Origin of the sequence: Rathayibacter sp. AY1D1 (genome assembly GCF_002932635.1) — a bacterium.
Taxonomy (GTDB): Bacteria; Actinomycetota; Actinomycetes; order Actinomycetales; family Microbacteriaceae; genus Rathayibacter.
On sequence record NZ_PSVY01000004.1, the window covers coordinates 56550 to 111604 of the forward strand.

Here is a 55055-nt window from a genome sequence, read left to right on the forward strand (position 1 = left end):
ACTCCGTCGACGAGCAGGGACGACGCGGAGTCGTGTTCGTCTCGCTCGACGCCTCCCACCTCCTTCCCGTGCTCACCGCGCAGGCGGTGTTCGGGCTCCCCTACCGCTGGGCCCGGATGAGCATCGAGCACCGCCACGGCGCGGTGATCTACGACACGATCCGGCACTCGGACTCGGCCGCCCGCTCCCGGATCGTCGTTCGCCCGGGCGACCCGGTCGGCGAGGACCCGCTCGCCTCGTTCCTCACCGCACGCTGGGCCTACCACGAGCGCCACCTTGGCTCCACCTGGTACGGCCGCAACCTGCACCGGCCGTGGCCGCTGCGCCGCGCGGAGCTGCTGGCGCTCGACGACGGGCTGCTCGACGCCGCGGGCTTCCCCGGGCTGGCGACGCGCGCGCCGGACTCGGTGCTGTACTCGGCGGGAGTGGAGACCGTGTTCACGGTGCCGCGGAAGGTGTGAGGGGGGCGACGCTCCTCCACAGACGGTTCTTCGCGATGCTGTCCGATGAAACGGCGCTCCCGAGGCCCACGGCGAGACTTCGTCCGGTGAGATCAGGGCATGAAGGAATCGGCGACAGTAGACGACGCGCTCACGGAGGCGCTCGCGCTCGCCGGCTCACGGCACGCTGAGCGGTCCGCCGTCGAGGCATCCCGGTACCGGGCAGTCGAGGAGGCACGCCGCCTCGCGATGGCGGCACCCGCGGCGCTCGTCGGCGAGCACGTCCAGGTGCAGGTGGATCGGGCGGAGGCGGCGCACCGGGCGCTGATCGCGGAGCTCGCGACGGGACTCCGGGTCTCGGAGGCGCACGCCTCTGCACTGGTCGACGAGGCACGCCTGCTGGTGAACGACCTCCCGGCGACGTTGCGCGCACTCGCGGACGGAGCGCTCTCCCCCGAGCACGCGCGACTCGTGGTGCGAGGAGCGCTCGACGTCCCCGCCGAGGTCCGTGGGCGCTTCGACGAGGAGGCCGCGACGATCGCGGTCGCCTGCACGCCGCCCCAGCTGCGACGCGCCCTCCGGTCGCTCCGGGAACGGCTGCACCCGCAGACGCTCAGCGAACGTCATCGGGACTGCGCCCGTCGTCGCGCGCTCTGGGTGGAGGGCCTCGACGACGGGATGGCGATCCTGCACCTCTACACCGCAGCTCCCGATGTGCTCGGCGCGATGGACAGGATCGACCGGGCCGCCCGCTCCCTCGCGGATCTGCCGGACGAGGAGCGGACGCTGGGCCAGCTCCGCGCAGACATCGCCGCTGCGCTGCTGGTCGACGGGGAGACATCGGCCGACGGAGACGGCACGTCGATGCCGGCGGGAGTGCGCGCCGAAGTCGCGGTGACCGTGCCGGCGCTGACCCTCCTCGGGCGGTCCGACCAGCCCGCCGTCCTCGACGGATACGGACCCGTCGATCCGGAGACCGCGCGGCGTCTCACAGCAGGTGCTCCCTCGTTCACGCGGCTGCTCACTCATCCGGAGAGCGGAGCGGTCCTCTCCGTCGGACGCGACTCCTACCGAGTGCCGGCGGACCTGCGTCGCCACCTCCAGCACCGCGACGGGACCTGCCGGTTCCCGGGATGCACCCGCAGCACCCGCCACGCGGACGTCGACCACACGAACGACTGGCAGCACGGAGGCACCACGTCGGCCGACAACCTCGCGCACCTCTGCCGACACCACCACCGGCTCCGCCACACCACGGGGTGGACGCACCGGCAGGAGCCGGACGGCACGCTGCGCTGGACGAGCCCGACGGGACGGCAGCATGTCACCCGGCCCGGGGAGCCGGGGAACGGGACGGAGGGCGGACACGATCCGACCGGGACCGGCGGGTCGTGACAAGGGGCAGGTCGGATGGCGTGGACGGGCAGGTCAAGGGGCGGGCCCGCTTCGGCGCGCCCGCGTAGCGTGGACGGCACGGGCCGATAGGCGCGGAAGCGACAAGAGGGGCAGCGACATGGCAGGAACGAAGGACAGGAAAGACGCGACGACGGGGACCTCGGCGGTGCTCTTCGACATCGACGGGACCCTCGCCGACACGAACTTCCTCCACGTCGAGGCGTGGTCGCGCGCCTTCTGGCAGGCCGACCTCGTCGTGCCCGCCTGGCGCATCCAACGAGCGATCGGCGCAGACTCGTCGGAGCTGCTCGACATGCTCCTCGAGGACGACGTGAAGGAGGAGCAGCGCGCACTGGTGAAGTCGCTGCACACCAAGAACTACGCCGAGACGACAGCACGCATCGTTCCACTCCCGGGAGCTCGCGAGCTCATCGCGACGCTCGTCGGTCGAGGCGTCCACGTCGTTCTCGCCACATCGGCACCGCAGAACGAGCTCGACGTGCTTCTCCACGTCCTCGACTTCGGCGGCTCCGTCCACGCTGTCACCAGCGGCGCAGACGTCTCGACCGCCAAGCCAGCACCCGACCTGATCTCTATCGCGCTCGACCGCGCGGGTGTCTCCGTCGACCGCGCCGTCATGGTCGGCGACGCGACCTGGGACGTCCTGGCCGCCGAGCGCGCGGGCCTGGCAACGGTCGGAGTCCTCTCCGGCGGAACCTCGGAGCACGAACTCCGCGAGGCCGGAGCCGTCGCCGTCTACGAGGACGCGGCGGCCGTCCTCACCGGTCTCGGTGAAGGGCCCCTCGCGAGCCTCCTGAACTGACCGACCGCCACCCCAGGAGGCTCACGAGCCTCAGTCGCGGGGTCGCCGTCGCAGCACGAGGAGCGTCACTCCGATGGCGGCGGCGACCGCGGCGAGAGCGCCGCCGATCCACAGGACGTCCCCGAGGAGTGCCGGGTCCGATCCGGACGTCGCCTGCGCTTCGTCGGCGGACTCGGCCTGTCCTCCTGAGACCGCGACGGTGCCGTTGCAGTCCGGGACCGAGTCCGACCCGTCGGCGAGCGCGGTCCCGTCGGCCGGCGCCCAGTCGAACGCGTACTGGCCCGACACGGGGTGCCCGTCGGTCGACACGACCTGCCAGGTCACCTCGTACTCCCCCGCCGCGCCGAGCTCGAGCGGCATCGACGCTTCCGGCCCGACGACGCTGACGCAGCCGTCGCCGTAGTAGAGCCCGTCCGGCCCGACGACGCGCAGAGCCGCCGCCGTTCCGTCCGTCCCGAGGACGAGCAGGTCGTCGTTCGTCGTCAGCACCAGCGTTCCCGGCTGCTCCGTCACGGTCGAGTCCGCAGCGGGAGTCGTCGAGACGAGGTAGTTGTGCGCGCTGGCGGGCGCCGCCACCGCGATCGAGCCGAGCAGCCCGATCGCGGTAACGGCGACGAGGGCCTTCCGACGGGTCACGCCGACGCCCGGGGTCCGCGGCGGCGGGAGGCGAGCCCGACGGCCACGCCGACCGCGCCGACGACGAGCCCGCCGACTCCGAGGATGCGGGCGAGCACGTCGTCGCCGCTCGTGGCCGTCGTCGCCGAGGCGGTGGTCGCGACCGCGTCGTCACCGTCGCCGTCGTCGTCGTGTCCGCCCCCGTGGCCGGACCCCGCTTCCGCCGCGGTCACCGCGACGGTGGGAGCGGGCAGCTCGGGCTCGTCCTGGCCGTCGACGGTCGGCTGGTCCCAGGCGGTGCTGCCGGTCTCGCACGTCTGCAGCACGGGGAACTCCAGCGTGGAGCCGGCTGCGTCCTCGGGGAGCTGAAGCTGGAGGGCGACGGTGTCGCGGTAGCCGTCGGCGAGGGGCGTCTTCGCCGTGTAGACCACGTCCGAGACCCGCTTGGTCGCGGTGTTCCCGTGGGAGTCGGTGACCGGGTCGGCGATTGCGACCTCGTTCTTCACGACGTCCCAGTTCGGGTTGATCGTCGGGCTGACCGAGTTGATGCCGTCGGGCATCGTGATCGTGAGTCCCGTCGTCGGCGAGCCCTCGCAGCCGTGGGCCAGCGAGAACGTCACCACCGTGTACGAGCCGGCGGCGGTGCTGCTCGCCGCCGCGGTCACGTGGGCGCTGGCCGCAGTGGGCGCGGCGACAGCGAGCGCGATCGATCCGGCGGCGACGAGTGCGCCGCTGCCGACGAGGCGGAGCCGCGAGAAGGAAGAAGAAGAAGAACGGGTCATGACGGTCGTGTCCTCGGGGGAGATCCGGCGCGGGGCCGGGAGTTCTGGACGCAGCGCGGGTTCGCGGTGCGTGCGGGGCGCCGACCGGAGCCGCTCCCGCACGGGAGGGGCGTCAGGCGGCGCGGAGGACCCGCAGCGGCGGCCCGCGGTGCCGGAGGATCGAGAGGACCGCGTCGAGGGATCGGGGCGCCCGCGGCTCGTGGGTGCCCGTCATCGAGACGCCGGGTGCCGACGGGAGCGCGACCGCGGACGCGCGGGCGACGATCCGGACGACGACGCGCTGGAGGCCTGCTCCCAGCGTCCAGAAGAGGCGCTCGCCGTACCGGAACGCCGCGATCGTGAAGGCAGCCGCAGCGAGGTGGGCGACGAGCATCAGCGGAGCGTGGGCCGCGTGTCCGCCTCCGCCGGCGATCAGCTCGATGGTCGACCCGTCGTGGAAGTGCGCGCCGGTGCCCGTCGTCCCGACCACGCTCACCTCCCCACCGCTGCCCGTGATGAGGAAGAGGCCGTGGTACGCGATCTGGCTGAGGAGCACGGAGAGCGTCAGCCGGGGAAGGGACGGACGGCGCCCCGAGAGGAGGACGCAGACGACGACGGCGAACGCCGCGGCGAGGGCGAGCACGGCAGGAGCGGGGGTCTCGGCGCCCGCGAGCGTGTGGGAGGCGGCGGCCGTGGCGGTCGCGGCGAGAGCGGCGGCGACGCCGCGAGCCACTCGTGCACCTCGGGTCTGCACTCGCCCGTCCTCTCGTCGTCGCGTCGACGCGTGCGCGCGACGTCTCCAGGGTAATCGACGCGGCGGAGCAGCTCCCCGCCGTCCCGGTTCCCTGCCGTTACGAAGCCGTTACCTAGATCACCGAAAGAAATCCAAACCCCCGCAGGGAGGGCTCCGAACACATGTCAACGGCCGCGACACGGTCCACACAGAACAGGTCCTCCGCATCACGTGGGGGCCGTCTCACGAAGGAGTAATCCCATGCGATCCACCAAGCGTTCCGCCCTCGCCGCATTCGCCCTGCTGGGCACCGCCGCCCTCGGCCTCACCGCCTGCTCGAGCGGAAGCGGCTCGACCACCGCCGCCAGCGACGCGGCGACCGAGATGTCGACCCCGATGGCCACCTCGTCGGCCTCCGCCTCCTCGACCCCCATGGCGACCATGGACCCGGCCGCGAACCTCGTCGGCCCCGGCTGTGCCGCCTACGCCGAGCAGGTCCCGGACGGCGCCGGCTCGGTCGAGGGCATGTCGCTCGACCCCGTTGCGACCGCCGCGTCGAACAACCCGCTGCTCACCACCCTGACCGCTGCGATCTCCGGTGGCCTCAACCCCGACGTCAACCTCGTCGACACGCTGAACAGCGGCGAGTTCACCGTCTTCGCCCCGGTCGACGACGCGTTCGCCAAGCTCGACGCCGCGACCGTCGACTCCCTCAAGACCCCCGAGGGCGCCGCCACGCTGTCCTCGATCCTGACCTACCACGTCGTCCCCGGCCAGATCGCCCCTGACGCGATCGCCGGCGACCACGCCACTGTCCAGGGTGGCAACCTCACCGTCACCGGTTCCGGCGACGACCTGAAGGTCAACGACGCGTCCGTCATCTGCGGTGGCGTCCAGACCGCCAACGCGACCGTCTACCTCATCGACACCGTGCTGACCCCCCCGGCCAGCTAATTCCCCTCACCGGCTCCGGCCGGTGAACACGCCGAAGGGCGGGCACCGCGAGGTGTCCGCCCTTCGGCGTTCGTGCGTGCAGAAGCCCTCCGCGAAGCCGGACACTGCAGAGTCGTCCGGCACAGAGTCGTCCAGCGCAGAGCCGCGCAACGCAGCGCCGCCCCACGGGAAGCCGCACAGCGCGGAGCCCTGCGTAGTGCGGAGTCGGAGGGTCACCACGACCCGGCACTCGCCGTCACGCCGCACCACAGAACCCACCACGAACGACACGAGGCGCGGACCCCGATGCAGGGGTCCGCGCCTCGTCGTCGTGCGGTCGGCGGCTACTCGGCCGGGGCGCTGATCTCGCGCAGGACGCGGTCGCCGGGGCGGGCCTCGATCATCTCGGCCTCGATCTCGGCCCGGTCGAGCAGCTCCTCCATGCGGCGGCGGCGGTTGCGCGTGATGAGCGTCACGACCGTGCCCGTCTTGCCCGCGCGGCCGGTGCGGCCGGAGCGGTGGAGGTACGTCTTGTACTCGTCGGGAGCGTCGGCCTGGATCACCAGGTCGATGTCGTCGACGTGGATGCCGCGCGCGGCCACATCGGTCGCGACCAGCACGTCGACGCGTCCACTGGTGAGCAGCGCGAGGTTGCGGGTGCGGCGCGACTGGTTGAGGTCGCCGTGGAGGCTCGTCGCGGGGATGTCCGCGTGGTCGAGCTGCTCCGCGAGCTGCTCCGCGAACGCGCGGGTACGGGCGAAGATCAGCGTCTTGCCCTGGCGGGCGGCGAGCTGCTCGATGATCTCGGCCTTGTCGCGGTGCTCGATCAGGAGCACGCGGTGGTCGATGGTCGAGGACGCCTGGTCCTCGCCGGCGACCTCGTGGACGCTCGGCTCGACCAGGAACTCGTCGACGAGCGTCGCGACGCCCTTGTCGAGCGTGGCCGAGAACAGCAGCCGCTGGCCGCCGTCGGCGGTCTGACGGAGGATGCGCTGCACGGGCTCGAGGAAGCCGAGGTCGCACATGTGGTCGGCCTCGTCGAGCACCGTGATGGTGATCTTCGAGAGGTCGAGGCGCCCCTGCTCGACGAGGTCCTCGAGGCGGCCCGGCGTCGCGATGACGATGTCGACTCCGCGCTGGAGGGCTCCGACCTGCTTGTACTGGGGGACGCCGCCGTAGATGGTCGTCGTGAACAGGCCGACGGAGCGGGCGATCGGCTGGATGGTCCGGTCGATCTGCATGGCGAGCTCGCGGGTCGGCGCGAGGATGAGCGCGCGCGGAGCGCGGCCCGGCTTGCGGCCCTTCGCTCCGTTGTTCTCCATCAGGCGCTCGACGACGGGGGCGCCGAAGGCGATGGTCTTGCCGGAGCCGGTCTTGCCGCGTCCGAGGACGTCCTTGCCGGCGAGCACCTCGGGGATGGTCGCGGCCTGGATCGGGAACGGCGCGGCCGCTCCGAGCTCGGTCAGCATCCGGACGATGTTCCCTCCCAGGCCGAGGTCGCCGAAGGTGACGCCCTCGACGTCGACGGCGAGAGTGGCCGTCGCCTCGAGGCGCTCGAGCACGACGTCGTCGGCCTGGTGCGGCGCACGGGCGTCGCGGCTGGGGTAGAAGTCCGAGCCGGAGTCGCGGCGCGAGGGCCGGGAGTCGCGGTCGAGCGAGCGGATCGGGCGCTCGCCGCGGTCGTGGCCGCGCGAGGGACGCGCGTCCCGGTCGAAGGAGCGGGCCGGACGGTCGCTGCGGTCGAACGAGCGGGCGGGACGCTCGGTGCGGTCGAACGAGCGGGCGGGACGCTCGGTGCGGTCGTAGCCGCGCGAGGGGCGCTCGTCGCGGTCGCCGGTGCGGGCCGGACGGTCGTCGCGTCCGTAGGAGCGGGCCGGACGATCGTCGCGGTCGTTCGAGCGGGCCGGACGCGCATCGCGGTCGAAGGAACGGGCCGGGCGGTCGCTCCGGTCGAAGGAACGCGCAGGACGGTCGTCGCGCCCGTAGGAACGGGCCGGACGATCGTCGCGATCGTTCGAGCGGGCCGGACGCGCGTCACGGTCGAAGGAACGGGCCGGGCGGTCGCTCCGGTCGAAGGAACGCTCAGGACGCTCATCGCGCCCGTAGGAACGCGCAGGACGCTCATCGCGCCCGTAGGAACGCGCCGGACGATCGTCGCGATCGTTCGGGCGGGCCGGGCGTGCGTCGCGGTCGTACCCGCGGGCCGGACGCTCGTCACGGTCGTTCGAGCGGGCCGGACGCGCGTCGCGGTCGTAGCCGCGCGAGGGCCGCTCGTCGCGGTCGTTCCCGCGGGCGGGCCGATCGGCGCGCTCGGTGGCCCGCTCGGCGCGCTCGTCGGCGTTCCAGCGCGCCTTCTTGGGGGCGTTCTCGTCGACGGCGCGGAATCCGCGGTGGCCCTCGCTGCGCGAGCCCGGCTTGGCGCCGGGGAAGCGCGAGCGGCCGCCGAGTTGGGACTTACCGCTCGAGGCGCCGAAGCGGTTGGGCTCGAAGTTCTTGGCCGGACGTCCGCCGGCGGGCTTCTTGTTCTTGGGCATGGCAGTTCTTCCTGGGTTCAGGTCGTGCGCGAGGAGGCGACGCCGGAGGAGCCCCGTCGTGAGGGGCGTCCGTGCGCTGGACTGCTGCGGGGCAGCAGGGGGAGAACCCGGGCGAGTCATTGACCGGGGCCGATTCACACATGTGATTCGTCTCACGACGACTGTCGGAGACTCGGCCCACTTGACTAACAAACCCATCCGCACGAGAACGCACGGTGTCAAGAGCCGACCGAGTGAGTCTACACGCGGCCCCGGAGCCTGGCTAGGGCGGGGAGACGTGCGGCCAGGAGCCGCTCAGGTCGGGAGCCGCGAAGCCCGGGAGTCGCGCACCTCCGCAACCGGTCCCCCGCGGAGTCGCCCCGCATACAGCCCCCCGGCCCCGAGCCGCAGCACGATCGACGCGCGCCCGCGCGCAACGACCGCCCGTCCGCTACTGCGACGCCCGCCGGGCCCGGTACGCGGCCACGTTCGCGCGATTGCCGCAGTTGCCCGTGTCGCAGTAGCGCTTCGAGCGGTTGCGGGAGAAGTCCACGAGCACCGCCTCGCAGTCCTCCGCCGCGCAGACGCGGATCCGCTCGCGCTCGTCGCCGCGGATCACGTCGACGAACGCCATGGCGGCCTCGACCAGGATGCGCGTGGCGAGCGGGCTCTCGTCGCGCGTCGCGTGGAGGTGCCAGCCGTAGGGTCCGTGCCGGACCAGCTGCGGGAGCGCGCGGCCGGAGTCGAGCATCCCGTTGACGACGGGGACGAGGTCCTCCTCGGCCCGCGTGAGCCAGAGGGTGCGGAGGGAGGAGCGGATCGCCCGCACGGCCTCCAGCTCCTCGGCCGATCCGTCGCGGCTGCCCGTGTACCGGTTCTCGAGGAGGAAGTCGTCCAGCTGCTCGATCGTCGCCATCTCGTCCTCGCCGGACGGCGACAGCTCGGGGAGCGTGTTGACGAGGGTGGCGGTGGAGGTGAGCGACGCCTCGACGTCATAGGCGAACACCATGTTGACTCCTGACAGTGCGGCTCAGTAGTGTGCGATCAGCTCGCTGTCACGAGTGTAATCCTTTTGACTCCTGAAGGAGCCGGCCATGACCGCCGAGAGCACCGCCGCCGTCACCCTCCCCGCCGCGAGCGCGCCCGCGCCTGCACGGCGCCTCGGCTCGGGCCTCGTCGCGGCGCTGGCCGCGTCGGCGGCGTTCGGTCTGGGCGGGCCGTTCGTGAAGCCGCTCCTCGAGGCGGGCTGGACGCCGGCGTCCGCGGTCCTCTGGCGGGCGGGCGGCGCGGCCCTGATCCTCGCGATCCCGGCGATCCTGTCCCTCCGCGGCCGCTGGCCCGTGCTCCGCCGCAACCTCGGCACGATCGCCCTCTACGGAGTCTTCGCCGTGATCGCCGCGCAGCTCTGCTTCTACAGCGCGATCGAGCACATGTCGGTCGGCGTCGCCCTGCTGATCGAGTACCTCGCGCCGGTGTTCCTCGTCCTCTTCGCCTGGGCGCGCACGCGCCGGCACCCCGGCCGCTTCACCCTCGCCGGCTCCGCGCTCGCGCTCGGCGGCCTGGTGCTCGTGCTCGACCTGTCCGGCGAGTCGACGCCCGAGCTGGTCGGCATCGCCTGGGCGATGACCGCCTCGCTCGGCCTGTGCGTCTACTACGTCATCGCCGGTCGGGTGGATCCGGAGCTGCCGCCGATCGCGCTCACGGCGGGGGCGATGACGGTCGGCGCCGCGATCCTGCTGGCACTCGGGGCGCTCGGCGTCACACCGCTGCGCGCGACGTTCGGAGAGGTGGTGTTCGTCGGAGCGGAGGTCAGCTGGCTCCTTCCCGCGGGCGTGATCCTCGGCATGTCGACGGTGCTGGCGTATCTGCTCGGGATCGAGGGCGGACGCCGTCTCGGCACGCGGATCGCCTCCTTCGTCGGGCTGACGGAGGTGCTGTTCTCGATCGCGGCCGCGTGGCTGATCCTCGGCGAGCTGCCCGCGCCGATCCAGTTCGTCGGCGGCGCGCTGATCCTCGCGGGGGTCGTCCTGGTCCGGCTGCAGCGCGAGCCCGGCACCCCCTGATCGCGGGGGTGCCGCATCCGGGGCGCCGGGCACCCCGTACGCTGATCGCACTCATGCGCGAGCCCACCCGATCCCCTCGACGCGTCGCCGCGGTCCTGGCCGCCCTCGCACTCCTCCTCTCGGGCTGCGCGAGCACCACTCCCGTCTCGGAGCCGGTGGCGCAGGCGCTCGGAGCGGCACCCGCACCCGACTGGTCCGGCGTGAGCGTGACGGCCGACGTCGTCTACGACGCGAGCACCGGGCAGAGCGTCGACGTCTGCTCCTCCCCTGCCCCGTCGGCGGAGCCGCGGCCCGCCGTCCTCGTCGTGCACGGCGGCAGCTGGGCCCGTGGAGGCAAGGCCGACGCGAACTGGCGCCCGATCTGCCAGTGGCTCGGATCGGAGGGGTTCGTCGCCGTCTCGGTCGACTACCGCCTCGCGCCCGCCGCCGTGTTCCCCGCGCAGCTCGACGATGTGACGGCCGCCCTCGACTGGCTGCTCGAGCCGGAGCAGACCGCGCGCTTCGGCATCGATCCGGAGCGGGTGGCGGCCTTCGGCGGCTCGGCCGGCGGCAACCTCGTCTCTCTGCTCGGCACGCTGCCGTTGACCTCGTCGCGCCTGGCCGCCGTGGTCGAGCTGAGCGGTCCCTCCGATCTCAGCGCCGCCGGCCTCGCCGACGACGACCCGGTTGTCGGAGTCGCGGCCGCCGTGCGCAGCTACCTCGACTGCGCGGACCTCGCCTCCTGCCCCGCTGCGACCGCCGCCTCGCCCCTCGCGCAGGTGGACGGCTCCGAGCCGCCGTTCCTCATCGCGCACGCGGCGCACGAGCGGGTCGCGCTCAGCCAGTCGACCCGCTTCGCGGAGGCGCTGCGCGGAGCGGGCTCGAGCGTCGACCTCCTCGTCCTCCCCGGCTCGCTGCACTCGATCGCGCTCCTCGACGACGCTCTGCGTGCTCGGGTCGTCGAGTTCGTCCGCGCCCACCTGGGCTCGTGAGCGGAGTCGTCGTCCGCCTCGAGGACGCAGCCGCAGCGGAGGGCCTCCTCGCCGCGGTCCCACCCCCGCACGCCCGCGTCCTGATCGCCCGGATCGACGGGGCGGCGGCCGGCGTGCTGGTGCTCGCTCCCGGCCCGGACGACTTCGCCGAGGTGCTGGAGCTCGTGGTCGACTCCGTCCACCGGCGCACGGGAGTCGCCCGACGGCTCGTCGCGGCGGCGGAGTCGTGGGCGCGGGTGCAGCGGATCCGCACGCTGCGCCTGGCCGCCGCTCCGGAGCTCGCCCCAGCGGCCGGGGCGCTCGGCTTCACGGCGATCGACGGCTTCGGAGCCCACGTCGGCGACGACGCGGTGCTCTGCTTCGCGCGTCCGGTCTGAGCAGCGCCCGCTCCGAGACGAGCCTGGTCCGAGGAGCCCGGCCCGAGGGCCCGTTCGGTCGGAGGCCGACACGGCAGGACGCCCGCTCCGATCCGAGTGCCGCTCCCGGGAGGCGGCCCCGCCCTCATCCGGCGCGCACCCCCGCCGTCAGTCGATCGAGCAGCCCGGCTCGTCCGACAGCGCCCGCTGGATCCGGGCGCGGTGCTCGTCCGACATCGGCGGCAGCGCGTCGGGCGCGAACCAGCCGACCTCGGTCGACTCGTCGTCCGCGACGTGGGCCTCCCCCGAGATCCAGCGGCAGCGCACCACGTGGTCGAGGTACTGCGAGCGGTCCCCGTTGGGGTACTGCATCGGCGGGAGGGTGTGCACCTGCACGAGGCGCTCGACCTCGATCTCGACGCCCGCCTCCTCCTGCGCCTCGCGGCGGGCGGTGCCGGCGACGGTCTCGCCCGGGTCGATGATCCCGGTGACGGCCGTCCAGGCTCCGGTGTCGGCGCGCCGGACGAGCAGGACCTCGAGCGCCGGCTCCTCGCGGAGGATCACCGCGGTCACGCCGGTGAGCCAGAGCAGCTCGGTCCCGATCCGCTTGCGCAGCCGCAGCACGAAGTCGGGAGTCGCCATCAGTGCTCTTCGGGTCGGAAGTCGAACGCGACGATGCCGGCAGTGTCGACGAACGGCCCGACGAACTCCTTGAACGCGTCGTGCGCCGGATCCCAGTGCGCGGGGTCCTCGACGGCCGGCCGGCCCAGGTAGTAGTGCAGGTCGCCCTCGGAGGAGAAGGTCAGCAGGAACGCGCGGTCGAAGCCCTCGCCCGCGCCCTCGATGCTCAGCTGCGGCCCCGTCTCGATCGACTCGATGTAGGGCCGTCCGTCGCGGACGCACTCGTCGGCCAGGGCGAGGAAGCGGCGGGTGACCTCGTCCGCCTCGGCGACCAGCGCCGTCGGGCGGAAGCGGATCAGGACGAGGTGCCGGAGCGTGCCCGGGCGGAAGTCGCGGGCGACGAAGCGCTCCGGACCGATCTCGTCGAGGACCGCGGTGGCGCGCTCCGGGCCGCTGCGCCAGCGCGAGCCGACCGTCTCGGCCGCATCCCTGATGTCCGTCATGCCGACGCCTTCCCGGCGCGGGCGGCACGCCGCCGCTCACGATACCCCTCGACCAGGTTGTAGACGACGGGCAGGACCACGAGGGTCAGCACCGTCGAGGACACCAGGCCGCCGATCACGACGATCGCCAGCGGCTGCGAGATGAAGCCGCCGTGGCCCGTGATCCCCAGCGCCATCGGCAGGAGGGCGAAGATCGTCGCGAGGGCGGTCATCAGGATGGGCCGGAGCCGCCGCTCGGTGCCGTGCAGCAGCGCCTCCCGCACCGGCATCCCGCGATCGCGGTACTGGTTCACCAGGTCCACGAGCACGATCGCGTTGGTGACGACGATGCCGATCAGCATCAGCACGCCGATCAGGGACGGCACGCCCAGCGGCACGCCGGTGATCACCTGCAGGAGGATCGCGCCGGTCGCCGCGAACGGCACGGACACGAGCAGGAGCAGCGGCTGCAGGAGCGAGCGGAACGTCGCCACCATCACGACGTAGACGATCAGGATCGCGACCAGCAGCGCGATGCCCAGCTGCGAGAACGCGTCGGCCTGGTCGGCGGTCACTCCGCCGAGGGAGGCGTCGACACCGGCCGGAAGCGCCGTCGCGTCGATCGCGTTCTGCACGGCGACGTTGGCCGAGGCGAGGTCGTCGCCCTCGGGGGTGACGGTGATGGTCGCGGTGCGCTGCCCGCGCTCGGTGGTGATGCTCGCCGGACCGTCCGTCTGCTCGACCGCCGCGAGGGTGGAGAGCGCGACGGCGCCGGCGAGGGTCGGCACCTCGAGGGTCCGCAGCTCGTCCACGGTGGCCGGCGGCTGCCCGTCGGCCAGGTAGATCGAGAGGGTGCGGTCGTCGATCACGACGCTGCCGACCTGGCTGGGCTGGAGCGCCTGGCTGACGATCGTGCCCACGGCGACCTCGCTGAGACCCGCCCGGGCCGCGGCGTCGCGGTCGACCCGCACCGCGATGTAGGGCAGCGAGGAGGAGAGGTTGCTCTCGGCCTGGCTGATCCCGTCGGTCCCGCGCAGGGCCTCGAGGAGCTGGTCGCTCGCGCTCTGGAGGTCGCTCTGCGAGGCGGTCGAGAGGTCGACCTCGATGTCCGAGGAGGCGCCGAAGCCGGAGGAGGCGGCGACGCTGATGTCCTCGGCCGAGGCGACGCCCGACAGCGCGTCGCGGACGTCCGCCTGCACGGCCTCCTGGTCGGCCGACTCGTCGGCGGTGACGGAGTAGCGGATCGAGGTGCCGCCGCCGCCTCCGCCGAACGCGCTCTGCAGGCCGCCGGAGGAGCCGACGGTGAGCTGGACGGTCTCGACGCCGTCGACGCCGAGGATCGCCGTGCTCGCCTGCTGCGCCGTCGCGTCCTGCGCGTCGAGGCTCTGGCCGACGGGGACCGTCTGGGTGACGGTGAAGGTGTCCTGCCCGCTGGAGCCGAGGAAGTTCGTCTTCATCAGCGGGTACAGCGCACCGGTCCCGACGAGCACGAGCAGCGCGAGGAGGACGGTGACGACCGAGTGCTTCAGCGTCCAGTGGATGATCGGGCCGTACACCGACTGCAGCCCGCGCGCCCGCCGGGGAGCGGCGTGGGCGCCGTGGTGCGGGGCCTCCTCGACCGGCGCGGCGGTCTCGGCCGGGACCCCCGAGGCGGGTGCCCCTCCGGCCGCCGCGCGCTCCTCCGCGAGCGCCGCCTGCGCGGCCTGGCGCACCGCCGGCCGCTTCGAGGGGCGGAGGAACCAGTAGGCCAGCACCGGCACGATCGTCAGCGCCACCACGAGGGAGGCGAGCAGGGCGATCGACACGGTCAGCGCGAAGGGCCGGAACAGCTCGCCCGTGGTGCCGCCGACGAACGAGATCGGCAGGAACACCGCGACCGTGGTGATCGTGGAGGCGGTGATCGCGCCGGCGACCTCGCGGACGGCGACCGCGATGGTCCGGGCCCGGTCCTCGCCCGCGTCGAGGTGCCGCTTGATGTTCTCGATCACGACGATGGAGTCGTCGACCACACGCCCGATCGCGATGGTGAGCGCGCCGAGGGTCAGGATGTTGAGGGTGTAGCCGGCCGTCTGCAGGCCGATGAAGGTGATCAGCACCGAGGTCGGGATCGAGATGGCCGTGACCAGGGTCGAGCGCACCGACAGCAGGAACAGCAGGATCACCAGCACGGCGAAGACGAGGCCGAGCGCCCCCTCCTGCGCGAGCGACGCGATCGACTCCTGGATGTAGGGCGCCTGGTCGAAGACCGGGGTGAAGGCGGCGTTGTCGCCGATCGACTCCTCGAGGTCCGGGAGCAGCGCGGCCACGCCGGTCGACACGTCGACGGTGTTCGCGGCCGGGAGCTTGGTGATCGAGAGGGTCAGGGCGGGCTGGCCGTTGACGCGCGAGATCGAGGTGACGGGGGCGTCGGTGACGGCGACGGTCGCGACGGAGCCGAGGGTGGTGACCGTCGGCTCTGCGGTCACGGCCGCGCCTCCCGCCGCTGCTCCGGCGTCGGAGCCGCCGGCGGAAGCCCCGGCACCCGCGGAGGCACCCGCGCCCGCTGACGCACCGGCGCCGCCCGAACCCGCGGAGGCACCTGCGGACGGCAGCAGCGGCAGCGCCGCGATCGCGTCGGTCGAGTCGAGCTTGACGCCCGACTGCACCGAGAAGGTCGACCCGTCCTGGGTGATCTGTCCGCCCGCCACGAGCACGCCGTTCTGCTGCAGGGCCGAGCGGATGTCGCCGGTCGAGAGGCCGGCCGCGGCGAGCGCCGCGTCGTCCGGGGTGATCGTGACGCGCTGGGCGGTCTCGCCGACGAGCGCCGCCTCGCGCACGCCCTCGACCTTCTCCAGGTCCGGGATGACCGTGGTGCGCAGGCGCTCGGCCAGCGCGTCCGCGTCGCCGTCGCTCGACACGGCGAGCTGCAGCACCGGCAGGTCGTCGAGGGAGCCGGTGACCACCTGCGGGTCGACGCCGTCCGGGAGCGTGCTCTTGATCCGGTTGATCGCCTGCAGGATCTTCTGCTCGGCGGTGGCGAGGTCGGTGCCGTAGGTGAAGGACGCCGAGATGAGGGAGGAGTCCGGGGAGGACGTCGCGCTGGTCGTCTCGAGCCCCGGCACCCCCTGGATGGCGGTCTCGATCGGCGTCGAGACGTCGTCGTTGACCACCTCCGGAGCGGCGCCCGGGTAGGACGTGACGACGGCGAGCTGCGGGAAGGAGATCGACGGCGCGAGCTCCTGCTTGAGCCCGGTCAGGGCGACTCCGCCAAAGACGGCGATGACGACGGTGACGAGCGCGATGAGCGCCCGGTTCTTCATGCTGAGGACCGCGAGGAGATGCACCCTCCGAGTCTTCCATCAGCCGACTGAGTGTTGGGAGGGACGCGGCGTTCCGGGGCGCGCGACGGGGCGACCCGCGCCACCGGCCGGCCCGGACGCCCTCAGCCCAGGCGGACCTCCGCCGTCGACGACCCGACAGGGAGGCTCACTGCAGCGCCCGCCCCGGCGCTCGAGAGCGCGAAGTCCCCGGCGAAGGCCCGGACGCCGACGCGCCCCTCGGCGTCCGTCCGGAGCACCGTCGGCTCGAGCCACCAGTCCCCGCGGATCCGCGAGCGCAGCGCCTCGTAGGCCGGCTTCGGGCTCCCGTCGCGGCGGAGGAACCCGCCCGGCGCTCCGAGCCAGGCGCCGGCGTCGTCGAAGCCCCAGTAGGTGATCGCCTCGACCGCCGGATGCGCGACCAGCGTCTCGTAGTGCCGCACCATCTCGTCCGCCTGCCGCGCCTCCCCCTCCGGGGTGGTCGGCCAGTCCTCGACCACGTGGTCGTTGAGGTCCTCGATCTCGGCGGGCATCAGCTCGCCCGAGACGAGGGTGGTCTCGGTCCAGTGCAGCGGCAGGCCGAAGCGCGCGAACCTGTCGCAGATCGCCGTGATCTGCTCCTCCCCGCGGAACCCCTGGTGCATGTGCGACTGCAGGCCGATCGCATCGGGCCGGGTCCCGGCCTCGAGCACGTCCTCGATCAGCCGCTCGTACTCGGGCCCGAGGTCGAAGTCGTTCAGCACGAGCACCGGTCCGGTGCCGAGGCTGCGCGCCTCCGAGAAGGCCAGCTCGACCATGACGACGCGTCCCTTCTCGCGGGCGAGGCGGGTGACGGCGTTCGTCACGCCGTCCGGCTCGTTCGCGAAGCGCGGCATGATGACGACCTCGTTGATCGCGTCCCAGGTGTCGATCAGCCCGGCGAAGGCGCCCACCTCCCGGCGGATGCGCGCGCGGAGGAGCTGCTCGGCCTCGTCCAGCGGCAGCGCGTCGAGCCACTCCGGCTTCACGTAGTGCCAGACCAGCGGGTGCCCCTTCAGGCGGACGCCGTCCGCGGCGAGCGCGCGCGCCTCGGCGAGCACCTCCTCCGTCGCGGTGCGGCCGCGCTCCGGCTCGAAGCGGCCCCAGTAGACGGGGAGCGTCGCCGTATCGAACAGGTCGAGCCAGAGCCGGCGCTCCTCGGCGCGCGCGGGGTCGGTGCTCGGAGGGGTGCAGCCGAAGGCGAAGGCGTGGCGGCGCTGCTCGACCGTCACGTCGGCGTGGGCGAGCGGAGCGCCGTCGGCACCGAGGACGGTGACGAGGGCGTCGGCGAGACGGGGGCTGAAGTCGGTCATGCGGGGCCTCTCAGGCGGGGTGGCGCTCGTCGAGCGCCGTGTACTCGGATCGGGTGAGCGGGAGGACCGCTCCGTGCTTGGTGTCCTCGGGCAGGTCGAACTCCTCCGCGAGCTCCCAGCGGCCCGAGGCCGGGTCGGTGCTCGTGTAGGCGCGGTAGCCGTAGGGGCGGAGGGCGTACTGGTCGACCCAGAGCGACCAGCGCTCCTCGCGGTGGTGCCGGAAGACCAGCGGCCCCTCGATGCTCGGGCCGAGCTCCTGCCCGATCCCCCGGGCGACGGTGGCGAAGTCGTCCGCGAGGAGGGAGGAGCCGACCTGCTGGAACACCTGCATCGTGTCGGGGGCCTCGTCGTGCTGCTTGGCGAAGCGGTGGACGGCCGTGCCCTCGATCAGCAGCGTCATGTCGATCACTCCGCCGGGCAGCCGCAGGTAGGTCTCGGGCTCGGTGAACGTGCGGAAGTCGCGCGTGCGGGAGAGCAGGATGCGGCTGTCGCCCGTCTCGCCGGTGGCGGGGTCGCCGTCCTCGGCCAGGCCGGAGGACCAGTGCACGAGGAAGTCGCCCGAGACCGGGTCGTAGACCGACTCCGGCGCCCAGGCCATGCCCGCGCCCTCGGGAGCGACGGCGACCGCGCGCGGCTCGGACCACTCGAGGAGGTCCGGGGAGTCCCAGACCACGAGGTCGCGGCTCCCCCGGTGCCGGTAGAGGTCCCAGTCCGGGCCCTCGGGCCGCCAGACGCGGAGGTCGGTGGCGACGAGGTGGAAGCCCCGCGGCGCGCGGACGATGTGGGGGTCGCGGACGCCGCCCGTGCCGCCGGTCCACTCCAGCACCGGCCCGAGCGCTCGCCAGCGCAGCGGATCGTCGCCCCGGCTGAGCGAGAGGAAGATCTTCTCGCTGTGGCCGGTCCGGTCCTCCATGAAGTGGACCAGCAGGTAGCCGTACCCGTCGCTCATGAGAGAACGATCTCACACGCCCGGCGGGTACTCCACCTCAGACCACGTCGGCGAGGTACCCCGGGTCGGCCGCCGGGTGCCGGGCGACCTGCGCCCAGGCCGTCGCGAGCGCCTCCACGGCCCGGTCGGTCGCCTCGGGCGAGTAGCCGATCGGGATGCGGAGGAAGCGCTCGAAGGCGCCGTCGATCCCGAAGCGCGGGCCCGCGGTGATCAGCAGGCCCGCCGTCCGGGCGGCGAGCGCCAGCTGCGAGCTCGCCGGCCGGCCCAGGCCCACCCAGGTGGAGAGACCGCCCGAGACCCGCGGCACGCTCCACTCCGGGATCGCGCGCGCCAGGGCCGCCTCGAGGTGGTCGCGGCCGGCGCGCAGCTGCGAGCGCCGCAGCTCCAGCACGCCGTCCATCCGGCCGAGCATGTCCGCGACCAGGAGCTGCTCCAGGATCGGCGTGCCGAGGTCGCTCGCCGAGCGCGCCAGCGCCAGCTTGCGGATCACCGCCCGCTCGGCGCGGATCCAGCCGATCCGGATGCCGCCCCACAGCGTCTTGCCGACGGAGCCGATCGAGAGCACCGTCCCCTCGGGCCCGTAGGCGGCGAACGGCAGCGGCGTCATCCGCCGGTCGATGTCGAGCTCGGCCGTCGTCTCGTCGGCGATGATCAGCGTGCCCTGCCGGGCCGCGGCGGCGATCGCCCGCTCCCGCAGCTCGGGGGCCATGGAGCGGCCGGTCGGGTTGTGGAAGTCGGGCATCAGGTAGGCCAGGCTCGGGCTCGTGCCGCGCAGCGCGGCGATCAGGCCCTCTCCGTCCCAGCCGTCCGCCCCGTCGACGTTCACCGGCACGAGCCGCGCGCCGGCCAGCCGGAGGGCCTCGTAGGCGTGCGGGTAGGTCGGGGCCTCGATCAGCGCCCGGTCACCCCGCGCGAGCAGCGTGCGGGCGACGAGCGCGATCGCGTGCTGCGCGCCGATGGTCACCATGATCTGGCCGGGCTCGGTGCGCAGACCCCGCGCTGTGTAGCGCTCGGCGATCGCGCGGCGCAGCACCGGCAGGCCGACGGTGTCGTAGGAGCCGGAGTCGAAGTGCTCGGGGGCCGCCTGCGCCGCGCGGGTGTACGCCTCGGCCAGCTCGGGGACGGCGGGCAGGGCCGCCTTGGTGAAGTCGAGGAAGTCCGGCGCGAGCGAGGGCACCGCGTGCACGGCCGCTCCCGGCAGGCGGGTGACGCTGCCGGAGCCGCGCACGCTGACGAGGTAGCCGCTGTCGCGCAGCTCGCGGTACGCGGCGGCCACGGTCGTGCGGCTGACGCCGAGGCGGGCCGAGAGCTCGCGCTCGGCGGGCAGGCGGCTGCCCGCGGGAATGCGGCCGTCGATCCCGAGGAGGCGGATCCGATCGGCCAGCGCGAGGTAGGCGGGCCGGGTGCCGCGCTGCTCGCGCCAGTCGCCGAGGAGGGTCTGCAGGGCGCGCGCGCCGAAGTGGACATCAGCCATGCGTCCAAGGTAGCCGGATTGGACCGCGCGAAGAAGGCCAATGTCGCGCTGTGATGAGTCCATGACCCTCACCGCTCCCGTTGCCGCCGCCGCTCCCCCAGCGGGCCAGTGGCGCCTCCGACCCGTGCCGCGCCTGCTGGTGGGCCTGATCCTCTACGGATTCGCCGACGCGATGATGATCCGCGCGGCGATCGGCGTGGACCCGTGGACCGTCTTCGCCCAGGGGGTCGCGCACCAGACCGGGCTCGGGATCGGACTGCTCACGAACGTGATCGGCCTGCTCGTCCTGCTGCTGTGGATCCCCCTCCGACAGCGGCCCGGTCTCGGCACCGTGCTGAACGTGCTCGTGGTCGGCACGATGATCGATGTCGGGCTGCGCGTGCTGGCGACGCCGGAGGAGTGGTGGGCCCGCGGCCTGCTCTTCGCAGGCGGTCTCGTTCTGCTGGCGGTCGCGAGCGGGATCTACATCGGCGCCCACCTCGGTCCGGGGCCCCGCGACGGACTGATGCTGGGCCTGCACACCCGCACGGGCCTGCCGATCTGGGTGGCGCGCTCGGGCGTCGAGCTCACGGTGCTGCTCATCGGCTGGGCCCTCGGCGGCGACGCCGGCCTCGGCACCCTCCTCTTCGCGGTGCTGATCGGGCCGCTCTGCTCGGTGACCCTGCCTCTGCTCGGGGTGCGGAGGCACTGACCCGCGCACGACGGAGGCCCCGCCTCCCGGATCGGTTCCGGGAGGCGGGGCCTTCGCGATCGGATCGGCTAGCGCTTGGCCGCGATCTCCGCGCGCATCCGCGACGCCTCGTCGGAGTCCTGGATCGAGGCGATCCCCTCGGTGATCGAGGTGCCCGACGCGGGGGCCTCGTGCTCGTCCGCTCCGAGCGTGGTCTCGTCGAAGGGCGAGCGCCCGCCGAGGACCTCGCGGACCTGCACCATGTCGATCTGCTTGGTCCAGGTGCCCACGAGAAGGGTGGCGACCGCGTTGCCGGTGAAGTTGGTGACCGCGCGGGCCTCGGACATGAAGCGGTCGATGCCGACGATCACGCCGACGCCGTTGACCAGGTCGGGGCGGAAGGACTGGAGGCCGCCGGCCAGCGTGGCCAGGCCCGCTCCGGTGACGCCCGCGGCGCCCTTCGAGGCGATGATCATGAAGAGGAGGAGGCCGATCTGCTCCGGGATCGACATCGGCGCTCCGGTGGCCGAGGCGATGAACAGCGACGCCATCGTGAGGTAGATCGCCGTGCCGTCGAGGTTGAAGGAGTAGCCGGTGGGCACGGTGATGCCGACGACGGGCTTGGAGACGCCGAGGTGCTCCATCTTCGCGATCAGGCGGGGCAGCGCCGCCTCCGAGGAGGAGGTGCCGACGATGAGCAGGTACTCGCGGGCCAGGTACTTCATCAGCGAGAAGATGCTGACGCCGGTCACCAGGCGCAGCAGCAGGCCGAGGACGACGACCACGAAGATCGCGCAGGTGATGTAGAAGCCGATCATCAGGGTGGCGAGAGCGACGACCGCTCCCCAGCCGGTCTTGCCGACGACCGCGGCGATGGCGCCGAACGCGCCGATCGGGGCGACCCAGAGCACCATCGAGAGGATGCGGAAGACCAGGACCTGGAGCTGCTTGATCGCTCCGAGGATCGGCTGGCCCTTGGCGCCCATCTTCTGCAGCGCGAAGCCGACGAGCAGCGCGACGAAGAGGGTCTGCAGGATGCTGCCGTCCACGAGCGAGGAGAACAGCGAGACGGGGATGATCCCGAGGACGAAGTCGCTGGTGCTCTCGGCCTTGAGGTCGCTGGTGTCGTAGGTGGCGCTCGAGATGTCGAGGCCCTCGCCCGGGTGCAGGATGTTGCCGACGACGAGGCCGATCGCCAGGGCGAAGGTCGACATCACGATGAAGTAGCCCAGCGCGAGTCCGCCGACCTTGCCGACCGTGGCGGCCTTCGCGATGGAGCCGATGCCGATGACGATGGTGCAGAAGATGATCGGCGCGATCATCATCTTGATCAGTCCGACGAAGGCCTTGCCGACGGGCTCGAGCGTCGCCGCGAAGGCGGGAGCGACGAGTCCGACCACGACGCCGGCGACCACGGCGATGATGACGGCGATGTAGAGCCAGTGGTTCCGGTCGATGCGCCGCCGGGTCTTCGGAGGGGTGACCGCGGGGATCAGCCGGTCGGACGGCGTCTGAGGCGTCTTCGCCATGGGGGTGTCCTTCTCTTCGTCGAGGTGAGGGGGTAGGACGATGGTGGCCCCGCCTCCGGAGCCCGGCACGGTTGCGTTCATACTGTTCACGGCGGGGCGCCCCGAGCGCTCGCTCACGAGGGAGTGGCATGGTCAGGACGCCGAGCGCACGCGGACCGCGCGGCAGCATCGCCGCGCGCCTGTTCGCCGTGCAGCTGCTGAGCATCCTGCTGATCGCCGCGGCGGCCGTCGCGGTGCTGGCCCTCGACGCGCGGAGCCGAGCGGGCGACGAGGCCGCCCAGCGGAGCCTCGTCGTGGCGCGGACGGTGGCCGACAATCCGTTCGTCCTCGAGTCGACGGCCGGCGCGGACCCCTCCGCGAGCCTGCAGCCGTACGCCGAGGAGGTCATGCGGGACACCGGCGTCGACTTCCTCACGATCATGGCCCCCGACCGCACCCGGTACACCCACCGCGACCGCGACCGGATCGGCCTGCCGTTCCAGGGCACGATCGAGCCCGCGCTGGAGGGGCGGACCTTCACCGAGACGTACACCGGCACGCTCGGGCCCTCCGTCCGCGCCGTCGCACCGATCGAGGACGCCGACGGCGCGGTCGTCGCGCTCGTGTCGGCGGGCGTCACGCTCTCGGCCGTGGACGCCTCCTTCGCCGCCCGCGTGCAGGTCGTCGCGTGGGGCGCGCTCGGCGCGGTCGCGCTCGGCGCCCTCGGCTCGTGGCTCCTCGCCCGCTACCTGCGCCGCGTCACGGGCGGGCGGGGCCCGGAGCAGATGAGCCAGGTCTTCGCCTACTACGAGTCCGTCCTGCACTCGGTGCGGGAGGGGCTGCTGCTGGTCGACGACCGCGGCCGGCTGGTGCTCGCCAACGACCACGCGCTGGAGCTGCTCGGACTCGAGGGCGTGCGGACGCCGGTGCCGGTCGCCGAGCTCGACCTCCCCGGCGCCCTGCGCGAGCTGCTGCAGGACGACGAGCCCGTCTCGGACCGCCTAGTCGTCGCCCGGGAGCGGATCCTCGTGGTGAACGAGCGGCCCGCCGCCTCCCCCGGCGCCCGCCCCCTGGGCACGGTCGTCACGCTCCGCGACCGCACCGAGCTGCAGCGGGTGAGCGGCGAGCTGGAGTCGCTGCGCACCCTCTCGGACGCGCTGCGCTCGCAGACCCACGAGTTCTCGAACCGCCTGCACACCATCGCGTCGCTGATCGAGCTCGGCCGGCCCGACGAGGCGCTCGCGTTCGCCGCCGGCGAGCTGAACCTCAGCCAGCGCCTGGCCGACCGGGTCCTCGGCTCCGTGCAGGAGCCGGTGATCGCCGCCCTGCTGCTGGGCAAGGCCGCACAGGCCCGCGAGCGCGGCGTCGAGCTGCACTTCGAGACGCACCTCGAGCCCGGCACGCAGGGGCTGGAGCCCGGGGACCTCGTGACGGTGCTGGGCAACCTGATCGACAACGCCCTCGACGCGGCCGCCTCGTCCGCTCCGGACCGCGAGCCGTGGGTGGAGGTCTACCTCGGCCTCGCGGAGGGCGAGCTGGTGGTGCAGGTGTCGGACAGCGGCCCCGGAGTCGCGAGCGCCGCCGACGTCTTCGCGCGCGGCTACTCGACGAAGGAGTCGGACGGCTTCGGCCGCGGCATCGGCCTGGCGCTGGTGCAGCAGGTGGTGCAGCGGCTCGGCGGCTCGATCGAGGTCTCGCGCCACGTCGGCGCGGTGTTCACGGTGCAGCTGCCGCTGCCCGCGCGGGTGGCGTCGTGATCCGGGTGCTCGTCGTCGAGGACGAGCCGCTGACCGCGAGCGCCCACGCCGACTACGTCCGGCGGGTCGACGGCTTCGAGGTGGCCGCGGTCGCCGGCAGCGGCGCGGAGGCGATCCGGGCGCTGCGCGCGGACCCGGGCATCGCGCTGATCCTGCTCGACATGAACCTGCCTGACATGGGCGGCCTCGACCTCTGCCGGGCCGTCCGGGCGGCGGGCCTGGACGTCGACGTCATCGCGATCACCGCCGTCCGCGACGCCGCGAACGTGCGCGCCTCCGTCGCCGCCGGCATCGTGCAGTACCTGATCAAGCCGTTCGTCTTCAGCGCGTTCGCCGCCAAGCTCGCCAGCTACCGGTCGTACCGCGAGCGGATGCACGGCGCCGACGTCGCCAGCCAGCACGAGGTGGACGGGGCCTTCGCGGCGCTCCGCACCTCCAACGCCCCGGGTCTGGCCAAGGGGCTCTCGGCCCAGACCCTCGAGGCCGTCACCGCACTGCTGGGCCCCGTCGGCCTCTCGGCGGCCGAGCTCGCCACCCGCCTCGACATCTCGCGGGTGACGGCCCGCCGCTACCTCGAGCACCTCGCCGACTCCGGAGTCGCGGACCGCGCGCCCCGCTACGGCTCCCCCGGCCGCCCGGAGCTGGAGTACCGCCGCCGCTGAGCGCGCGTCAGGCGGCCCGCAGTGCGGCGGCGATCTCCTCCTCGATCAGGTCGTGGTTGATCGCCGCGCCCACGCGCAGCCCGTCGGCGGACGAGGCGACGACCTGCGCCATCGGCTCGACCAGCGAGCCCGCGGCGAAGACCCCGGCGACGCCGGCCCGGCCCATCGGATCGACGGCGAGGTGCCGCGCGACTCCCGACGGGTGGTCGGCGAGCTCGAGGCCGAGCCCCTCGGGGAGCCGCCCCTCGACCCGCGGGCCGACGACGAGCGCGTCGAGCTCGTGCCGCCGACCGTCGATCACCACGCCGACCAGGCGGTCGTCCTCGACGAGGACCTTCTCGACGCGGCCCGGCACGAGAGCGATCCCGCGGGCGGCCAGCGCCGCCGCCTCGTCGCCGGCGTGCACGGGTGCGCCGTGGAGCAGGATCGACGTCCGGTCGCTGAGCTGACGGAACATCTGCGCCTGGTGCCCGGCGAACGAGCTGCCGAGCACGCCGATCCGCCGGCCGCGCACCTCGAAGCCGTGGCAGTAGGGGCAGTGCAGGACGTCCCGTCCCCAGCGGGCGCCGAGCCCGGGGATCTCCGGCAGCAGGTCGCGGACGCCGGTCGCGAGCAGGAGGCGGCGCGCGCGGAGGATCGTGCCGTCGGCGAGGGTCGCGGTCACGCCCTCGGCACCCGCGGAGGCGCGGACCGCCTCGCCCTCGACCACCCGGGCACCGTAGCCCTCGGCCTCGGCGCGCGCCAGGCGCACCAGCTCCGTGGGCGGGACGCCGTCGCGGGTCAGCACGTTGTGGGCACCGGGCGAGGGTGCGTTGCGTGGAGGTCCGCCGTCGACGACGAGGACGTCGCGGAGACTGCGGCCGAGGGCGGTGGCAGCGGCGAGGCCGGCGAAGGAGGCGCCGAGGATCAGGACGTCGGCGGGGGCGGGGACGGACGGGCCGGTGGGGGCGTCGGTGGAGGTCATGGGTCGATGCTCCGCCGCCCCGGGGCGGGCCGCGAGGATCCGTGCCGTTCCGGCATGCGGCGCGACCGCCCGTGCCAGGATGGCGTCGTGCCCGAGACCCCGCCCGCCCCCTCCGACGACGAGATCGTCGCCGCCGTCGGACCGCGGCTCCGTCGCCTGCGCACCCGCCGCGACCGCACGCTCGCGTCCCTCGCCGCCGAGACCGGCATCTCGGCGAGCACCCTCTCGCGCCTCGAGAGCGGCGGCCGCCGCGCGACGCTGGAGCTGCTCCTCCCGATCGCCCGCGCCCTCGGGGCGCCGCTCGACGAGCTCGTCGGCGCGGCGCCGGAGGATCCCCGCGTGCACGGGCGGCCGGTGCGCCGGAACGGCATGCTCATCCAGCCGCTCAGCCGCGACGCGGGCGCGCTCCAGGCGTTCAAGCACACGCTCCCGGCCGGGCCGGTGACGGAGCCGGCGGAGCAGCGCGCGCACGAGGGCTTCGAGTGGCTCTACGTGCTGAGCGGGCGGCTCCGCCTGCGGCTCGGCGAGCACGATCTGGTGCTGCCGGCCGGCGAGGCCGCCGAGTTCGACACCCGGGTGCCGCACTGGTTCGGCCGCGCCGACGAGCAGCAGGTCGAGTTCCTCAGCCTCTTCGGCCGCCAGGGCGAGCGGATGCACGTGCGCGCGTCCACGCGCCGCTGAGCGCGGTCACGCCTCGCCGAGCACCTCACGCGCGAAGCCCTCGGTGCGCGCCCGCAGAGTCGCGATCCGCTGTGCCCGCGCCGCCTCGAGGTCGAACCCGATGTAGGCCACCGACGGGCGCCGCCGCACATTCACCGAGCACTCGAAGCGGGAGCAGACGAGCGTGCCGAGCGAGTCCCCCGCCCGCCCGGCCGCTCCGGCCTTCCGCGCCCCGAAGAAGACGACGTCGTTCGGGAGCTGCACGTCGCGGCACCACGAGCACTGCGCCCGCGAGCGCGGCAGGGCGTCGGCCTGGGTGAGCAGGACCCCGACGAGGCGCTCCTCCAGCGGCACGACGACGTAGGCGCGGCGGCCCATCCTCCGGTCGCGCCAGCCGAGGTGGTCGATGACCGACCAGTCCAGCGCGTCGAAGTCCTTCGGCAGCGCGAGATCGGCGACCTCCTTGCGGGAGGCGTTGACGAAGGACTCGCGGATCTCGGTCTCGGTCAGTGGCTGCATAGCGCTTCCGAGCCTAGGCCGGGATCAGCCCAGGTGGGCGACGGCCTCCTTCGGAGCATGGGCGAGGAACTCCTCCTTCTTCACCCGGATCATCGCGACGGCGACGACGGAGGCGACGACCAGCCCGATCGCGGCCGCGACGAAGACCGCGGAGTAGCCGTCGACGAAGGCGACCGGCGACTGCTGCTCACCCGCGACTCCCGCGTAGAGGGTCGTGAAGATCGACAGCCCGATCGAGCCGCCGATCTGCATGGCGGCGTTCGCGGTCGCTCCGGCGGCACCGGCGTCGTGGGCCGCGACTCCGGTGAGCGCGAGGTTCTGCAGCGGCACGAAGACCATTGCCATGCCGATGCCCAGGAGGATCAGCGCGGGCAGCACCTCGAGGAGGTAGCCGCCGTCGGGGGTGATGCGGCTCAGGTAGAGGAGCCCGGCCGCCGCGATCAGCGGGCCGACGATCATCAGCACGCGCGGGCCGATGCGCGGCAGCAGCTTGGCGGCGACTCCGGCGACGATCATGATCGTCACCGTCATCGGCAGATTGGCCAGGCCCGCCTCGAGCGGCGGCAGGCCCAGGACCAGCTGCAGGTGCAGGGTCAGGTAGAGGGTGGAGCCGATCATCACGCTGCCGACGATCGCCTGGACCAGGAAGGCTCCGCCGCGGACGCGGTCGGCGACGATGCGCAGCGGCAGCGACGGGTGGTCGGAGCGGGCCTGGATCCGCACGAAGAGGGCCAGCAGCAGCACGCCGACGAGGAGGAAGCCGAGGGTGTCGACGCGGAGCCAGCCCTGCTCGGCGAGGGTGAAGCCGTAGACGACGCTCGCGAGCCCGAGCGCGACGGTGATCGTCCCGGCGACGTCGAAGCGGTTGCGCCCCTCCGCGCGGCTCTCGGTGACGAGCAGCTGGCCGGCGATCGCGCCGACCACGACGACGGGGACGTTGACGAGGAGGCACCAGCGCCAGTCGGCGAACTCGGTGAGCAGCCCGCCCAGCACGAGGCCGACGGCGGCGCCCGCTCCGGCGACCGCTCCGAAGACGGCGAAGGCCGTGCCCCGCTCGCGGCCGGAGGGGAAGGAGACGGTGAGGAGGGCCAGAGCGGCCGGGGCGAGCAGCGCGGCGAAGGCGCCCTGCAGCCCGCGGGCGGCGATCAGCTCCGTGCCGGAGGTGGCGAGGCCGCCCCAGGCGGAGGCGGCGCCGAAGCCGATCATCCCGATCAGGTAGGTGCGCTTGCGGCCGGTGTAGTCGGCGATGCGGCCGCCCAGGAGCAGGAGCGCGCCGAACGCGAGGGCGTAGGCGGTGACGACCCACTGGCGCTCGACGTCGGTGAGGCCGAGGTCGGCCTGCGCGGCGGGGAGGGCGATCGTGACGATGGTGCCGTCGAGCACGACGACGAGCTGCGTGAGCGCGAGGATCACGAGCACCCACCAGCGGCGGGCGGAGGAGGGAGCGGACGGGGAGGGCATGGCGGCCTTTCACACGGAGCGGAGCGGGACCGGCGGGTCCGGATCCGGGCCGCGTCATCGGGGCCGAACCACCCCAACCAGTTGGTTGGGCGAAGAAGAGTGTATCGTTCGAGCGCCCGGAGGTGAACCATGGAGCCGACATCCGATGCGGCGCTGCCCGCACGCGAGCGGATCCTCCGCGCCGCCTCCGTCGAGTTCGCCGCCCACGGCTTCGCGGGCGCCCGGGTCGACCGTGTGGCCGCGGCGGCGGGTCTGAACAAGGAGCGGCTCTACGCCTACTACGGCGGCAAGCGCGGCCTGTTCGTCGCGACCGTCGTCGAGGCGCTCGGCGCTCTCGACGAGACGCTCCTCGCCGAGGCGGCGGACCTCCCCGACCTCGCGGGCCGCATGTTCGACCATGTGTGGGAGCACCCGGAGTTCCTGCGCCTGCTCACGTGGGCGCGCCTGGAGGGAGCCGGCGTCTGGGAGGAGGCCGGCGAGCAGCTCGGCGGGGTCCCCGCCCCCGAGGCCCGGGTCCTCGAGTGGCAGCGCACCGGCGTCGTCGACGCGAGCTGGTCCGCCGACGACCTCTTCATCGCCCTCCTCGGCCTCTGCGAGATCTGGCACCTCACCCCCTTCGCCTCCCGGGGCGGGGAGAAGACGCGCGACCGCCGCCGCGCCTTCGTCGTGCACGTCGCGCAGCTGGTGGGCGCACCGCGCTGAGGCAGACCCCTCCCCCGGCAACGGAAGCGACGTCGGCATCTCCGATCCGGACGCGGTGGACGGGGCGGCTCATCCCTCCGAGCCGGAACCCGACGGATCGGACTGGAGTGGGAGGTCCCGCGGATCCGGCTTCGGGACGACCCCTTCATCACCCGGAAGGACCGCGCCCGCCGCGCGCTGAGCCTCGTCCTCGAGGAGGAGTGATTCGAAATCGCCGGGCGCGCACGGCATCTCCGCCCCGATCATGTACATCTCCTCGACAGCGCCGGTGACGAAGCTCGCCCGCAGCACCGGTCCGCCCTGCCCGTAGACCGTCGGGCGCGGAGTCGAATCGGTCACTCTCACCGTCATCCCCAGAGACTCCCAGTAGTCCGCGACCTTCCGCGCATCCCCCTCGACATCGGTGCCCGCCGGGGCCCACCAGGCGTAGCTGTAGCTCGCACCGCTCATCCGGTCGCCGGGGCCGCACACATCGGGCCTGGCCGCGCCGCTCCGCGGCCACCACCCCTCCACATCGAGCCGCCCCGCGGAGTCCCGCACGAACTCCACCACCCGATCCCGACCCTCCCGAGGACTCATCGTGCTCACCGGTCTCGCCTCCTTCTCCGTTGCACAAGCGGTCATCGACATCACGAGCAGAGCGGCGACGGTCAGCGCGACGCCCGTCCGCTGAGGAGAGCCTCTACCCGCCATGGGAGGCTCCCACGACCGCCTTCTGGAAGGCGGTCGGTCCGAGCGGCCGGTTCTCGGTCAGCAGGTCGAGTCGCCGGGAGACGGCCCACGCCGCGTTCTGCAGGGACTCGGTGTTCGTGTCGAGATACCCCGCGAGATCGCCGTCGTCGCTCTTCAGCGCAGCGTGATCCGTCACGATCCTCCCGGCGTCGCCTCCGGTCTCCACACCGAAGACGCGCGCGCCGAAGTCCTCGTCAGCGGGATCCGTGTGGTGGTTCCAGCTGAAGGCGCGGCCCATCCACGCGGCCTCGTCGCCGCTCTCGGTCTCGCCGAGGTACTTGTCCCGCGCCTGCCCCGCGAAGACGGATTCCGCGTGCAGGTCGCTCGCCTCGTCGACGCTGTCCGGGAGGCCGGCCGAGCCCAGCGTCACGACGACCCCGAGCTCGACGTCCGAGCGCGAGGCGGCGACGGCCATGACGGTGCTGCCGTAGGAGTGGGCGACGACGTTCGGCTTCGGCAGGTCGTCGCCCCGGACCGCGGAGAGCCCCTGGACAGCCGAGGCGAGTGCGGCGCCGCCGGCGACCGCCTGGTTCGAGGTGAGGACGTCCATGCCGTTCCCGCCGAGCCGCGCCATCGGCGGGGTCTCGTAGCCGATCCAGGAGACGACGGCGCTGCCGGGCGGGAGGAGCGACTGCAGATTCTGCGACGCCTTCGTCCATCGGGTCATGCTCTCCGTCGTCTGTCCCATCCCGGGGACGGCGTAGGTGACGTTCGTGGCGGTGTCGGGATCGCCGATCGAGACGGCGGCGAGCGGAGGCTCGTCGGCGGTCAGGGAGATGAGGAAGCGCGGGTCCTGACCGAGACCGCGCCGGAGCGATGCCCGCACGTCCCTCAGCGCCACCAGCTGCGACTCCACCGCCGCGAGTCGCTCCCCGTCGCCCGCCTTCCCGCGCAGGCCCGCCGCCTCGCTCCTCAGCGCCACGATCCGCGCCCTCAGCGCCCTCTCGTTCGCCCTCACCCGGGCGCGGTAGGGAACACCCTCCAGATTTCCGATCACCCCGGGCAGACCGGCGACCAGCGCCGCCTGCTGCGGCGAGAAGCGCGCGCCGTCCGTGGAGTCGAGGCTCCGCCACCAGTCGTTCACGAGGGTCGGAGCCAGTCGCCCGAGGCGCGCCGCGAGGTCGGGCGACGCCGCCAGGAGTGTCGCGAGATCGTCGGACGAGAGCGCCGCGAGGGAGTCGAGCAGGCTCCGGCCGCCCCGGGGCCGCGCCAGGGTGCCGACGGCGTCGAGGACCGGAACGGAGAGCGCCGCTCCCCCCGCGGCGGTGAAGGCCAGGGAGATCTGCTCGACCCAGGTCGCGTCGGCCGCACCGATCGACAGCAGCTCGCGGAAGCCCCGGAGCACCGAGAAGGACTCGACCGGCGCCCACGAGCAGCGGTTGCCGAAGGCTCCCCAGGCGGCCATCAGATCCTGGAGCCGGGAGCGCATCGCTTCGTCCGCCTGCCGGGTCTGCGAGACGAAGACGTCGAGGCGCTCGGGGTCGGCGGAGGTCGTGCCTCCCGCGGCGGGGCCGCCCGGGGACGTGCGGGGCACCGACCGGGGGGAGAACAGCGCACGGATCGGCGGAGGCACGACCGGCCGATCGGACGGCGGCCGGTCGACGACCTCCTCGACTCCCGCCGCGAGGGCCGCGACCGGATCGAGGCGGCGCTGCTGCTCGCGCTCGTCCGCCCGCCGCTCCCAGGCCGCGTACTCCTCCCGGCGCCGACGCTCCTCCTCGGCCTTCCGTGCCACGAGCCGCACCGTGTCGGCGAGCTCGTGCAGCTCGGCGCTCAGCCGACCGCGGTTCTCCCTGTCGCAGACGCAGACCCGGCGGAACAGCTCGGCGTACGCGCCGCGGAACTCGCCCAGCGCGTACTCGGCAGCGACGGACCTCAGCAGCCCCTGGGAGGCGAGCGCCTCCGCCGCCTCGTCCGAGGCGCGGACCAGCTCCGCCGCTGCTGCGTGGTCGAAAGAGAACAGGGTCATCGCCTCCTGAGTGAGAACATCTCAGGAAATGTAGAACGACTACGACGGCGTCGGCACCGGGTGGCGCGAGACGGCGCGCGGTCAGCGCGCCCGCGCCGCGTCCGGCGGCACGCAGAAGTGGCGCGGACCGCATCGGTCCGCGCCACTCGTCCAGATCACGCGGCTCACTCCGCCGCGGTCAGCCGCTCCAGGTATCCCGCGAACGCACGCAGGTCCTCCTCGGGCCAGGCGCTCAGCGCCTCCTGCATCCGCTGCCGCTGACGGCCGCCGAGGTCGCGCATCCGCTCGCATCCGGCCGCGCTGAGCGAGAGGAACCGCGCTCGGCCGTCGGCGGGATCGGAGGTCATCTCGACCAGGCCCAGCTCGGCGAGCTGGCGGGCCTGGCGGCTGATCGCGCTGCGGTCGACCCCGAGCCGCTCCGCCGCGGCGCCGGAGTGGACCGGACCGCAGCGCTCGAGGACCCGCAGCAGCCGCAGTCCGAAGGGCGGCAGCGCCGGGTCGATCGACGCCGCCGCGTCCCGGACGGCGAGGCGCACCTGGACGGCGAGCACGGTGATCTGCTCCTCGACCTCGTGCAGCGCCTCGGCCGAGGGCGCGGCGGCGGGCATCAGGAGCGCTCGATCACGTCGACGGAGCCGGTGGGAGCGGCGTGCCGGGCGTGCCCGACCGGCTCCTCCTGCCGCTCCTCGTCGGCGTGGCGGCCGTGTCCGACGGGAGTGGCCTCGCGACCCTCCCGGGCGTGCGTCGCGTCGTCCGTCCGCCGGGCCTGGCCGACGGGGCGGAGCGCCGCCTGGCCGTCCGAGGCGGCGATGAGGGCGTCCTCCGCGGCCTGCAGCGGAGTGGTCGGCTCCGCCTTGAGCTGCACCGCGTTCTTCGAGCCGAGGCTCACGTTCGGCAGGAGGACGACGGCGATCAGCGTGACCACGGCGAGCGGGATGCTGTAGAGGAACACGTCGCCGACGCCGATCCCGTAGGCGCTCTCGACCACGACGCGCACGGCGTCGGGCAGGGTGGCCGGCTGCGGGATCGTGCCGCTGCCCAGCGCCTGCGCGGCGAGAGCCTGGTCGGCGGGAGCGAGCCCCGCGATGCCGGTCTTGATGCGGTCGGCGATCACGGTGCCGAGCATCGAGCCCAGGACCGAGACTCCGACGGTGCCGCCGAGGCTGCGGAAGAACGTGACCGCGCTGGTCGCGACGCCGAGGTTCTTCACCTCGATCGAGTTCTGCACCACCAGGACGAGGTTCTGCATCAGCATGCCCAGGCCGGCACCGAGGACGGCCATGTAGATCCCGACGAGGACCAGGTCCGTGTCGTAGCGGAGGGTGCTGAGGAGGGAGGTGCCAATCACGGCGAGCACGCCGCCGCTGATCATGATCGCCTTCCACTTGCCGGTGCGCGAGATGATCCCGCCGAAGATCGTCGACGCGATCAGCAGGCCGGCCATCATCGGGATGGTGAGCAGGCCCGACTGGGTCGGCGTGGCTCCGCGGGCCAGCTGCATGTACTGCGCGAGGAAGACGGCGACGCCGAACATCGAGACGCCGACCGAGATGCTCGCCACGACGGCGAGGCTGAAGGTGCGGTTCTTGAACATCCCCATCGGGATGATCGGCTCGGCCACGGTGAGCTCGGTGATCACGGCGGCGATCAGCAGCACGACGGCACCGCCGACCATGACCGCGGTCTCCCACGAGGCCCAGTCGAAGTTCTTGCCGGCGAGGGAGACCCAGATCAGCAGGAGCGAGACTCCGCCCGCGATGAGCACGGCGCCGAGGTAGTCGATCCGCACCTTGCGCTTCGGGTGCGCGGGGAGGCGGAGGGTCATTTGGAGGAGGACGATCGCGACGATCGCGACGGGCATCGCGATGAAGAAGTTCCAGCGCCAGCCGAACGCGTCGGTCACGACGCCGCCCAGGAGCGGGCCGCCGACGGTGCCGATCGCCATCACGCCGCCGAAGAGGCCGGCGTACTTGCCGCGCTCACGGGGGCTGATGATGTCGGCCATGATGATCTGGCTCAGCGCGGCGAGTCCGCCGGCGCCCAGGCCCTGGAACACGCGGAAGACGATCAGCATGTTCGTGTCCTGCGAGAAGCCGGCCAGGGCGGAGCCGATGACGAACAGCCCGAGGGCGAGCTGGATCAACAGCTTGCGGTTGAACAGGTCGGCGAACTTGCCCCAGAGCGGGGTGGAGACCGTGGTCGCGAGCAGGGTCGCGGTGACGACCCAGGTGTAGGCGTTCTGGTCGCCCTTGAGGTCGGAGATGATCCGGGGCAGCGAGGTCGACACGACCGTGCCCGCGAGGATCGAGACGAACATGCCCAGCAGCAGGCCGCTGAGCGATTCGAGCACCTGGCGGTGCGACATGGCGCCGTCCGGCCCGGCGGGGGCGTGCGGCGCGGTGGTTCCGCGCGATGCGGCGCGGTGTTCGGGGTGTGACATGGGCTCCTCTTCAGCACGGCGGCGGTTCTAGTTGACTGCGATCAACTATTGACCGAGAGCAACTATATAGCCGGGCGTCACGAATCTCCAGTGGCACTCTGCTGCCGTCCAGGCGCCGCTCCGGCCGCGCCTATCCTCGGAGCATGGACAACATCGATCGGAAGATCCTCGATCTGCTGCGCCAGAACTCCCGCGCGGGCTACGGCGACATCGGCGGCGTGGTCGGGCTCTCCGCCTCCGCGGTGAAGCGCCGCGTCGACCGCCTCGTGGCCGACGGCGTGATCCGCGGCTTCACGATCAAGGTCGACCCCGCGGTCGACGGGATGGCCACCGAGGCCTACGTCGAGCTCTTCTGCCGCGGCACCGTCGCTCCGGACGAGCTCCGCCGCATCCTCTCCGCGGTCCCCGAGGTCGTCGACGCGGGCACGGTCACCGGCTCCGCCGACGCGATCGTCCACATCCGCTCGCGCGACATCCCCAGCCTCGAGCTCGCCCTCGAGAAGGTCCGCATCGCGCCCAACGTCGACCACACGCGCTCCGCGATCGTCCTCTCCCGCCTCATCCAGCGCAGCGAGGCCTGACGGATCGCGCCATCTCCTCGACGCGCGTCGCGACCGCCTGGTACTCCATACCTGTATGGTGAATTCAGGAGGGCGAGCATGAGCGACAGGGAACAGGCCGGTACGGCGGCACGACGGAGACGGCGCATCTGGCTGATGCTGCCGGCACTGTTCGTCGGCGTCCTGGCCGGGCACCTCGTCGCGACCGCGGTGGGCGCCGAGGATCCGTGGGACGTCGTGGTCACCGCCGCCGTCGCGGCAGCGGTGGCGTCCGTCGTCCTCGCCCTCGTCGACCGACGGCGCTGAGCCCTCCTTCCTGGATCGGAATCCGAGGGAGGGAACGACGATGGAACGACAGAGGACGAGCACGGCACTGGTCGCGGCGGCGGCCGCTCTGCTGGCGGTGCCGCTGTTCACAGCGCAGGCCGCGCACGCCGAGCCGGCGAGGCAGGAGACGAGCAGCCGAGTGCACCTCGAGGCACGGGGCGGATCGGCGTCGACGGTGACCTTCGACGTCACCGACGACACGCGGATCGTCGAGCTGGCGGGCGGCGGGGTCGGCTTCACGGACGGCGCCGAGACGTCCGACGCACTCCCGGAGAGGATCGACGTCGGACGCGGCCGCACCGTGTCGGGCCACTGGTCGATCGACGACTCCGACACGCTCACCTTCCACTTCGCCCCGGACTCGGCGTCCCGCTCGGCGGTGGGCGGCCTGCACCTGAACAGCGACTGGAGCTCGCCCGAATGGGGCCACTGCGTCGCCGGGAGCGGCGTCAGCGGTGCCGCGACCGGCGGGGTGATCGGTGCGATCTCCGGTCCCGGCGCGATCGCCTCCGCGACCGGCGGGCTGCTCGCGGGGATCATCGGCGGAGCGATCACCTGCTGAGCGCCGCCTCCTGAACGACCCGGATCAGGCGGGCGCGTCCGCTGCGGTGTGGACGCGCTCGCCGCCGATCCAGGTGCCCAGCACCCGGGTGTCCCCGATCGCCCGGGGGTCGCCGGCGAAGGGGTCCCGGTCCAGCAGGGCGAAGTCCGCCGCGAGTCCCACGGCGATCGAGCCCGACTCGCCCTCCAGGCCGTTCACCCACGCCGAGCCGGCCGTGGAGGCGGAGAGGGCGGTGGCGAGGTCGAGGCGCTGCCCCGGGAGGAACACCTCCTCGCTCCACCCCGGCTCGCGCTCGGACGGCGCCGAGAGCCGGTTCACCGCGACGTGGATCGCGGCGAGCGGGTCGGGCGTCGACACCGGCCAGTCGCTCCCCGCGGCGAGCACCGCGCCCGAGCGGAGCAGGTCGCCGAAGGGGTACTGCCACGAGCCGCGCCGCTCGCCGAGGAACGGCAGCGTCAGCTCCACCATCTGCGGCTCCAGCGAGGCCCACAGCATCTGCAGGTTGGCCGTGACGTCGAGCGCACGGAAGCGCGGCAGGTCGTCCGGATGCACGACCTGCAGGTGGGCGAGGTGGTGGCGGTTGCCGCGGCGCCCGTTCGCCTCGATCGCCCGCTCGACGGCGTCCAGGCACTCGCGCACGGCGCGATCGCCGATCGCGTGGAAGTGCACCTGGAACCCGGCCGCGTCCAGGAGCGGCACGGCCTCGCTCAGGAGGCGCGGGTCGACCATCGAGAGGCCGTCGCCGTGACCGTGGCCGCCGTGCCCGTCGAGGTAGGGCTCGAGCATCGCCGCCGTGATGTTCTCGGCGACCCCGTCCTGCATGATCTTGACGGTCGTCGGCGCGAAGCGGTCGGCGGCGAGCGCCGCGCGCCGCTCGACGAGCTCCGGGATCTGCTCGACGCCGCGGCCCCGGTCCCACCACAGCGCACCGCGGACGCGCCCGGTCAGCTCGCCGCTCAGCGCCGCGCGGCGGTACACCGGACCGGGGTCGCCCACATCGCCGTAGGAGCCGATGATCGCGTCCTGCCACGCCGTCACTCCGAACGAGTGCAGGGTCTCCTGCCCGAGGAGCAGCGCGCGGTGGAGCTCGTCCGCGCTGGCGGGCGGGAGATGGCGGCGGACCGCGTCCATCGCCCCCTCGTGCAGGGTGCCGGAGGGGGTGCCGTCGGCCAGGCGCTCGATGCGGCCGTCGGCGGGGTCCGGCGTCGTGCGGTCGATCCCCGCGAGGCGCAGTGCGGCGGAGTTGACCCAGGCGCCGTGCCCGTCGGCGTTGGTGAGGAAGGCGGGCCGGTCAGGGACGACCGTGTCGAGCTCGCGGGCGGTCGGGGTTCCTCCGGGGAAGTCGGGCAGGTTCCAGCCGCCGCCGAGGATCCACTCCGCTCCGCTCTCCCGAGCCGCGTACCCGGCGACCGTCGCCAGGTGCTCGGCGGGCGATCCACCCGCTCCGAGCCAGCAGCGCAGCAGCGCGGCGCCGCCCCAGACCGGGTGCACGTGGGCGTCCTGGAAGCCGGGGACGAGCATCCGGCCCTCGAGGTCGACCACCTCGGTGCGCGGCCCGATCAGGTCGGAGGCGTCGGCGCCGACCGCGACGATCCGCCCTCCGACGACAGCGACGCCGTGCGCTCGGGAGCGCACGGCGTCGGCGGTGAAGACGGCGCCGCCGGTCAGGACGAGATCGGCGGCGCGCACGGGTTCAGAAGCCCGCGGGAGCGAAGGCCTGCGTCATCTGGGAGAAGAGCGACACCGTCCAGCCGATCGCGATGAGGAACGACACGACCACGACGCCGAGGAAGACCCAGAGCGGGAGGAGGCCGCCGCCGGTCACGCGCTTCACGACCACGCTGCGGCCGATCACGTAGACGTAGGGAGCGGCGAGGAAGGCCCACGCCCAGTGGAACGGACGCTGCAGGCCGGCTCGCTTCAGCTGGCGCCAGTCGAGGAAGGCGAAGACGACCTCCGCCGCGTAGATCAGGAAGCCGACGACCTGGAGCACGCCGAGGCCGACGAGGTAGGCCGTCGACATCCCCATCGAGGAGCTCGGCCCGTAGGTCGAGGCCATCGACGAGTCGACGATCGCGCTCGGCGGGAGGAGGAAGATCGACAGCGCCGAGAGCAGCGGCAGGAGGACCACCACCCAGATCCACGGGGTGGACGTGACGATGCTCGTGTCACGCTGCTGCACGGGTGCTCCGGGAGCCGCGGAGTAGGCCGGGTACTGCGGCTGCTGCTGGTTGTAGGGCTGCTGCGGCTGCTGGCCGTAGGGCTGCTGGCCGTACCCCTGCTGGCCGTACTGCTGGGGAGCCTGCTGGCCGTAGCCCTGCTGCGGCTGCTGCTGGCCGGAGGGCTGCTGCGGCTGCGGCTGCTGACCGGCGCCCTGCTGGCCGTAGCCCTGCTGCCCGTAGCTCTGCTGCGGGTCGGCGGACGACGGCTGCTGCGGATACCGACCCGAGGCCGACTGCCCGTAGCTCGTCGCCGCTCCGCTCGACGTCTCCCCGTAGGCGGGACGCTCGGCGGGCGGCGAGGGCGGAGTCGGTGCGGTCGGCGGAACGGGAGTCGCGGCGGCCTGCGCCGACCCGCTCTCGGCCGGGGCGGTGGGAGTGGCCGCCGGCGCGTCGCGGAGCGACTCCGTCCAACCGGTCCCGTCCCACCAGCGCTGACGGGACGAGCCCGCCGGGTCCGGGTACCACCCGGCGCGGGGTCCGGAGGCCTCGCCGCCCGTGCTCGCGCCCTGGTCCGTGCCGGTTCCGTTGTCGTCCGTCATGGCGTCCTCCACTCCCCTCCGGGCGTCTGCCCGCGATCTCGGACCACCGTAGCGCCGCGACACGATGCATGGCCTGAGGGCGGGCTGATCGCGCGCTGTCCGAGCGCTGTCCGCACCGGCAGGCGCCGGAGGCCGCCGACCGCCAGGATGGACGCATGCCCCACCTCCTCCGAGCCCGCGCCGCCCTCTTCGACATGGACGGGACGCTCGTCGACTCGACGGCCGTCGTGGAGACCATCTGGGGCGCCTTCGCCGAGCGCTTCGCTCTCGACCACGACGCGGTGCTCGGCGCCGTTCACGGTGTCCGCGCCGCCGACAGCGTCCGCCGCTTCGCTCCGGCCGGCAGCGACGTCGACGCGATCGTCGCGGAGCTCGACGCGTACGAGCTCGAGCACACCGAGGGCACCGTCGAGATCCCCGGCGCGACGGCGTTCCTCGCCTCACTCCCCCGCGAGCGCGTCGCCCTGGTCACGTCCGCGAGCCCGGCGCTGGCGGCCGCACGTCTGGCTGCGGCGGGCGTCCCCTCCCCCGACACCGTCGTCACCGCGCACGACGTCGCGAACGGCAAGCCCGCTCCCGACGGCTACCTCGCCGCCGCGGCCCTGCTCGGCGTCTCCCCCGAGGAAGCGCTGGTGTTCGAGGACGCCGAGGCCGGCATCCGGGCGGGTCTGGACGCGGGCATGCGCGTGATCGTCGTCGGGAGCCACGAGAGTGCGAGCACCCGGGGGCTGCCCCGGATCGCGCACTACTCCGACGCGCGCGCCGCGCTCGAGGGCGACGAGCTCGTCGTCACCCTCGGCGGGCCTCAGTAGCGGATCGCGTCGATCACCTTCACCCGCACGGCGACGATCGCCGGCACCAGGCCCGCGAGCGCGCCGACGAGGGTCGCCGCCCCGAGCCCGAGCAGCGCCGCCTCGGCCGGGAAAGGCGGGATGTCGGCGATCCCGTTGTCCTGCACGAAGGCCACCGTCCACGGGTTGGTGACGAGGATGACCGCGACCGTCACGCCGACCACTCCCGCGACGACGGTCGCCACGACGCTCTCCATCATGATCGAGAAGAAGATGCGGCCGGAGGAGGCGCCGAAGCTGCGCCGGATGCCGATCTCGCGGATCCGCTGCCGGACGGTGACCAGGGCGATGTTGAGCAGTCCGAGCGCGCCGAGCGCCAGCACCAGGCCCGCCACGCCGCCGATCACCCAGGTCAGCACGCCGAAGGGGTCGGAGTCGTAGACCAGGTAGTCCTGCCGGTCGACCGACACCTCGAAGTCGGATCCCAGGGCGCCGGCCACGTCGCGCTCCACCGCCGCGGCGAGGGGCTCGGCCAGGTCGAGCGGCACCCACATCTCGTAGTTCGGCACGCCCTGCCCGCCGTACTGCGGGTCGGCGTCGCGGGCGACCGCCGGGTAGGCGTCCGCGAGCATCATCATCGACGGATCCGTCTCGAACTGCGAGGAGGGAGTCACGCCGACCACCACGCCCGTGACGTCGCGCTCGGAGCCGAGCAGGGTGACCACCGGGTGGGTGCGCAGATCCGGGCTCCCGATCCGCTCCCAGAAGCGCTCGTTGACGACGAGGGCGGGAGCGAGGCGCTGGGAGTCGCGGGCGGTGAACCAGGAGCCGTCCACGATCTTCAGCCGGTGCATCTCGGCGAAGGGCTGGTCGACCGCCTGCACCGCGACGTCGACGGCGCCGTCGGCGAACTGGACGCGCGCGCTGCCGTAGGTCGAGCGGCTCGCGTAGGTGATGGAGTAGCGCTCGAGCGCACCGGTCCACGCGGCCTGGAGTGCGTCGGCATCCACCTCGGAGGTGCCGGTACCGGAGGGGTAGGCGGAGAGGAAGAGGCTCGCCGGGCGCCCGCTGGAGCGCTCGGCCTGCTCGATGCTGGCCTGGCGGGCGATGCCACCGGCGGCGACGACCGCGGTCAGGGCGGCGACGGCCACCGCGACTCCGATCAGCGAGAGCAGCACGCGGCCGCGGTGGATCCGCAGCTCGGTCCACGCCTCGACGATCGCGCCGGCGATCCCGACGAGCGCGCGCATCAGAGGACCACCCCCTCGGCGACGGGGCCCGCATCCGCGGTCGAGCCCAGGCGGCCGTGGTCGAGCCGGTAGTGGCGCTCGGCCCGCGCCGCGATGGCCGGGTCGTGGGTGATGGTGACCAGCGCGGAGCCGGACTCGCGGGCGATCTCGTCGAGCAGGCCCATCACGCTCTCGCCGGTGTCGGTGTCGAGGGCGCCCGTCGGCTCGTCGGCGAGGATCAGCCGCGGTCGGCGCACCAGGGCGCGGGCGATCGCGATCCGCTGCTGCTCGCCGCCGGACATGCGCCCGGGCATCGAGTCCACGCGGTGCCCGAGGCCGACCCGCTCCAGCATCTCGGCCGCGAGGTCGCGGCGGCGCCAGAACTCCGATCCGGTCGCGTAGAGCAGCGGCGTCATCACGTTCTCGCGGGCGGTCCGCCCCTCCAGCAGGTTGAACTGCTGGAAGATGAAGCCGATGCTGCCGCCGCGGATGCGCGCGCGGGCCCGCGAGGACAGGGTCTCGGTGGGAGCGCCCTCGAGCAGCATCCGCCCCTCGGTGGGCTCGTCGATGAGTCCGAGGATGTTGAGCAGCGTCGACTTGCCGGAACCGCTGCGGCCCACGACCGAGACGTGGTCGCCCTCGCCCACCTCGAGATCGACTCCGTCGAGGATCGTCAGCGGCGGCGCGTCGGGCAGCGGGACGACCTTGCGGATCCCCTCGAGCCGGAGGATCGTCACGAGCAGAAGACCGAGCCGTCGGGCTGCGCGATGCAGTCGCCGCCCAGCTGGACGTCGGGAGCAGCCTCCTCCGCGCCCGGCACGAACTGCAGGAGCTCGGCGCCCTCCTCCACTCCGCCGGTGATCTCGACGGAGCTGCCGTCGGTGAGTCCCAGCGTCACCGGGACCTCCTCGGTGCTGCCGTCGTCCGCCCGGCGGAACACGACGCCGGACTGGGCGGTGCCCTCGACCGCGGTGGTCGGCACGACGAGGACGTCCTCCGCCTTGCCTCCCGCGAGCGTCACCGAGGCGGCGAGCCCGGGGAACACGGTGACCTCCGTCGGCACCTGGCAGGTGAAGCTCGTGCCGGAGCCGCCGGTGGAGGTTCCACCGCCGCCGTCCGTCGCTCCGCCGGTCGTGCCGCCCTCGCCGGCTCCGGCGAGAGGGGTGCTGATGGTGAGGTCGGTGCAGGTGAAGCCGGCGGGCCCGCCGGTGATCGCGACCTGCGCCTCCGTCGGCCGGTTCTGGATGCGGTAGAGCTGCTGCGCGTCGATCGTGCCGGTGACGGCGTAGCTCGGCGGCGCGACCTGTCCGGTCACCTCGCCGACCGTGACGGCCTGGTCGTGGATGACGCCGAGCGCGCTGAGGGTGCCGCCGGTCGCGGCGTAGACCCGCTCGAAGCGCACGGAGGGCTCCTGCTGGGTGAGGGTGACGGCGCCGTCCGGGCCGGTCGTCTCGACCGGGTCGCGCGGAGTCTCGACGCGGATGTCGTAGATGAGATCGCCCGACGCGACGGCCGCGCCCTGCTGCACGTAGACGTCGTCGACCGTTCCGGCCGCCGTCGCCTTCAGCGGCACGGCGGGGTCGGCGGCGACGGTGCCCTGGAGGGTGAGGTCGTTGGTGACCGTGCCGCGGGCGACCGTGACGGTCGGCTCGGTGATCTCACCGGTCGGCTGCGTCGGATCGGCCTCGGCCGCGCCGTCCGGGAAGAACGCGATCTTCACCAGGGCGATGCTCGCCGCTCCGATGATGACCATCCACACGATCGGGAACACCCAACGCCGAACCGCACCCATCAAGTCCCCCGACTCCGCTTCCAGAGCGCTCCGCCGTGGGGCGCCGGAGGCAGCCTATCCGGCGACGAGGTGGCGTCCCGGACCGTGGCGCGCCCGTCAGCCGACGAGCGCCGCGACGATCGAGGCGACGCGGCGCGCCCTCGTCTCGGCGGCCTTCGCGCCCTCGACCGACGTGACGTGGGCCTTCCGCGCGCTCGGCGAGAGCGCGGCGAAGCGCTCCGCAGCGCCCGCCGAGGCCAGCGCGGACGCCAGGTCCTCCGGCACGACGACCTCGCGCGGCGCGGTGTCGAGCTCGATCACGACGTCGATCGCGTCACCGCCGGCGAGCTGCGTCTCGCGGCGCTTGTCGGCCGAGAACGGGATGAGCGCGCGTCCGCCCATCGCTCCGACCGTGCTGGTGAAGCGGTAGCCGTTCACCGTCACCGCGACGGCGGGACGCTTGCCGCCGCCGAGTGCCTCGAGGACCTCGGGCGGCACCTCGATGCCGGTGTTGTTGCCGATCTGGAAGAGCGTCGTGGTGAACTGCACGAGGCGATGATGGCACGGACTCCCGCGTGTCGCGCGGCCGATCGCTGTACTGACGAGGAGGGCCGTCGACTCGATCCTCGTCGACCTCCCGTTCACGGATCCGGAGCGCTCGAGGGCGTTCTCCCCGGCGCTCGGCCGGACCCTGGATCTCCTTTTCAGCCCTGAATCCGCTGTTCAGCGACGACGCCGCCTGCTCCGTCGCCTCCGAGCACGTGTCCGCGATGCTCCTCCCGCACCCCTCCTTCTCGACCTCCAGATCGAAGGAGATCATCGACGCGCGCTCCCGGGTGCAGGGCCTCTTCGCGGTGAGCGTCGGCAGCAGGGAGGAGGTCGGCGAGGTGCTCGGGAACGGGCCGGCCTCCGGCGGCGCCGAGCCGGTCGCGGTGCAGGACCTCGGCTCCATGCGGGCGCGGCCTCAAGGACCCTGACGGGCACGTCCGGGAGTCCCTGTACATGAATTCGGCCGCGGCCGAGGCCGGTCCGCCCCGGGAGCGAGGGGTCGGTGCGCTCAGCAGGAGCGGGTGTCGGGGTCTCCGAGCGAGGAGCGCACGGCGTCGACCGTCATCCTGCCCTCGGGGTCGAGCCGGGCGAGCATGCGCGACATGATGTCGGCCAGCTGCGGGATCTGCTCGGCGTCGAGCGGATCGATGACGTCGGCCAGCACGGTCGCGACGTGACCGGGCGCCGTGTCGACGATCTTCTGGAGGCCGGCGTCGGTGAGCACCGCGTTCGTGGCGCGGCCGTCGGAGGCGCAGGGGCGGCGCTCGAGGTAGCCGCGGGCGACGAGGCGGGTCACCACGTGCGAGAGGCGGGGCAGGGTCGCGTTGGTGCGGGCGGCGAGCGTGGTCATCCGGAGGGCGCGGTCGGGCGCCTCGGACAGCATCGCCAGCGTCAGGTACTCGAAGTGCGTGAGTCCCGCGTCGCGCTGCAGCTGCGTGTCGAGGGCCCCCGGCAGCAGTTCCACGACCGCGATGAAGCGCAGCCAGGCGTCGAGCTGATCGGGCGTCAGCCAGCGTGTCTCGGGCGCACTCATCCCCCCACCCTACCCACTACTTGCCGCGACAAGTAAGTCCCCCCGCGCCTCGTCGAGCCGCGTCCCGGGGCTCCGTCGGGAGGCCGACCCGCGCCAGCCTGATCTCACCATCCCCGCGAGCACCGCCCCCGAGGCGAACCAGCGATCCGCGTACCAGCGGATCGCTGCAGCCGAACGCACCCCGCCCTGCAGAACGCGCCCCGTCACGAAGCCGACCGCGCCACACACGATCCACACCATCCCCGCGAGCACCGTCCCCGAGGCGAACCAGCGATCCGCGTGCGAGCGGATCGCTGTAGCCGAACGCCCCCCGCTCCTCAGAACGCACCCCGTCGAGAAGCCGACCGCGCCACACTCGATCCACACCATCCCCGCAAGCACTGCCCCCGAGGCGAACCAGCGATCCGCGTACCAGCGGATCGCTGCAGCCGAACGCACACCGCCCTGCAGAACCCACCCCGTCGCGAAGCCGACCGCGCCACACTCGATCCACACCATCCCCGCGAGCACCGCCCCCGAGGCGAACCAGCGATCCGCGTACCAGCGGATCGCTGTAGCCGAACGCCCCCCGCTCCACAGAACGCACCCCGTCGCGAAGCCGACCGCGCCACGCCCGTCAGGGACGGGCGTGGAATCCAACTCACAGCACGTCGTCGCTCAGATCGATCGGGTTGCCGAAGCGGTGGTTCGTGATCGAGATCGCCTGCTCGCGGAGGAAGGGCAGCAGTTCGACGCGGCCGGCGGGGGTGACCGGGTCGGCGTAGACGGCGGTGTCGAGGGCGCCGCCGAGGGCTTCGGCGAGGGCGGTCGCGAGGGGGACGCGGGATCCGTCGGCGCGGGTGAGCGGGACCGGCTTGCCCGTGCTGCCGCGGGTCATGCCGGCGACGACGTCGGTGAAGGAGCCGGTCGAGTCGGACGATCGGCGGACGACGGCCTGCTGTCCGTGCGTCGGGCTGCCGGGGGCCTGCGGGCCCGCATAGCCGTCGACGCGGTCGGAGACGATGTCGCCGATGATGCGGATGCGCGGCGCCGTGATGCGGCCGGCCGCGGCGCGCTCGAGCCACTGGGCGTCGGTCTCGACGACGATGCGCGGGACGAGGCCCGCCATCTCGGCGAGCTCGTCGCCGCCGAGCATCTCCTTTACCCGCGGCGGGAGCGGGAGGGACGTGGAGATGTTCATCCGGGAGCGGGTCAGCAGGCCGGCGGCGATGACGCGGAGGAGCTCTCCGAGGTCGCCGCCGTCGGCCAGGCGCAGCGCGATCGGCACGCGGAGGTAGCGGAACAGGTTGCGCTCGACGCCGACCTTCGAGATGTCGGTGACGACTCCGAACTCGGTCGCCCAGGCGAGCTGGTCGGAGAGTGCGGAGCGGCGGAGCAGGTCGAACTGCTCGAACCGGAGCGAGGACTGGGCCGCCTCGATGAACTGGCGCGCGCGGTCGTCGAGGCCGCGCAGGTGCAGCGTCGAGGAGGAGCGCGCGGGCGAGGGCTTCCAGGAGCCGAGGCCGATGAGGTGGTTGGGTCCGCCCGCCTTCGCGCCGCCGCCGACGGACGAGCGCTTCCAGCCGCCGAAGGGCTGGCGCCGGACGATGGCTCCGGTGATGCCCCGGTTGACGTAGAGGTTGCCCGCCTCGACCGAGTCGATCCAGAGGGCGAGCTCGTCGGCGTGCAGGGAGTGGAGCCCGGCCGTGAGCCCGTACTCGGTGCCGTTCTGCATCCGGACGGCGTCCTCGAGGGTCGCCGCGTGCATGATCCCGAGCACCGGGCCGAAGAACTCGGTGAGGTGGACGTAGCTGTCCTCGGTGACGCCCTCGCGGATCCCGGGCGACCAGAGCGTGCCGCTCTCGTCGAGGCGCTGCGGCTCGACGAGCCACGACTCGCCTCCGCCCAGCGTGGTGAGCGCGTGCAGGAGCTTGCCGGTGGGCTCCTCGATGAGCGGCCCCATCACCGCCGACGGGTCGTCGGGCCGGCCGACGCGGAGCGACGTGACGGCGTCGACCAGCTGGGCGCGGAAGCGCTTGGAGCGGGCGACCGAGCCGACCAGGATCACCAGGGAGGCGGCGGAGCACTTCTGGCCCGCGTGCCCGAAGGCGCTGCGGACGATGTCGGCGACGGCGAGGTCGTAGTCGGCGTGGGGAGTGACGATGATCGCGTTCTTGCCGCTGGTCTCGGCCTGCAGCGCGAGGCCGGGCCGCCAGGAGCGGAAGAGGCGGGCGGTCTCGTAGGAGCCGGTGAGCAGCACGCGGTCCACGAGGGGGTCGGTGATCAGCGCCCGTCCCAGCTCCTCCTCGTCGAGGTCGACCAGGGCGAGGAGCTCCTGCGGGACGCCCGCGTCCCAGAGCGCCTCGACGAGCACAGCCGCCGAGCGGCGGGCCTGGGGCGCCGGCTTCACCACGACTCCGGAGCCGGCGGCGAGCGCCGCGAGGATCGATCCGGCCGGGATGGCGACCGGGAAGTTCCACGGCGGAGCGACGACGGTGACCCGCGCGGGGACGAAGGTGGCCCCGGTGACGGCGTCGAGCTCGCGGGCGCGGGTGGCGTAGTAGTGGGCGAAGTCGATGGCCTCGGAGACCTCGGGGTCGGCCTCGGCGATCGTCTTGCCGGTCTCGGAGGCCATCACCTCGATCAGGCGGTCGCGGTTCGCGGCGAGGACGAGGCCGGCGCGGTCGAGCACGGCCGCTCGGTCGTAGCCCAGGCGCTCGCCCCAGCGCTCCGCGCGGCGGGACACCGCGCGCAGCACCTCCTGGAGCTCCGCCTCGGTGCTCACGCGCGCGGCGTCGGCCGTGCCCGCTCCGATGGTCGAGCCGGCGATGCGCTCGGTGATCAGGCGCGCCCAGCGGCGGTTGCCGGGGAGGGCGGGGTCGGTGTCGGGCTCGTTGTGGAAGCCCGCGGTCGCGGCGGCCGCACCGGAGCCGCGGCTGAGGCCGAGGACGGCCTGCGTCAGGCCCGCGGCGGCCGGGTCCTGCGCCCGCTCGCCGGCGCGGGCGTGCTCCTGCACGAGGCGGCGGCCGGAGCCGGAGGACCACTCCCGCAGGCGGTCCTGCGTGCGGTTCGGCGGCGGGACGGAGTCGTCGAGGGCCTCGAGCGAGGCGCGGAAGCGGCCGAGCTGCCGCTGCAGCACCTCCTCGTCGTCGAGGCGGAACGCGGCCGACAGGAAGTTCTCGGGGCTGCTGTTCTCCTCGAGCCGGCGGATGAGGTACGAGATGGCCACGTCGAACTCGTGCGGGTGCACGACGGGCGTGTAGAGGAGGAGTCGTCCCACGTCCTCGCGGACGGCGCGCGCCTGCCCGGTCGCCATCCCGAGCAGCATCTCGATCTCGACCGCGCCGGTCACCCCGCGCTCGGTCGCCGTGAGCCACGCCCAGGCGAGGTCGAAGAGGTTGTGCCCGGCGACGCCCACGCGCACCGCGTCGACGCGCTCCGGCCGCAGCGCCCGGTCGAGCAGGCGCTTGTAGTTCGTGTCGGCCTCCACCTTGCTGCCGACGGTCGCGAGCGGCCAGTCGTGCAGGGCCGCGTCGACCCGCTCCATCGCGAGGTTCGCGCCCTTCACGACGCGCACCTTGATCGGGGCTCCGCCGCGGGCCCGGCGCTCCTGCGCCCACTCGGTCAGCTCGTCGAGCACGCGGACGGAGTCGGGCAGGTAGGCCTGCAGGACGATGCCCGCCTCGAGGTCGAGCATGCCCGGCTGCTCGAGGAGGCGTCGGAACACGGCGACCGTCAGGTCGAGGTCGCGGTACTCCTCCATGTCGAGGTTGATGAAGGTGGGGTCGGCTCCGGACGCGGCGGCCTGGTAGAGCGGGGTGAGACGCTCCACGACGCGGTCGACCTCCTCCTCGAAGGCCCACATCGACAGCTGGCTGACGACGCTCGAGACCTTGACGCTGACGTAGTCGACGTCCGGCCGCTCGAGCAGGCGGAGGGTCCCCTCGAGGCGCCGGCGGGCCTCGCGCTCGCCGAGCACGGCCTCGCCGAGGAGGTTGAGGTTGAGCCGGTCGCCGCCCTCGCGCAGCGCGGCGACGGCCGCACCGAGACGCGCCTCCGAGGCGTCGACCGCGAGGTGCCCGACGAGGCGGCGGAGGACCCGGCGGGCCGCGGGCACGACCACCCAGGGCAGCACGGGGCCGACGGCGCCGCCGGTGCTGATCGCCGCGCGCAGGTAGGAGGGGAGGAAGGCGGGCGTCTTCGCGGTGAGCGCCGCGAGGTTCTCGGCCGCGACCGAGAGGTCCTCGGGCCGGGCGACGCCGTCGACGAACCCGACGGTGAAGTCGAGTCCGTTCGGGTCCTGGAGCACGCCCGCGAGCCGCTGGGCGGCGGGCTCGACCGGGAACTCGCCGCTGCGCGCGATCCAGCGGCGGACCAGGGACTCGACGCGCTCGATCATCGGGCGGTCGTCGACCTCGGGCTCGGCGGCGGCGGGCGCGGCGTGCTCCGACTCCGACGCGGCGTCGGGCCCATGCACGACCTCGTCCTCAGCGTCGCGCACGACCTCGTCCTCGTCCTGGATCTCGGACTCGCTCACGGCCTCGTCCTGAGCGTCGCGCACGACCTCGTCCTCGTCCTGAACACCGGACTCGCGCAGGTCCTCGTCCTCAGCGTCGGACTCCTGCTCGTCCTGAGGCTCAGCCACGTCCCCGCTCCCGGAGTCGCGGGCCTCACCGGCCTCGACCTCGTCGTCCGACTCCGTGCCGCCCTCCGGCGTCCGACCACCGACCGTCGCGTCGACGCCGCTCCGCACGGCCGCGTCGTCGGGCTCGCGCTCCGGGTCGCTGCCGGGCACACCTGGGGTCGTCGACTGCTGCATCCTCCGAGGCTAAGCCCGAGCCGCCGCCCGGACGCGGCGTGACGCGGTGGTCGCGCCGACTCGCCCGCGAGCCGCCCCTGTGGAGGAGCGGATCAGTGCCGGCGGTGGTCCTGGATGGTCATCCGCGGGCCGTGCCGCGGCTTCCTCGCTCCGCTGCAGCCGATCAGCCGGATGATCCGCTGCCGGTGCCCGCGCCACGGCTCGAGGAGCTCGAGCATGCCGTCGTCGTCGACCCCGAGCCGACCCGTGAGCGCGAAGCCGACGGCCGCGGCCAGGTGGTAGTCGCCCACGCTGACCGCGTCCGGATCGCCGTGGGCGCGCATCATCACCTCGGACGCCGTCCACGGCCCGATCCCCGGCACCGACTGCAGCCGGCGGGCGACCTCGTCGCCGCCCCGCCCGAGCGCGAGGGTCCGCTCGAGGCCGGAGGCGACGAGCGCGGCGGTGAGGACGGTCCGCGAGCGCCGCGGATCCACTCCCGCGCGGTGCCAGTCCCACGAGGGCACGCGCCGCCACTGCTGCGCGCTCGGAGCCACGTGCAGAGCGACCGGCCCCGGGGCGGGCTCCCCGTGGAGGCGCACCAGCACCCGGTAGGCGCGCCACGCCTCCGTGCTCGTGACCTTCTGCTCGAGGACCGACGGCGCGAGCATCTCGAACACCAGGTTCGCGCGCGTGAGGCGCAGGCCCGACGAGCGGCGGAGCACCTCGGCGAGCGGCGCGTGGGCCGACAGGTCGAGCCCGCTCCAGTCGTCGCCGTGGCCGAGGAGTTCGGGGACCGCGTCGATCAGCCACTCCGCTCCCCCGCCCCAGGCGCGCGCGTGGACCGCGCCGTCGGCCGCCTGCCGCAGATGCAGGGTGCCCGGGCCGAGCGGCGTGCGGAACGCCCGCCAGAAGCCGGACGCGTCGAGGAGCATGGTCGGGTCGCCCGAGCCCCGCAGCAGCGTGCGGAGGGTGAGCGCGAGGCTCACCGGCTCCGCCGGCGCGTAGACCGTCGCCCAGGCGGGCTCCGGAGCAGGGGCGGGGATCGACACGCAGTGATGGTAACCGGCGGCTCCGACACCGGATCGGACGCTCCTCCACAGAACCCCCATCCACGACGTGTTCGGAGCGACACGCCCGGCGGATTGGTTCAGACGGCGTGAACACATGCGCGGATCCGATCGCCCGTTTCCACTGGTCAGCAGGTCGATCCCGGGCGTAGCTTCGCGCTGTCGCGGCGGCGCTCCAGCCGCCCGGCACCCGCCTATCACTGGAGATGCGCACATGTTCGACACGACCTTCATCCGCAACGCGATCGTCAAGAGCTCTGAGACCGCTCTCGACCGTCGCCGCTTCTTCGAGGCCACCGGCGTCGCCGGCCTCGGCATCGGAGCCGCGGCCCTCGCCGCGCCCACCGCCTCCGCCGAGGAGGTCGCTGCCAGCGGCCCCAGCGACGCCTCGATCCTCAACTTCGCCCTCAACCTCGAGTACCTCGAGGCCGAGTTCTACCTCCGCGCCGTCTACGGCACCGGCCTCGGCGGCTCGGACGTGACCGGCAAGGGCACGCCCGGCGGCGTCATCGGCGGCCGCCCCGTCGACTTCAAGACCCCGTGGCTGAAGAGCTTCGCCACCGAGGTCGCGAACGACGAGAAGGCCCACGTGCAGTTCCTGCGGGCCGCGCTGGGCACCGCGAAGGTGGCCCGCCCGGCGATCAACCTGAAGGACAGCTTCAACTCCGCCGCCGTTGCGGCGGGGCTGATCAAGGCCGGTCAGTCGTTCGACCCGTTCGCGAGCGAGTCGAACTTCCTGCTCGGCGCCTTCGTCTTCGAGGACGTGGGAGTGACCGCCTACAAGGGCGCCGCCCCGCTCATCCAGTCGAAGACCTACCTCGACGCGGCCGCCGGCATCCTCGCGGTGGAGGCGTACCACGCGGGCGCGATCCGCTCGGCGATCTACGCCGCCGACCTGTCCGACTCGGCGAACAAGCTCTCCGACGCGCGCGACAGCCTCGACGGCAAGACCGACCTCGACCAGGGCGTCAAGGTCAACGGCCAGGCGAACATCGTCCCGACCGACGGCAGCTCCATCGCGTTCAGCCGCACCCCGGGCCAGGTCCTCAACATCGTGTACCTGAACCCCGCGGCCGGGACGCGCACCGGCGGATTCTTCCCCCGCGGCGTCAACGGCGAGCTCGTCACGACCTAGTCCCACCAGCACCGAGCACGACGACGGGCCCTTCCTCGAGGCGGCGAGGAGGGGCCCGTCGTCGTCCGCGTGCACATCCGTTCACCGGGTCCTCTAACCTGAGCGGGTGAAGATCGGGATCCTGACCTCCGGTGGCGACTGCCCCGGCCTCAACGCCGTCATCCGCGGTGCCGTCTACAAGGGCATCAAGGTCTACGACCAGGAGTTCGTGGGCTTCCGGAACGGCTGGCGCGGAGTGGTCGACGGCGACCTCCTGCCCCTGGGCCGCCCCGAGATCCAGGGCATCGCCAAGCAGGGCGGCACGATCATCGGCACCAGCCGGACGAACCCCTTCGAGGGCGAGAACGGCGGCCCCGAGAAGATCGCCGAGATGATGGACCGCAACGGCATCGACTCGATCATCGCGATCGGCGGCGAGGGCACCCTGGCGGCGGCCAAGCGCCTCACGGACGCGGGCCTCAAGATCGTCGGCGTCCCCAAGACCATCGACAACGACCTCGGCGCCACCGACTACACCTTCGGCTTCGACACCGCCGTCGGCATCGCGACCGACGCGATGGACCGCCTCCGCACCACCGGCGACTCGCACGGCCGCTGCATGGTCGCCGAGGTCATGGGCCGCCACGTCGGCTGGATCGCCCTGCACTCCGGCATGGCCGCGGGCGCCCACGTCATCCTCATCCCGGAGAAGCGCACCTCCCTAAACCAGATCGTCGAGTGGGTGCAGAGCGCGCAGGACCGCGGGCGCGCACCGCTCGTCGTGGTCGCCGAGGGCTTCTCGCTCGACACGATGGACGACGCCCACTCCGAGCGCGGCCTCGACGCCTTCGGCCGGCCCCGCCTCGGCGGCATCGGCGAGCTGCTGGCCCCGCTCATCGAGGAGCGCACCGGCATCGAGACCCGCGCCACGACGCTCGGCCACATCCAGCGCGGAGGCACGCCCACCGCGTTCGACCGCGTCCTCGCGACCCGCCTGGGCATGGCCGCCATCGACTCCGTCGTCGCCGAGCACTGGGGCCGCATGGTCGCCCTGCGCGGCACCGACATCTACCACGTGGACTTCGCCGAGGCGCTCGGCACCCTCAAGACGGTCCCGGACGCCCGCTACGAGGAGGCGCGCACCCTCTTCGGGTAGCGCGCGCTCCCCGCGGAGCGGGTCAGCCCTTCGCGCCGTCCGGCGTCGCCGTGGCGACGATCTGCGCCCGCGCGAGGGTGTGGAAGTGCGCGTTGAAGCCGAGGATCGCCGGCGTCGACTCCGGATCGAGGTCGAGCGACTCGACGTCGAGGGCGTGCACCACGAAGAAGTAGCGGTGCTCGCGGTCCGGCGGCGCCGCTCCGACGAACTGGCGCAGCCGCATCTCGTTGGGCAGCGTCTGCGCGCCCGCCGGGAGCAGCTCGAAGCCGGCGGCTCCGGCTCCCGTGGGGAGCTCCGTGGTGTCGGCCGGGAGGTTGTAGACGGCCCAGTGCCAGAAGCCGGAGCCGGTGGGCGCGTCGGGGTCGAACACCGTCACGGCGAAGCTCTTCGTCTCGGCGGGGGCTCCCGACCAGCGCAGGTGCGGCGAGACGTCCTCCCCGCCGGAGCCCTCGCCGTAGTGGCGGGCGGACAGGGGCGCACCGTCGGCGATGTCGTCGCTCTCGAGCGCGAAGGTCGGCACCTCGCCGAGGCGGGCGTAGGGGTCGTAGGTCCAGTCGGACATCCGGTTTCTCCGTTCGGGAAGGGCGGGCGGGGGCCCGCGCCCTCAGCCTAGGAACCCGGCGGTGCGCGCCGAAGGGCTTGCGGAGGGGGTCAGGACCCGAGATAGCGCCCGGGCCGGTGGTTGAACGCCAGGACCAGGTTGAGCACCACCACTCCCGCCGCCGAGATCAGCACGTTCAGCGGAGGCACCACCAGCAGCGCGGCCGCGACCACGCACGCGTCGAGCGCCATCATCACGTAGCCCGCCCGCCAGCCGAGCCGCTCCTGCGCGATCAGGGCGACGATGCTGAATCCGCCCAGGCTCGACCCGTGCCGGAAGAGGATCAGGAGGCCGATCCCCGCGAGCACGTCGCCCGTGAGGACGCCGTAGACGGGCTCGATCCGCAGCTCGCCGAACGCCAGCGGGTGCAGGCCCGCCAGGACCGAGACCAGCACGATCGAGAACATGGTCCGCAGCGTGAAGCGCCAGCCCTTCTTCCACAGCGAGAGGGCGAGGAACGGCACGTTGACCGTGACGAGGATCACGCCGAACGGGATGTCGAGCGGGTACCCCAGCAGCAGTGCGAGACCCGCGGTGCCGCCCGTGACCGCCTGGCTCGCGCGCAGCAGGTAGAGGCCGAGCGACACGACGAACGCACCGGTGACGAGACCGAAGACGTCCTCGAGGCGGGAGTGCGGCACGGGGGCGGAGGCGTCGGGCACCCGACGATGCTGCCACACGCCGCGCCCCGGTCCGGACGTCCTCGTAGGATGTGCCGGTGCTGCCGAAGATCCTGCTGTTCTACCGCTTCGTGCCGCTGGCCGACCCCGAGTCCGTGCGGCTGTGGCAGCGCGAGCTGTGCGAGTCGCTGGGCCTGCGCGGGCGCCTGCTGATCTCGGAGCACGGGGTGAACGGCACGCTGGGCGGCGGGATGGACGCCCTGAAGCGCTACGTCCGCCGCACCCGTGAGCACTCGGCCTTCCACGGGCTCGAGGTGAAGTGGAGCGACGGCTCCGGCCTCGACGACGACGGCCGCAGCCTCGACTTCCCCGGTCTCTCGGTGAAGGTGCGCGACGAGATCGTCTCGTTCGGAGCGCCCGACGAGCTGCGGGTCGACGCCGACGGGGTCGTCGGGACGGCGCCGCGGCTCGACCCGGACCAGCTGGACGCCCTGGTCGCCGAGCGCGACGACGTGGTGCTCTTCGACGGCCGCAACGCCTTCGAAGCCGAGATCGGCCGGTTCGAGGGGGCGATCGTGCCGGGGGTCTCCAGCACCCGCGAGTTCGTCGAGCAGCTCGACGCCGGCGTCTACGACCACCTCAAGGGCCGGCCCGTCGTCACGTACTGCACCGGCGGCATCCGCTGCGAGGTGCTGTCGAGCCTGATGACGGCGCGCGGCTTCGGCGAGGTGTACCAGCTCGACGGCGGCGTCGTCCGCTACGCCGAGGCGCGGCGCGACCGCGGGCTGTGGAAGGGGGCCCTGTACGTCTTCGACGGCCGCGGCTCCGTCTCCTTCTCCCCCGACGCCGAGGTGCTCGGCCGCTGCACCTCGTGCGCCGCGCCGACCAGCCGGATGCGCAACTGCACCGACCTCTCCTGCCGCGCCCAGCTCGTGGTCTGCGCCGACTGCGATGCGGCGGCCTGCGCCGCGCACGCGGGCCCTACGCTCGTGCCATGAGCATCGAAGCGCGCGGGCGCACCCTCGTCGACCTCCACACCGCCCCCGAGCTGCTGCAGGTGGTGAACGTCTGGGACGTGATCAGCGCGACCACGGTCGCCGCGCTCCCGGAGACCCGGGCGCTCGCGACCGCCAGCCACTCCATCGCGGCGGCGTTCGGCTACGAGGACGGCGAGCGGATCCCGCTGGAGCTGCACCTGGGCATGATCGAGCGCATCGTCGCCGCCGTCGAGGTCCCGGTCTCGGCCGACCTCGAGGCGGGCTACGGCGACGCCGGCGAGACGGTCCGCCGCGCGATCGGGATCGGCGTCGTGGGCGCGAACCTCGAGGACCAGGCGAAGCCGCTCCCGGAGGCGCTGCGAGCGGTCGAGAAGGCCGTCGCCGCGGCCGAGGAGGAGGCGGTGCCCTTCGCGCTCAACGCCCGCACGGATGTGCTCCTCCGCGCCGGCGACCGCGACCGCGGCGAGGTCCTGGCCGACGCGATCGAGCGCGGCCGCGCGTACCTCGACGCCGGCGCCACCTGCTTCTTCGTCCCCGGGCTGCTCCAGGACGCCGAGCTGGAGTCCCTCGTCGCCGCCCTCGGGCGGCAGCGGGTCAGCGTCATCGGCGTCCCCGGATCGCAGTCCCCCGCCCGCTTCGAGGAGCTCGGGCTGGCCCGCGTCTCCTACGGTCCGTGGACGCAGCGCGTCGCCCTGACGGCGCTCCAGGACGCGGCCTCCGCCCTCTACTCCGGCGGATCGCTCCCCGAGGGCACCCGGCCCCTGAACTGACCGCCCGGCCGGGGGCCCGCGGGCGTAGCGTGGGCCCATGTACCGAGCCATCGTCGTCGAGCGGCACTCCGACTCCGACACCGAGACCCCCAACCGAGCCCGCCTCCTCGAGCGCGACGACCCCGATCGCTCGCACGGCGACGTGTCGATCGCCGTCGAGTACTCGAGCGTCAACTACAAGGACGCCCTGGCGCTGGCGGGGCGGCCCGGGATCGTTCGCCGCACCCCGCTCGTCGCCGGCATCGACCTGGTCGGCACCGTGGAGTACGCGGACGGCGAGGCGGGCGAGCGCTTCGACTCCGGCGACCGGGTGGTGCTCAACGGCGCCGGCCTCGGCGAGCGCCACGACGGCGGGCTCGCCGAGCGGGCGCGTGTCGACTCCGCGTCGCTGCTCCGGCTGCCCGGCGCCATCTCGGCGGCACGGGCCGGAGCGATCGGCACCGCGGGCTTCACGGCGATGCTGGCCGTGCTGGCGCTCGAGCGGCACGGCGTGCGGCCGGGCAGCGGTCCCGTCCTGGTGACGGGGGCCTCGGGAGGCGTGGGGTCGCTCGCCGTCGCGCTCCTGG

At 73.3% G+C, this 55055-nt stretch carries 52 protein-coding genes (2 of these 52 cut by a window edge); 22 read left to right on the forward strand and 30 right to left on the reverse strand.

The features are described 5' to 3' along the window. From C5C56_RS04250 to C5C56_RS04260, 3 genes are all read left to right on the forward strand, one after another. A protein-coding gene (locus tag C5C56_RS04250; protein WP_104237664.1) for a YqjF family protein crosses the window boundary here: on the forward strand, positions 1-461 show its 3' portion. 268 nt of this gene lie to the left of the window's left edge; 461 of the gene's 729 nt are visible here — the last part of the coding sequence; its start codon lies beyond the left edge, outside the window; its stop codon occupies positions 459-461. Between the two features lie 99 nt (positions 462-560). After that, a complete protein-coding gene (locus tag C5C56_RS04255) occupies positions 561-1835 on the forward strand; it encodes an HNH endonuclease signature motif containing protein (protein WP_104319151.1) in 1275 nt (424 codons plus the stop codon). A 118-nt stretch (positions 1836-1953) separates the two neighbouring features. Next, positions 1954-2658 carry an HAD family hydrolase gene (locus C5C56_RS04260; RefSeq protein WP_104319152.1) on the forward strand — a complete coding sequence of 235 codons (705 nt, stop codon included), beginning with the start codon at positions 1954-1956 and terminating at the stop codon, positions 2656-2658. Positions 2659-2688: 30 nt separating this feature from the next. Here C5C56_RS04260 and C5C56_RS04265 read toward each other — a convergent pair whose 3' ends face one another. From C5C56_RS04265 to C5C56_RS04275, 3 genes are all read right to left on the reverse strand, one after another. Next, the gene (locus C5C56_RS04265; protein WP_104223827.1) at positions 2689-3294 is read right to left on the reverse strand and encodes a copper resistance CopC family protein; all 606 of its coding nucleotides are present in this window, start codon (positions 3292-3294) and stop codon (positions 2689-2691) included. Continuing rightward, a complete protein-coding gene (locus C5C56_RS04270) occupies positions 3291-4055 on the reverse strand; it encodes a YcnI family protein (RefSeq protein ID WP_104283176.1) in 765 nt (254 codons plus the stop codon). Before C5C56_RS04270 ends, C5C56_RS04265 begins: the two co-directional genes overlap by 4 nt. 112 nt (positions 4056-4167) lie before the next feature. Then, positions 4168-4788, reverse strand: coding sequence for a hypothetical protein (locus C5C56_RS04275; protein WP_146086443.1), 621 nt, complete (start codon positions 4786-4788; stop codon positions 4168-4170). A gap of 240 nt (positions 4789-5028) precedes the next feature. Here C5C56_RS04275 and C5C56_RS04280 point away from each other — a divergent pair, with 240 nt between their 5' ends. Beyond that, positions 5029-5721, forward strand: coding sequence for a fasciclin domain-containing protein (locus tag C5C56_RS04280; protein ID WP_104246890.1), 693 nt, complete (start codon positions 5029-5031; stop codon positions 5719-5721). Between the two features lie 323 nt (positions 5722-6044). On the opposite strand, the gene C5C56_RS04290 is transcribed toward C5C56_RS04280, so the two are convergent. Both C5C56_RS04290 and C5C56_RS04295 read right to left on the reverse strand, forming a co-directional pair. After that, on the reverse strand, positions 6045-8234 hold the full coding sequence (locus C5C56_RS04290) for a DEAD/DEAH box helicase (protein WP_104319154.1): 2190 nt from the start codon (positions 8232-8234) through the stop codon (positions 6045-6047). A 430-nt stretch (positions 8235-8664) separates the two neighbouring features. Further along, on the reverse strand, positions 8665-9222 hold the full coding sequence (locus tag C5C56_RS04295) for a CGNR zinc finger domain-containing protein (RefSeq protein ID WP_104226176.1): 558 nt from the start codon (positions 9220-9222) through the stop codon (positions 8665-8667). A gap of 85 nt (positions 9223-9307) precedes the next feature. Here C5C56_RS04295 and C5C56_RS04300 point away from each other — a divergent pair, with 85 nt between their 5' ends. Genes C5C56_RS04300 through C5C56_RS04310 form a run of 3 tightly spaced genes read left to right on the forward strand, consistent with a single transcriptional unit; the run spans position 9308 to position 11624 of the window. After that, the gene (locus tag C5C56_RS04300) at positions 9308-10276 is read left to right on the forward strand and encodes a DMT family transporter (RefSeq protein ID WP_104319155.1); all 969 of its coding nucleotides are present in this window, start codon (positions 9308-9310) and stop codon (positions 10274-10276) included. 53 nt (positions 10277-10329) lie between these two features. Beyond that, a complete protein-coding gene (locus C5C56_RS04305; RefSeq protein WP_104319156.1) occupies positions 10330-11247 on the forward strand; it encodes an alpha/beta hydrolase in 918 nt (305 codons plus the stop codon). Continuing rightward, positions 11244-11624: a GNAT family N-acetyltransferase gene (locus C5C56_RS04310; RefSeq protein WP_104308414.1), complete on the forward strand. Its 381-nt coding sequence runs from the start codon at positions 11244-11246 to the stop codon at positions 11622-11624. The genes C5C56_RS04305 and C5C56_RS04310 overlap by 4 nt, the downstream gene beginning before the upstream one ends. Before the next feature lie 147 nt (positions 11625-11771). Here C5C56_RS04310 and C5C56_RS04315 read toward each other — a convergent pair whose 3' ends face one another. The 6 genes from C5C56_RS04315 to C5C56_RS04340 form a co-directional block, all read right to left on the reverse strand. Next, positions 11772-12245 carry an NUDIX domain-containing protein gene (locus C5C56_RS04315; RefSeq protein WP_104319157.1) on the reverse strand — a complete coding sequence of 158 codons (474 nt, stop codon included), beginning with the start codon at positions 12243-12245 and terminating at the stop codon, positions 11772-11774. Then, positions 12245-12727 (reverse strand): Dabb family protein, encoded by a 483-nt coding sequence (locus C5C56_RS04320; protein WP_104249875.1) that lies wholly within the window; start codon positions 12725-12727, stop codon positions 12245-12247. Before C5C56_RS04320 ends, C5C56_RS04315 begins: the two co-directional genes overlap by 1 nt. Beyond that, the gene (locus C5C56_RS04325) at positions 12724-16029 is read right to left on the reverse strand and encodes an efflux RND transporter permease subunit (protein WP_104319158.1); all 3306 of its coding nucleotides are present in this window, start codon (positions 16027-16029) and stop codon (positions 12724-12726) included. Before C5C56_RS04325 ends, C5C56_RS04320 begins: the two co-directional genes overlap by 4 nt. 98 nt (positions 16030-16127) lie before the next feature. Continuing rightward, the gene (locus C5C56_RS04330; protein ID WP_104273635.1) at positions 16128-17333 is read right to left on the reverse strand and encodes an endo-1,4-beta-xylanase; all 1206 of its coding nucleotides are present in this window, start codon (positions 17331-17333) and stop codon (positions 16128-16130) included. A gap of 10 nt (positions 17334-17343) precedes the next feature. Continuing rightward, entirely contained in the window at positions 17344-18282 is a 939-nt protein-coding gene (locus C5C56_RS04335) for a glycoside hydrolase family 43 protein (RefSeq protein ID WP_104319159.1), read from the reverse strand. A gap of 37 nt (positions 18283-18319) precedes the next feature. Next, positions 18320-19756, reverse strand: coding sequence for a PLP-dependent aminotransferase family protein (locus tag C5C56_RS04340; RefSeq protein WP_104257666.1), 1437 nt, complete (start codon positions 19754-19756; stop codon positions 18320-18322). A gap of 61 nt (positions 19757-19817) precedes the next feature. Between C5C56_RS04340 and C5C56_RS04345 the strand changes: the two genes are divergently transcribed. Then, positions 19818-20447 carry a YitT family protein gene (locus C5C56_RS04345; protein ID WP_374953113.1) on the forward strand — a complete coding sequence of 210 codons (630 nt, stop codon included), beginning with the start codon at positions 19818-19820 and terminating at the stop codon, positions 20445-20447. Between the two features lie 68 nt (positions 20448-20515). Here C5C56_RS04345 and C5C56_RS04350 read toward each other — a convergent pair whose 3' ends face one another. Then, a complete protein-coding gene (locus C5C56_RS04350) occupies positions 20516-21955 on the reverse strand; it encodes a cation:dicarboxylate symporter family transporter (protein WP_104319160.1) in 1440 nt (479 codons plus the stop codon). A 128-nt stretch (positions 21956-22083) separates the two neighbouring features. On the opposite strand from C5C56_RS04350, the gene C5C56_RS04355 reads away from it, so the two are divergent. Together C5C56_RS04355 and C5C56_RS04360 are read left to right on the forward strand one after the other, a co-directional pair. Then, positions 22084-23691, forward strand: coding sequence for a sensor histidine kinase (locus C5C56_RS04355; RefSeq protein ID WP_104269357.1), 1608 nt, complete (start codon positions 22084-22086; stop codon positions 23689-23691). Continuing rightward, on the forward strand, positions 23688-24353 hold the full coding sequence (locus tag C5C56_RS04360) for a response regulator (RefSeq protein ID WP_104223809.1): 666 nt from the start codon (positions 23688-23690) through the stop codon (positions 24351-24353). Before C5C56_RS04355 ends, C5C56_RS04360 begins: the two co-directional genes overlap by 4 nt. Before the next feature lie 7 nt (positions 24354-24360). Here the strand turns inward: C5C56_RS04360 and C5C56_RS04365 are convergent, their stop codons facing one another. Next, on the reverse strand, positions 24361-25317 hold the full coding sequence (locus tag C5C56_RS04365) for an NAD(P)/FAD-dependent oxidoreductase (RefSeq protein WP_104319161.1): 957 nt from the start codon (positions 25315-25317) through the stop codon (positions 24361-24363). An 87-nt stretch (positions 25318-25404) separates the two neighbouring features. Here C5C56_RS04365 and C5C56_RS04370 point away from each other — a divergent pair, with 87 nt between their 5' ends. Beyond that, positions 25405-25998, forward strand: a complete 594-nt coding sequence (locus tag C5C56_RS04370) for a helix-turn-helix domain-containing protein (RefSeq protein ID WP_104283164.1) — start codon at positions 25405-25407, stop codon at positions 25996-25998. 6 nt (positions 25999-26004) lie between these two features. Here the strand turns inward: C5C56_RS04370 and C5C56_RS04375 are convergent, their stop codons facing one another. Both C5C56_RS04375 and C5C56_RS04380 read right to left on the reverse strand, forming a co-directional pair. Further along, positions 26005-26496 carry an FBP domain-containing protein gene (locus tag C5C56_RS04375; RefSeq protein WP_104222848.1) on the reverse strand — a complete coding sequence of 164 codons (492 nt, stop codon included), beginning with the start codon at positions 26494-26496 and terminating at the stop codon, positions 26005-26007. A gap of 24 nt (positions 26497-26520) precedes the next feature. After that, positions 26521-27957, reverse strand: coding sequence for an MFS transporter (locus C5C56_RS04380; protein WP_104260398.1), 1437 nt, complete (start codon positions 27955-27957; stop codon positions 26521-26523). A 129-nt stretch (positions 27958-28086) separates the two neighbouring features. Between C5C56_RS04380 and C5C56_RS04385 the strand changes: the two genes are divergently transcribed. Beyond that, the gene (locus tag C5C56_RS04385) at positions 28087-28659 is read left to right on the forward strand and encodes a TetR family transcriptional regulator (protein ID WP_104233110.1); all 573 of its coding nucleotides are present in this window, start codon (positions 28087-28089) and stop codon (positions 28657-28659) included. A 69-nt stretch (positions 28660-28728) separates the two neighbouring features. On the opposite strand, the gene C5C56_RS04390 is transcribed toward C5C56_RS04385, so the two are convergent. The 4 genes from C5C56_RS04390 to C5C56_RS04405 all read right to left on the reverse strand — a co-directional run bounded on the left by C5C56_RS04390 (position 28729) and on the right by C5C56_RS04405 (position 33725). Further along, the gene (locus tag C5C56_RS04390; protein WP_146081479.1) at positions 28729-29211 is read right to left on the reverse strand and encodes a hypothetical protein; all 483 of its coding nucleotides are present in this window, start codon (positions 29209-29211) and stop codon (positions 28729-28731) included. 130 nt (positions 29212-29341) lie between these two features. Further along, positions 29342-31360 (reverse strand): alpha/beta hydrolase, encoded by a 2019-nt coding sequence (locus C5C56_RS04395; RefSeq protein ID WP_104319162.1) that lies wholly within the window; start codon positions 31358-31360, stop codon positions 29342-29344. A 164-nt stretch (positions 31361-31524) separates the two neighbouring features. Next, positions 31525-31968, reverse strand: coding sequence for a MarR family winged helix-turn-helix transcriptional regulator (locus C5C56_RS04400; protein WP_104319163.1), 444 nt, complete (start codon positions 31966-31968; stop codon positions 31525-31527). Beyond that, positions 31968-33725, reverse strand: a complete 1758-nt coding sequence (locus tag C5C56_RS04405; protein WP_104273714.1) for an MDR family MFS transporter — start codon at positions 33723-33725, stop codon at positions 31968-31970. The genes C5C56_RS04400 and C5C56_RS04405 overlap by 1 nt, the downstream gene beginning before the upstream one ends. A gap of 218 nt (positions 33726-33943) precedes the next feature. Between C5C56_RS04405 and C5C56_RS04410 the strand changes: the two genes are divergently transcribed. From C5C56_RS04410 to C5C56_RS04415, 3 genes are all read left to right on the forward strand, one after another. After that, positions 33944-34381, forward strand: coding sequence for an Lrp/AsnC family transcriptional regulator (locus tag C5C56_RS04410; protein WP_104222855.1), 438 nt, complete (start codon positions 33944-33946; stop codon positions 34379-34381). A 78-nt stretch (positions 34382-34459) separates the two neighbouring features. Continuing rightward, positions 34460-34666, forward strand: coding sequence for a hypothetical protein (locus tag C5C56_RS17465; protein WP_146076614.1), 207 nt, complete (start codon positions 34460-34462; stop codon positions 34664-34666). Between the two features lie 40 nt (positions 34667-34706). Beyond that, the gene (locus C5C56_RS04415) at positions 34707-35249 is read left to right on the forward strand and encodes a hypothetical protein (RefSeq protein WP_104269353.1); all 543 of its coding nucleotides are present in this window, start codon (positions 34707-34709) and stop codon (positions 35247-35249) included. 24 nt (positions 35250-35273) lie between these two features. Here the strand turns inward: C5C56_RS04415 and C5C56_RS04420 are convergent, their stop codons facing one another. Both C5C56_RS04420 and C5C56_RS04425 read right to left on the reverse strand, forming a co-directional pair. After that, positions 35274-36938 (reverse strand): amidohydrolase, encoded by a 1665-nt coding sequence (locus tag C5C56_RS04420; protein ID WP_104319164.1) that lies wholly within the window; start codon positions 36936-36938, stop codon positions 35274-35276. A 4-nt stretch (positions 36939-36942) separates the two neighbouring features. Beyond that, positions 36943-38010, reverse strand: coding sequence for a DUF2510 domain-containing protein (locus tag C5C56_RS04425; RefSeq protein ID WP_146081478.1), 1068 nt, complete (start codon positions 38008-38010; stop codon positions 36943-36945). A 155-nt stretch (positions 38011-38165) separates the two neighbouring features. Between C5C56_RS04425 and C5C56_RS04430 the strand changes: the two genes are divergently transcribed. Further along, positions 38166-38822 carry an HAD-IA family hydrolase gene (locus tag C5C56_RS04430; protein ID WP_104233104.1) on the forward strand — a complete coding sequence of 219 codons (657 nt, stop codon included), beginning with the start codon at positions 38166-38168 and terminating at the stop codon, positions 38820-38822. Here the strand turns inward: C5C56_RS04430 and C5C56_RS04435 are convergent. From C5C56_RS04435 to C5C56_RS04450, 4 genes are all read right to left on the reverse strand, one after another. Further along, a complete protein-coding gene (locus C5C56_RS04435) occupies positions 38816-40051 on the reverse strand; it encodes an ABC transporter permease (RefSeq protein ID WP_104260405.1) in 1236 nt (411 codons plus the stop codon). The genes C5C56_RS04430 and C5C56_RS04435 overlap by 7 nt on opposite strands. Then, on the reverse strand, positions 40051-40767 hold the full coding sequence (locus C5C56_RS04440; RefSeq protein WP_104233102.1) for an ABC transporter ATP-binding protein: 717 nt from the start codon (positions 40765-40767) through the stop codon (positions 40051-40053). The genes C5C56_RS04435 and C5C56_RS04440 overlap by 1 nt, the downstream gene beginning before the upstream one ends. Beyond that, entirely contained in the window at positions 40764-41783 is a 1020-nt protein-coding gene (locus C5C56_RS04445; RefSeq protein WP_104222862.1) for an efflux RND transporter periplasmic adaptor subunit, read from the reverse strand. Before C5C56_RS04445 ends, C5C56_RS04440 begins: the two co-directional genes overlap by 4 nt. Before the next feature lie 135 nt (positions 41784-41918). Beyond that, positions 41919-42350: a YdeI/OmpD-associated family protein gene (locus tag C5C56_RS04450; RefSeq protein WP_104262748.1), complete on the reverse strand. Its 432-nt coding sequence runs from the start codon at positions 42348-42350 to the stop codon at positions 41919-41921. Positions 42351-42562: 212 nt separating this feature from the next. Between C5C56_RS04450 and C5C56_RS04455 the strand changes: the two genes are divergently transcribed. Further along, positions 42563-42778 (forward strand): hypothetical protein, encoded by a 216-nt coding sequence (locus C5C56_RS04455; protein ID WP_104319165.1) that lies wholly within the window; start codon positions 42563-42565, stop codon positions 42776-42778. Between the two features lie 80 nt (positions 42779-42858). Here the strand turns inward: C5C56_RS04455 and C5C56_RS04460 are convergent, their stop codons facing one another. The 3 genes from C5C56_RS04460 to C5C56_RS04475 form a co-directional block, all read right to left on the reverse strand. Further along, positions 42859-43383, reverse strand: coding sequence for a MarR family winged helix-turn-helix transcriptional regulator (locus tag C5C56_RS04460; protein ID WP_104233099.1), 525 nt, complete (start codon positions 43381-43383; stop codon positions 42859-42861). A 640-nt stretch (positions 43384-44023) separates the two neighbouring features. After that, positions 44024-47761, reverse strand: a complete 3738-nt coding sequence (locus C5C56_RS04470; protein ID WP_104319190.1) for a proline dehydrogenase family protein — start codon at positions 47759-47761, stop codon at positions 44024-44026. A gap of 512 nt (positions 47762-48273) precedes the next feature. Further along, entirely contained in the window at positions 48274-49212 is a 939-nt protein-coding gene (locus C5C56_RS04475; RefSeq protein WP_258065575.1) for a DNA-3-methyladenine glycosylase, read from the reverse strand. Between the two features lie 232 nt (positions 49213-49444). Between C5C56_RS04475 and C5C56_RS04480 the strand changes: the two genes are divergently transcribed. Continuing rightward, the gene (locus tag C5C56_RS04480; protein ID WP_104222865.1) at positions 49445-50365 is read left to right on the forward strand and encodes a ferritin-like domain-containing protein; all 921 of its coding nucleotides are present in this window, start codon (positions 49445-49447) and stop codon (positions 50363-50365) included. 106 nt (positions 50366-50471) lie between these two features. Further along, entirely contained in the window at positions 50472-51500 is a 1029-nt protein-coding gene (locus C5C56_RS04485; protein WP_104226151.1) for a 6-phosphofructokinase, read from the forward strand. Between the two features lie 22 nt (positions 51501-51522). On the opposite strand, the gene C5C56_RS04490 is transcribed toward C5C56_RS04485, so the two are convergent. Further along, on the reverse strand, positions 51523-52062 hold the full coding sequence (locus C5C56_RS04490) for a YbhB/YbcL family Raf kinase inhibitor-like protein (protein ID WP_104222867.1): 540 nt from the start codon (positions 52060-52062) through the stop codon (positions 51523-51525). Positions 52063-52151: 89 nt separating this feature from the next. After that, positions 52152-52763, reverse strand: coding sequence for a YitT family protein (locus tag C5C56_RS04495; protein WP_244230588.1), 612 nt, complete (start codon positions 52761-52763; stop codon positions 52152-52154). Positions 52764-52819: 56 nt separating this feature from the next. Here C5C56_RS04495 and C5C56_RS04500 point away from each other — a divergent pair, with 56 nt between their 5' ends. The 3 genes in view from C5C56_RS04500 to C5C56_RS04510 are tightly spaced (at most 37 nt apart) and all read left to right on the forward strand, a layout consistent with a single transcriptional unit that may run on beyond the window. Then, positions 52820-53719, forward strand: a complete 900-nt coding sequence (locus C5C56_RS04500) for a rhodanese-related sulfurtransferase (RefSeq protein WP_104222869.1) — start codon at positions 52820-52822, stop codon at positions 53717-53719. Beyond that, positions 53716-54489 (forward strand): isocitrate lyase/phosphoenolpyruvate mutase family protein, encoded by a 774-nt coding sequence (locus C5C56_RS04505; protein WP_104262749.1) that lies wholly within the window; start codon positions 53716-53718, stop codon positions 54487-54489. The genes C5C56_RS04500 and C5C56_RS04505 overlap by 4 nt, the downstream gene beginning before the upstream one ends. A 37-nt stretch (positions 54490-54526) precedes the next feature. Then, positions 54527-55055 carry the 5' portion of an MDR family oxidoreductase gene (locus C5C56_RS04510; RefSeq protein ID WP_104319167.1) on the forward strand. 482 nt of this gene lie beyond the right edge of the window, so 529 of the gene's 1011 nt are visible here — the first part of the coding sequence; its start codon is at positions 54527-54529; its stop codon lies off the right edge, out of view.

What these genes read in the sequence shown, in the direction of transcription:
- C5C56_RS04255 (WP_104319151.1), top strand. Translation starts at nt 561, where the DNA reads ATGAAGGAATCGGCGACAGTAGACGACGCGCTCACGGAGGCGCTCGCG.
- C5C56_RS04260 (WP_104319152.1), top strand. Translation starts at nt 1,954, where the DNA reads ATGGCAGGAACGAAGGACAGGAAAGACGCGACGACGGGGACCTCGGCG.
- C5C56_RS04270 (WP_104283176.1), bottom strand. Translation starts at nt 4,055, where the DNA reads ATGACCCGTTCTTCTTCTTCTTCCTTCTCGCGGCTCCGCCTCGTCGGC.
- C5C56_RS04280 (WP_104246890.1), top strand. Translation starts at nt 5,029, where the DNA reads ATGCGATCCACCAAGCGTTCCGCCCTCGCCGCATTCGCCCTGCTGGGC.
- C5C56_RS04290 (WP_104319154.1), bottom strand. Translation starts at nt 8,234, where the DNA reads ATGCCCAAGAACAAGAAGCCCGCCGGCGGACGTCCGGCCAAGAACTTC.
- C5C56_RS04295 (WP_104226176.1), bottom strand. Translation starts at nt 9,222, where the DNA reads ATGGTGTTCGCCTATGACGTCGAGGCGTCGCTCACCTCCACCGCCACC.
- C5C56_RS04300 (WP_104319155.1), top strand. Translation starts at nt 9,308, where the DNA reads ATGACCGCCGAGAGCACCGCCGCCGTCACCCTCCCCGCCGCGAGCGCG.
- C5C56_RS04305 (WP_104319156.1), top strand. Translation starts at nt 10,330, where the DNA reads ATGCGCGAGCCCACCCGATCCCCTCGACGCGTCGCCGCGGTCCTGGCC.
- C5C56_RS04315 (WP_104319157.1), bottom strand. Translation starts at nt 12,245, where the DNA reads ATGGCGACTCCCGACTTCGTGCTGCGGCTGCGCAAGCGGATCGGGACC.
- C5C56_RS04320 (WP_104249875.1), bottom strand. Translation starts at nt 12,727, where the DNA reads ATGACGGACATCAGGGATGCGGCCGAGACGGTCGGCTCGCGCTGGCGC.
- C5C56_RS04330 (WP_104273635.1), bottom strand. Translation starts at nt 17,333, where the DNA reads ATGACCGACTTCAGCCCCCGTCTCGCCGACGCCCTCGTCACCGTCCTC.
- C5C56_RS04335 (WP_104319159.1), bottom strand. Translation starts at nt 18,282, where the DNA reads ATGAGCGACGGGTACGGCTACCTGCTGGTCCACTTCATGGAGGACCGG.
- C5C56_RS04340 (WP_104257666.1), bottom strand. Translation starts at nt 19,756, where the DNA reads ATGGCTGATGTCCACTTCGGCGCGCGCGCCCTGCAGACCCTCCTCGGC.
- C5C56_RS04345 (WP_374953113.1), top strand. Translation starts at nt 19,818, where the DNA reads ATGACCCTCACCGCTCCCGTTGCCGCCGCCGCTCCCCCAGCGGGCCAG.
- C5C56_RS04350 (WP_104319160.1), bottom strand. Translation starts at nt 21,955, where the DNA reads ATGGCGAAGACGCCTCAGACGCCGTCCGACCGGCTGATCCCCGCGGTC.
- C5C56_RS04355 (WP_104269357.1), top strand. Translation starts at nt 22,084, where the DNA reads ATGGTCAGGACGCCGAGCGCACGCGGACCGCGCGGCAGCATCGCCGCG.
- C5C56_RS04365 (WP_104319161.1), bottom strand. Translation starts at nt 25,317, where the DNA reads ATGACCTCCACCGACGCCCCCACCGGCCCGTCCGTCCCCGCCCCCGCC.
- C5C56_RS04375 (WP_104222848.1), bottom strand. Translation starts at nt 26,496, where the DNA reads ATGCAGCCACTGACCGAGACCGAGATCCGCGAGTCCTTCGTCAACGCC.
- C5C56_RS04380 (WP_104260398.1), bottom strand. Translation starts at nt 27,957, where the DNA reads ATGCCCTCCCCGTCCGCTCCCTCCTCCGCCCGCCGCTGGTGGGTGCTC.
- C5C56_RS04385 (WP_104233110.1), top strand. Translation starts at nt 28,087, where the DNA reads ATGGAGCCGACATCCGATGCGGCGCTGCCCGCACGCGAGCGGATCCTC.
- C5C56_RS04395 (WP_104319162.1), bottom strand. Translation starts at nt 31,360, where the DNA reads ATGACCCTGTTCTCTTTCGACCACGCAGCAGCGGCGGAGCTGGTCCGC.
- C5C56_RS04400 (WP_104319163.1), bottom strand. Translation starts at nt 31,968, where the DNA reads ATGCCCGCCGCCGCGCCCTCGGCCGAGGCGCTGCACGAGGTCGAGGAG.
- C5C56_RS04405 (WP_104273714.1), bottom strand. Translation starts at nt 33,725, where the DNA reads ATGTCGCACCGCCAGGTGCTCGAATCGCTCAGCGGCCTGCTGCTGGGC.
- C5C56_RS04410 (WP_104222855.1), top strand. Translation starts at nt 33,944, where the DNA reads ATGGACAACATCGATCGGAAGATCCTCGATCTGCTGCGCCAGAACTCC.
- C5C56_RS17465 (WP_146076614.1), top strand. Translation starts at nt 34,460, where the DNA reads ATGAGCGACAGGGAACAGGCCGGTACGGCGGCACGACGGAGACGGCGC.
- C5C56_RS04415 (WP_104269353.1), top strand. Translation starts at nt 34,707, where the DNA reads ATGGAACGACAGAGGACGAGCACGGCACTGGTCGCGGCGGCGGCCGCT.
- C5C56_RS04425 (WP_146081478.1), bottom strand. Translation starts at nt 38,010, where the DNA reads ATGACGGACGACAACGGAACCGGCACGGACCAGGGCGCGAGCACGGGC.
- C5C56_RS04430 (WP_104233104.1), top strand. Translation starts at nt 38,166, where the DNA reads ATGCCCCACCTCCTCCGAGCCCGCGCCGCCCTCTTCGACATGGACGGG.
- C5C56_RS04435 (WP_104260405.1), bottom strand. Translation starts at nt 40,051, where the DNA reads ATGCGCGCGCTCGTCGGGATCGCCGGCGCGATCGTCGAGGCGTGGACC.
- C5C56_RS04445 (WP_104222862.1), bottom strand. Translation starts at nt 41,783, where the DNA reads ATGGTCATCATCGGAGCGGCGAGCATCGCCCTGGTGAAGATCGCGTTC.
- C5C56_RS04460 (WP_104233099.1), bottom strand. Translation starts at nt 43,383, where the DNA reads ATGAGTGCGCCCGAGACACGCTGGCTGACGCCCGATCAGCTCGACGCC.
- C5C56_RS04470 (WP_104319190.1), bottom strand. Translation starts at nt 47,761, where the DNA reads ATGATCGAGCGCGTCGAGTCCCTGGTCCGCCGCTGGATCGCGCGCAGC.
- C5C56_RS04480 (WP_104222865.1), top strand. Translation starts at nt 49,445, where the DNA reads ATGTTCGACACGACCTTCATCCGCAACGCGATCGTCAAGAGCTCTGAG.
- C5C56_RS04490 (WP_104222867.1), bottom strand. Translation starts at nt 52,062, where the DNA reads ATGTCCGACTGGACCTACGACCCCTACGCCCGCCTCGGCGAGGTGCCG.
- C5C56_RS04505 (WP_104262749.1), top strand. Translation starts at nt 53,716, where the DNA reads ATGAGCATCGAAGCGCGCGGGCGCACCCTCGTCGACCTCCACACCGCC.